Below are 47,300 nucleotides of genomic sequence, written 5' to 3' on the forward strand. Positions count from 1 at the left end.
AAAAAGCCGATCGGCTGGTCGACCATCATCATCGCGGCCCTGGTGGCGGTGAGCGCTGCGTTGGTCTGGCGGCGTGACGGCACCGACGGCGTCCTCGACATTCTCACCCACGATCTCTCCCTGTTCGGCGGCATCCTGCCGCGCGTGCTGGCCGGCTGCCTGCTCGGGGCCTTCATCTCCGAGATATTGCCGCACGAAAGAGTCTCGCGTTCGCTGGGGCCGAAATCTGGCCTGAAGGGCCTTCTGATCGGCACCGCCTTCGGCGCGATCCTGCCGGGCGGTCCCTTCACCGCCTATCCGGTGGCGAGCGCGCTGCTCGCGGTCGGCGCCGATTTCGGCGCCACCATCGCCATGGTCGTGAGCTGGACGCTGATCGGCTATGGCCGGGCGGTGGCCTGGGAAATCCCGATCATGGGCACCGATTTCACGCTGTGGCGGATCGTCATCTCGCTGCCGCTGCCGGTGCTCGCCGGCGCGCTCGGCCGCTTCGTCTATGTCCGGATGTATCCGAAGCCGGTGGCCAAGGACGACGAGAATTGAGCGCCGCGCTTCTCATCGACATCCTGCTGTGGGGCTCGGTCTTCGGCGTCGGCCTGATCGCTTTCCGCCGCGGCCCTCCGGTGTTCAAGGCTTCGCTGCGCGAAGGCTCGATGGATTTCATCAACATCGTGCCCCGGATTGCGCTGGGTGTGATCGGCTCCGGCTATATCGCGGCGATCATCCCGCAGGAGGTCATCACCGGCTGGCTCGGGCCTGACAGCGGCTGGCTGGGTGTCGCAACCGCCGTGGTCGCTGGTGCGGCGACGCCAGGCGGGCCCGTGATCGGCTTCTCCATCGGCACGGTGGCCCTGAAGTCGGGCGGCGGCGTGCCCCAGGTGGTCGCCTATGTCGTCGCCTGGGCGCTGTTTGCCTTCCAGCGGGTAATCCTGTGGGAAATCCCGTTCATGCCGGCCCGTTTCGTCTGGTTCCGCTGTGCGGTTTCAGTGCCGTTCCCGTTCGTGGCCGCCGCCATCGCGATGGTGATCGGCAAGCCCTGAGCGGCCGTGGACAGAGGCAATGTTATAATATAACGTCCTCGGCATGGTTCCCGCCGCGTCCCCCGCCCATCATCACGACCATTCCCATGGTCATTCCCATGACCACGGTCATTCGCACGGGCACGACCACAGCCACGCCCATGTCCACGATGCGGCCTCGCCGCATCCGGCCCAGGCGGCGCCCTGGTCGATCCTGCGCATGTCCCTGGCGGGCCGCCTCTCAGCGGCGGTGGCCGTCTGCGCCGTGCTCTGGGGCGTGGTCTTCCTGGCGATGAGGTGAGGATGGCGGCCGTTCACTTCCACAACGTCACGCTCGGCTATGATCGGCACCCGGCCGTGCACCATCTCAACGGCGAGGTGGCCCCCGGCGCGCTGGTCGCCGTGATCGGCCCGAACGGAGCCGGCAAGTCGACCCTGCTGCGCGGCATCGTCGGCATCCTCCGGCCGCTCGATGGCAGCATCCATCTCGGCGGGCTCGATTCCCGCGACATCGCTTATCTGCCGCAGAGCGCGGAGATCGACCGCAGCTTTCCGATCTCGGTGTTCGATTTCGTCGGCACCGGGTTGTGGCGCGACGCCGGCCTGTTCGGCGGCATCGGCAAGGCCGCGCGCGAAAAGATTCTCCGCGCGATTGCGTCGGTGGGCCTCAATGGCTTCGAGAACCGGCCGATCGGCACGCTCTCCGGCGGCCAGATGCAGCGCGTGCTGTTCGCGCGCGTGCTGCTCCAGGATGCGCGGCTGATCGTGCTCGACGAGCCCTTCAACGCCATCGACAGCAAGACCACGACCGATCTGCTCGCGCTGGTGAAGCACTGGCACGGCGAGGGCCGCACCGTGCTTGCCGCGCTGCACGACATGGAGATGGTGCGCAACCATTTCACCGAGACGCTGGTGCTGGCGCGCGGCCCCGTGGCCTGGGGGCCGACGGGGGAGGTGCTGACGCCGGAAAACCTGCTGGTCGCGATGCGGATGTGCGAAGCGTTCGACGACAGCGCGACAGCCTGCGCGGCCGACGATACCCGCTCGCGGGCCGCGTGACATGCGATGATCTATGACGCGCTGATCGGGCCGTTCGCCGAATTCGAGTTCATGCGGCGGGCGCTCGCCGCCGTGATCGCGCTGTCGCTGGCGGGTGCGCCGATCGGCGTGTTCCTTATGTTGCGGCGGATGAGCCTCGTCGGCGATGCCATGGCGCATGCGATCCTGCCCGGTGCGGCCGTGGGCTTCCTGCTCTCCGGCCTCAATCTGTTTGCGATGACGGCCGGCGGCCTGATCGCCGGCTTTGCAGTCGCGATCCTCTCAGGCCTGGTCGCGCGCTCGACCGGGCTGAAGGAGGATGCCTCGCTCGCGACCTTCTATCTTGCCTCGCTGGCGCTCGGCGTCACCATCGTTTCGATCAAGGGCACCAATATCGACCTGCTGCACGTGCTGTTCGGCAACATCCTCGCGATGGACGACCAGACGCTGCTGGTGGTCGCCTTCAACGCCACGGTGACGCTGCTGGTGCTCGCGGTGATCTATCGCCCGCTGGTGATCGAGAGTGTCGATCCCCTGTTTTTACGCACCGTCAGCCGCGCCGGGGGCCCTGCGCATCTCGCCTTCCTCGCGCTGGTCGTCATCAATCTCGTCAACGGCTTTCAGGCGCTCGGTACGCTGCTGGCGGTCGGATTGATGATCCTGCCGGCCGGCATCGCCCGGTTCTGGTCGCGCGATCTCACGGTCATGATCTGCATCGCCGTCGTCGTCGCCACCGTCTCGGGCTATGCCGGGCTCGTGCTGTCATTCCAGACCCGCGTGCCCTCTGGCCCTGCGATCATTCTGGTGGCGACCGTGCTTTACATCGTCTCCGTCCTGTTCGGCCGCGTCGGCGGCATCGTCCGGCAACTGTTTCCCGGCCGGCATCTGGAAGCGTGACGATGCGGCGTTTTCTCGTTTGTATGCTCTTGCTGATCGCCTCGCCGCTGCACGCGGCCGAGCGGCTCAATGTCGTCGCCAGCTTCTCGATCCTCGGCGATTTCGTCCGGAACGTCGGCGGCGACCGGGTCAATGTCACGACGCTGGTCGGCCCCGACAGCGACGTCCATGTCTACACGCCGGCGCCAAGCGATGCGAAGCGGATCGCGGATGCAAGGCTTGTCATCGTCAATGGGCTTGGGCTGGAGGGCTGGCTGCCGCGCCTCGTGCAATCGTCCGGCGCCAAGGCGACGGTGGTTACCGCCAGCGCCGGCATTGCCCCGCACAAACTCGGCTCGGGCTCCGATCCGCATGCCTGGCAGTCCGTCCCCAACGCCAAAACCTACGTGACCGACATCGCCAACGCGCTGGCCGCCGCCGATCCTGACGATGCGGACTTCTTCCGCGCCGAGGCCAAGGCCTATCTGGAAAAGCTCGAAACGCTCGATCGTGATGTCCGCGACGCCGTGGCCAGGATCCCGGCCGACCGGCGCAAGGTGATCTCCACCCATGACGCCTTCGGCTATTTCGCCGCCGAATATGGCATCCAGTTCATCGCCCCCTTGGGCGTCTCCACCGAAACCGAGCCCAGCGCGCGGGACATCGCGGCCATCATTGGCCAGATCAGGGCCCAGAAAATCCCGGCCGTTTTCCTGGAAAATATCAGCGACGACCGCCTGATCCGGCGAATCGCGGCCGAGACCGGCGCCAAGGTCGGCGGGACCCTGATTTCAGACGGTTTGACCGGCGAAAAGGGGCCTGCACCCACTTACATTGATATGGTCAGGCACAATATAAAGGCCCTGACCAGCGCGCTTGACCATTAGGCAGGGGGCCACCCCGCCTCGCGTCGCGCGGAAAAGCCCGAAGTCGGAGTTGTTATGTCTGAAGCGACCTCCCAGAAAATTCCCGTGACCGTCCTGACCGGCTATCTCGGTGCCGGCAAGACCACGCTTTTGAACCGCATCCTGTCGGAGAACCACGGCAAGAAATACGCCGTCATCGTCAACGAATTCGGCGAGATCGGCATCGACAACGACCTCATCATCGGCGCCGATGAGGAAGTGTTCGAAATGAACAACGGCTGCATCTGCTGCACCGTGCGCGGCGATCTCGTCCGCATCATGGACGGGTTGATGAAGCGCAAGGGCAAGTTCGACGCCATCCTTGTCGAGACCACCGGCCTTGCCGATCCGGCGCCGGTCGCGCAGACCTTCTTCGTCGACGAGGACGTGCAGAAGAACGCCCGGCTCGATGCGGTGGTCACGGTCGCCGACGCCAAATGGCTGTCCGACCGGCTCAAGGACGCGCCCGAAGCCAAGAACCAGATCGCCTTCGCCGACGTCATCGTGCTGAACAAGACCGATCTCGTCACCAAGGGCGAGCTTGCCGAGGTCGAGGCCCGGATCCGCGCCATCAACCCCTACGCCAAGCTGCACCGCACCGAGCGCTGCTCGGTGGCGCTGGCTGACGTGCTCGATCGCGGTGCGTTCGACCTCGACCGCATACTCGACATCGAGCCGGACTTTTTGAATGCCGACGATCATGACCACGACCATGATCATCACCATCATGGCCACGACCATCATCACGATCATGATCACAGCCACGGCCTGAAGCACTATCACGACGAGGACATGCAGTCGTTGTCGCTCAAGACCGACAAGCCGCTCGACCCGAACGTGTTCATGCCCTGGCTCCAGAATTTGGTGCAGGTCGAGGGCGGCAAGATCCTGCGCTCCAAGGGCATCCTCGCCTTCCATGACGATGACGACCGCTACGTCTTCCAGGGCGTCCACATGATGCTGGAGGGCAACCACCAGCGGAAATGGAAGGACGGCGAGGCGCGCGAGAGCCGCCTCGTCTTCATCGGCCGCGAATTGCCGGAAAAGGCCATTCGCGAGGGCTTTGAGAGCTGCATCGTCTCGTGATGAAAGAGTTTACGCCGGCCCCCGATTCCGCCTCGATCGTCTCCGTCACCGACCGCGTCAAGCCGGTTACGCTCGGCATGGGCGTGACCTCGGTGCATTTCCTCAGGGATCGCGCCGCCTTCGTCGGCGGCGAGGAGAATGTCGCGTTCGTGGATGCCCAAGGCGAGATCAGCACCGTGGCCGTGCACAGCGGCGGCATTCTCTCCACAGCCACCGACGGCAAGCGCCTCATCATGGGCGGTGACGATGGCAAGGTCGTCGCGCTCGACGCCAAGGGCGAGGTGACATTGCTTGCCACCGATCCGAAGCGGCGCTGGATCGATGCGGTCGCGCTGCATCCCGACGGTGCCTATGCCTGGTCGGCCGGCAAGATGGCGACCGTCAAGAGCGGCAAGAACGAGGAGAAGTCGCTCGAGGTGCCCTCGACCGTCGGCGGGCTCGCGTTCGCGCCCAAGGGCCTGCGGCTCGCGATCGCCCATTATAACGGCGCGACGCTGTGGTTTCCCAACATGGAAGGCTCGGCCGAATTCCTGCCCTGGGCCGGCTCGCATCTCGGCGTCACCTTCAGCCCGGACAACAAGTTTCTGGTCACCACCATGCACGAGGCGGCGCTGCACGGCTGGCGGCTTGCCGACAGCAGGCACATGCGCATGACCGGCTACCCCGGCCGCGTCCGCTCGATGTCGTGGAGCGCGGGCGGCAAGGGATTGGCGACGTCCGGCGCCGACACCGTCATCGTCTGGCCGTTCGGCAGCAAGGACGGCCCGATGGGCAAGGAGCCCGCGATGCTTGCGCCGCTGCAGGCGCGTGTCTCGGTGGTTGCCTGCCATCCGAAGAACGACATCCTCGCCGCCGGCTACAGCGACGGCACGGTGCTGATGGTGCGTCTGGAAGACGGTGCCGAGATCCTGGTCCGCCGCAACGGCACCCCGCCCGTGGCCGCGATCGCCTGGAACGCCAAGGGCACGCTGCTGGCCTTCGCCGACGAAAATGGGGACGGCGGGCTGCTCGAGCTTTAAATTGTCATCCTTCAAGTCGTAGGGTGGGCAAAGGCGCTCGTGCGCCGTGCCCACGATCTGTTTGTGTTGACGGGAGTCGTGGGCACGCTCCGCCTTCGCTCTTCGAGCTACGGCGGACAAGTCGCTTTGCCCACCCTACTGCAGCTCACATCCATGCGGTTTCTGACGACCTTCCAGATTGCTGATTTCGCCGACACGCTGGTCAGCCTGTTCACGGCCTTTGTGCTGGGCACACTGATCGGCGCCGAGCGGCAGTACCGCCAGCGCACCGCGGGCCTGCGCACCAACGTGCTGGTCGCGGTCGGCGCCGCCGCCTTCGTCGATCTCGCCATGCATCTGACCGGCGCTGACGGCGCGGTCCGGGTGATCTCCTATGTCGTCTCCGGCATCGGCTTCCTTGGTGCCGGCGTCATCATGAAGCAGGGCATGGACGTCCGCGGGCTCAACACCGCGGCGACGCTGTGGGCCTCGGCCGCCGTCGGCTCCTGCGCCGGCGCCGACATGGTCGCCCAGGCGGCCGCGCTGACCGTGTTCGTCATCGCTGGCAACACCATGCTGCGCCCGCTGGTCAACGCCATCAACCGCATTCCGTTGAACGAGAAGGCGTCAGAGGCAACCTACTATTTCAAGCTCGCGGTGGCGGCGGATGCCTTGCCCGACATGCGCGATCGCCTCGTCGAAAAGCTGGAGGCCGCGAAATATCCGGTGGCTGATATCGACGTGGTCGAGCTCGGCGAGGACGTTCTTGAGATCGTCGCAAAGCTGGTCGCCACCGCGGTCGATCCGAACGAGCTGAACGCGGTGGCGACCGATCTCCAGCATTTGCCGGGCGTACGTCACGCCACCTGGGAAGTCAGCACCTCGGACTGAGCGCGGCGTTTTGGCGCGAGAACGGGCGGTTCCCGCCTTGTCCGGCACGGAACCGCAGTCGGGCCATTTCGTTGATCCCGCAGACAAAGGCGGTGATCGACATGACCAGCAACGACAAGCGCCGACTGAAACTGGACTTCATCATCGCCTGCTCGCTGTTCGCAGCCGGCGTTGTGATCTCGGGCGTATCGATCGCGCAAATCCGCGCCGAGGGCAGGATCGAGTTCGCGCAGGCGACGCCGCCGCTCCAGGGCACGCCGTCCGACGATCAGAACAAGCCCGCGGAAGCCAAGCCCGGTGGCGACCGGCCGACCACGCCGGCGCCGGAGCCCGCACGCCCCGATCCTCAGACGCAAGGCGCCGCGGGTGCCACCAAACCGGCCTTGCCGCCAGCCCCGGCGGAGAAGATCGCGCCGCCGATCGAGAAGAAGTAGGCTCGTAGTTGCAGCGTCAGGGCCGGGCTTGTCCCGGCCATCCACGTTCTTGGAGCTGCAGAAAGAAAATTCGTGGATGCCGGGACAAGCCCGGCCATGACGGCTGAGCTGTCACCGCACCAGAATATTCCGGAACTGCCAGGGATCGCTGGTGTCGATGTCTTCGGGAAACAATCCCGGACGATCCGTCAGCGGCGTCCAGTCGGTATAAAAACCCTTCACCGGGCCGAGATAGGGCAGCTGGATTTCCAGCAGGCGATCGAAATCCATCTCGTCGGCTTCGACAATGCCTTCGTTCGGGTTCTCGAGCGCCCACACCATGCCGCCGAGCACGGCGGAGGTCACCTGCAGGCCGGTCGCGTTCTGGTAGGGCGCTAGCGCGCGGGTCTCTTCGATGGAGAGCTGCGAGCCGTACCAATAGGCATTGTTGTCGTGGCCGAACAGGAGCACGCCGAGCTCGTCGATGCCGTCGACGATCTCGTTCTCGTCGAGGATGTGGTGCTTCTCCTGCATCTTGGCGGCGCGGCCGAACATTTCATGCAGCGACAGCACGGCGTCGTCGGCCGGATGATAGGCATAGTGGCAGGTCGGCCGGTACACCGCCGTGCCCGATGCGTCACGCACCGTGAAATAATCGGCGATCGAGATCGACTCGTTGTGGGTGACGAGGAAGCCATACTGGGCGCCGCGGGTCGGGCACCAAGTACGCACGCGCGTGTTGGCGCCGGGCTGCATCAGATAGATGGCGGCGCCGCAGCCGGCCTCGTGGGTCCGCGCATTCTCCGGCATCCATTTCTCGTGGGTGCCCCAGCCGAGCTCGGATGGCTGCACGCCTTCCGACAGGAAACCCTCCACCGACCATGTGTTGACGAAGACGTCGGGCTCTTTCGGCGTCTTCGAGCGCTGGGTGTCGCGTTCGGCGATGTGGATGCCCTTGATGCCGGCCTGCCGCATCAGATCCGCCCATTCGGCCTTGGTCTTCGGCTTGGGGGCGTTGAGCTTCAGGTCGGCGGCGACGTTGAGCAGCGCCTGCTTGACGAAGAACGAGACCATGCCGGGATTGGCGCCGCAGCAGGAAACGGCCGTGGTCGAGCCCTTAGGCCGCGCCTTCTTGGCGGCCAGCGTCACTTCGCGCAGCGCGTAGTTGGAGCGTGCTTCCGGGCCCTTCGACGAATCGAAATAGAAGCCGAGCCACGGCTCGTTGACGGTGTCGATATAGAGAGCGCCGAGCTCGTTGCAGAGCTCCATAATGTCGGTCGAGCCGGTGTCGACGGAGAGATTGACGCAAAAGCCCCGGCCGCCGCCTTCGGTGAGCAGCGGGGTCAGCAACTCCCGATAATTGTCCCGGGTCACGGCCTTCTGGATGAAGCGCACATTGTGCTGCTCGCAATGCGCCTTGCGGCCCTCGTCCTTGGGATCGATCACGGTGACGCGCGACTTGTCGTAGTCCAGATGCCGCTCGATCAGCGGCAACGTGCCTTTGCCGATGGAGCCGAAGCCGACCATGACGATGGGACCGGTGATCTTCGCGTAGATCTGCGAGGCGGGGCTCATGGGATGGTTTCTCCGAAACGTGCTGGCAAAGGGGGATCAGGAGCTGCGGCGCTTGTCAGAGGCTGCGGCGCTTGGCGGTGACTTCGATTTCGACCTTCATCTCGGGCTTGGCGAGAGCGCTGACGACCAGCAAGGTCGCAGCCGGCCTGATGTCGCCGAGCACCTCGCCGCAGACCGCGAAGTGGGCATCGATGAAGCTGGCGTCGGTGACGTAATAGGTCGCACGGACGATATCGGCCATCTCGAATCCACCCTCCTTCAGGGCGGCTGCGACGGTCTTGAAGCAGTTGCGTGACTGGCTCGTGACATCTGCCGGCATCGTCATCGTGGTGTAGTCGTAGCCGGTGGTTCCCGCGACGAAGGCGAAATCGCCGTCGATCACGGCGCGGCTGTAGCCGACGGTTTTCTCGAGGGGAGAGCCGGTGGAGATCAGGCGACGGGACATGGTCGTGGGCCTCGACTGAAGTGGGGGTGTTTGGCGGGTTAAAGGGCGTTTCTCAGGCCCGCGCAACCCTAAAGGAACGGGCACGCGCGGACATCGCCGCGGAACGCGGCTTCGGTCGTCGCGGTCAGAGCGATCCCTTAGGCCGCGCGCGCCTCGAGGCCGCGAACTACCCTCCGTTTGGGCAGGGCCGCACCGGTCGGGACGATCATCCCCGCGGCGCCATCCAGCGCACCGGCCTGGAATTCGATCGCCAGCAACCGGTCGCGCTCGAACGGGCCGGGCAGCGTCAGCTCGCCGGTCTTGGCGGCCGAGAAGCCGAAACGGGCGTAGTAGGGCGCATCGCCAAGCAGGATCACGGTATCATGCCCGCGCGACCGGGCGGCGGCCAGCGCTTGTTGCATCAGCGCGGCGCCGATCCCGAGCTCGCGGCAGGCAGGGTCCACCGCCAGCGGTCCGAGGACCAGAGCGGGCCTGCCTCCGGCGCTGACGTTCCACAGCCGCACGGTTCCCACGAGTGTCCCCTCGCGCACGGCCGACAGGGCAAGGCCTGCGGCAGGTGCACGTCCGTCGCGCAGGCGCTGGCAGGTGCGGTCATGGCGGTTCTCGCCAAAGCAGGCATCCAGCAGCGCTTCACGAGCGGCGACGTCGGCAGCACGCTCGCTACGGATCGCGAACGGAGCGGCTTTCGAAGTGAGGGCGATCTGTGGCTTCCGAAAAGCAGTCATGGCGCGTCAGTCCCCGCTTGAGACCTGCGTGCGATCAGCACGCCGGTCCAAGGCGTCGTCAGAAATCGAAATGTGAGGGAGGAGCCGGCAAGCCGGCTCCCGGGTTCGTCAAGCCTCGGCGTGAGAGGCTGCCTAGATGTGGTACGTCTTCAGCGGCGGGATGCCGTTGAACGCCACCGACGAGTAGGTCGACGTATAGGCCCCGGTGCCTTCGATCAGCACCTTGTCGCCGATCTCAAGCGTGACGGGGAGCGGATACGGGCTCTTCTCGTACAGCACGTCGGCGCTGTCGCAGGTCGGGCCTGCGAGCACGCACGGCGTCATGTCCGCGCCGTCATGGGCGGTGCGGATGGCGTAGCGGATCGACTCGTCCATGGTCTCGGCGAGACCGCCGAACTTGCCGATGTCGAGGTAAACCCAGCGCACCTCGTCCTCGTCGCTCTTCTTCGAGATGAGCACGACCTCGGATTCGATGATGCCGGCGTTGCCCACCATGCCGCGGCCCGGCTCGATGATGGTCTCCGGAATCTGGTTGCCGAAGTGCTTGCGCAGCGCGCGGAAGATCGACCGGCCGTAGGTCACGACCGGCGGCACGTCCTTCAGGTACTTGGTCGGGAAGCCGCCGCCCATGTTGACCATGGTCAGGTTGATGCCGCGCTCGGCGCAGTCGCGGAACACCTGCGAGGCCATCGCCAGCGCACGGTCCCACGCCTTCACCTTGCGCTGCTGCGAGCCGACATGGAAGGAGATGCCGCACGGCTCCAGGCCCAGGCGCTTGGCAGCGTCGAGCACTTCGACGGCCATCTCCGGGTCGCAGCCGAACTTGCGCGACAGCGGCCACTCGGCGCCGGCGCAGTCATAGAGGATGCGGCAGAACACCTTCGCGCCGGGAGCGGCACGGGCGATCTTCTCGACCTCGGCGGTGCAATCGACCGCGAACAGGCGAATGCCGAGCGCGAAGGCGCGCGCGATGTCGCGCTCCTTCTTGATCGTGTTGCCGAAGGAGATGCGGTCGGGCGTCGCACCGGCGGCCAATGCCATCTCGATCTCGGCGACCGTCGCGGTGTCGAAGCAGGAGCCCATGGAGGCGAGCAGGGCCAGCACTTCCGGCGCCGGGTTCGCCTTGACGGCATAGAACACACGGCTGTCGGGCAGCGCCTTGGCAAAGGTCTGGTAATTGTCGCGCACGACTTCGAGGTCGACGACGAGGCACGGCTCGGTGTCCTGGCCCTCGCTGCGGCGGTTACGCAGGAATTCCTGAATACGTTCGGTCATAGCACTCTCCCAAACGGCCCAGCGACGGGGATCCGTTCAAAAAATGTCGTCGGATAAGCGCCCCGGCCAGATCGCGCGATGGAGGCGCGACGAGCCAAAGACTCAAATCAGACTGTGCTGCCGTGGATTGGTTGGGAATTTCCCGCCCGCACACCTGGCAATGAAGGACAAGCCTTTTCAGTAGCCCGCGCCGGCGTTGGACTGCCGGTAGAGACCAAAAAAGCCCGATCCGTCGTTGCTTTAAGTCGCGTCCCCCGTTGAGAGCGGGGTGCGCCGGTTCGCCTCCGGCTGCCAGTCACGGTTGCAAAAAGTGAAGTCACCTTCGACAAGGCATCTCTTTGAGAGAGATGCTGGACGCTCCGGGTTTGCTTCGTCTCCTGACCTCTGGATCTTGCGACCTTCGGACTTTCGACTTCCACACTTCCGAAGAGCCCCTCGGCTTCTTCACCCCTTGGCGGCTGTCCGGCCTCTTGTCCGGATACCTACCGACTGACACACGACCACAGGCACGTGCGAAATTGGGCAAGAGCGCACATAAGGCTTTTGACTCTGCTTCGCAAGAATTTTTTTAGGCTGAGAACAGATTTGCCTAACATCTGCTTGCGCAGTGTTGCGCGAGCGACGCGGAAGATGAACGCGCGTTAAGTTTTCTGCGTCGTACGCGCCTCACGCGCGCGCGAGAAGCGTCAGCCGCGCTTGGTGAAGGGTTCGACGCGCTGGGCTGCGCGGATGAAGGCGGTCATCACCAGCACGCCGAGTGCGAACAGCACGGCCTGGAGGATGTGTGTGCCCTGGTCGCCGAGCCCGAACAGGATCGCGAGCGCCCAGCCGCCGGCAAAGGCTGCGCCGAACACCTCGGCGCCGATCAAGATCGCGGCGCTGATGACGGTGATGACGCTGGGCCAGACGATCCGGCGGGAGGACGAGGAGGACGCGTTCATGAGCTCAGGGGTCCCTAGGCTTGGAGGGCCGCAATCTCCCCGAAAAGGCGGCCGGGAGCAAGGCCAAATGGCCCAAAAAAGCCCCATCGCGTGCTATAGCTGGCCGCAACAAATCAGCTCGAAAAACGAGACCAGCGATGTCAGACCCCCGCCAAACTACGGACTCCGAGACCAACCCGCTGCTGAAGGCCTGGGTGACGCCGTTCGCGACCCCGCCCTTCGACGAGATCAAGCCTGAGCACTTCCTGCCGGCCTTCGAGCAGGCCTTCGCCGATCACTCCGCGGAGATCGCAGCGATCACCAACGATCCCGCCGCGGCCGACTTCGCCAACACCATCACGGCGCTGGAGCGCTCCGGCAAGCTGCTGAGCAAGGTCGCCGCGGTGTTCTACGACCTCGTCTCGGCGCATTCCAACCCAGCCATCCTGGAGATCGACAAGGAGGTCTCAATTCGGATGGCGCGGCACTGGAATCCGATCATGATGAACGCCGTGCTGTTTGGTCGCATCGCCCAGCTGCACGAGAACCGTGCGGCGCTCGGTCTCAGCTCCGAGCAGCTCCGGCTGCTGGAGCGCACCTACACCCGCTTCCACCGCTCCGGCGCCGGCCTCTCCGAGGAGGCCAAGAAGCGCATGGCCGAGATCAACGAGAAGCTCGCCCAGCTCGGCACCAGCTTCAGCCACCATCTGCTCGGCGACGAGCAGGAATGGTTCATGGAGCTCGGCGAGGCCGATCGCCAGGGCCTGCCCGAGAGCTTCGTCGCCGCTGCCAAGGCTGCGGCGGAAGAGCGCGGCATGGCAGGCAAGGCCATCGTCACGCTGTCGCGCTCCTCGACCGAGCCGTTCCTGAAGAGCTCGGCCCGGCGTGACCTGCGCGAGAAGGTCTACAAGGCCTTTACGGCGCGCGGCGACAACGGCAATGCCAATGACAACAACGGAACCATCGTCGAGATCCTGAAACTGCGCGAGGAGAGTGCCCAGCTGCTGGGCTATCCGACCTTTGCGGCCTACCGGCTCGAGGATTCCATGGCCAAGACGCCCGATGCGGTGCGCGGCCTGCTGGAGCGGGTCTGGAAGCCGGCGCGCGCCCGCGCGCTCGCCGACCGCGACGAAATGCAGGCGCTGATCACGGAGGAGGGCGGCAATTTCAAGCTCGCGCCCTGGGACTGGCGCTTCTATGCCGAGAAGCTGCGGCTCCAGCGCGCCAATTTCGACGATGCCGCGATCAAGCCGTATCTGACGCTCGATCACATGATCGCCGCCGCCTTCGACTGCGCCACGCGGCTGTTCGGCATCACCTTCGTCGAGCGCAAGGACGTGCCGGCCTGGCACCCTGATGTCCGGGTCTGGGAGGTGAAGGGGACCGACGGCAAGCACAAGGCGCTGTTCTACGGCGACTACTATGCCCGGCCGTCAAAGCGTTCCGGCGCCTGGATGACCTCGCTGCGCGACCAGCAAAAACTGGATGGCGAGATCGCGCCCCTGATCATCAATGTCTGCAACTTCGCCAAGGGCGCCAACGGCGAGCCCTCGCTGCTGTCCCCTGACGATGCCCGCACCCTGTTCCACGAGTTCGGCCACGGCCTGCACGGCATGCTCTCCAACGTGACCTATCCGTCGCTGTCGGGCACGTCCGTGTTCACCGACTTCGTCGAGCTGCCCTCGCAGCTCTACGAGCACTGGCAGGAGCGGCCCGAAGTGCTCCAGCAGTTCGCCCGCCATTACCAGACCGGTGAGCCGCTGCCGGACGATCTGCTGCAACGGTTCCTGGCCGCGCGAAAATTCAACCAGGGTTTTGCGACCGTGGAGTTCGTCTCCTCGGCGCTGATCGACCTCGAATTCCACACCCAGCCGGCCGCCGCGGCGCAGGACGTCCGGGCCTTCGAGAGACGCGAGCTTGAGAAGATTGGCATGCCCGAGGAGATTTCCTTGCGCCACCGCCCAACCCAGTTCGGCCACATCTTCTCCGGCGATCACTACGCCGCGGGCTATTACAGCTACATGTGGTCGGAAGTGATGGACGCCGATGCCTTCGGCGCCTTCGAGGAGGCCGGCAACATCTTCGATCCCGCCGTCGCCAAACGCCTGCACGACGACATCTACTCCTCGGGCGGATCGGTCGATCCGGAAGCCGCCTACGAGGCGTTCCGCGGGCGCCCGCCGGAGCCCGACGCACTGCTGCGCCGCCGCGGCCTGCTCGACGCCCCGAAGGCGGCCTGATGGGCATGCGTGCCCTGTTCGGCCTGCTGCTCGCCGTAGGCCTCACGCTCGCCGCGGGCGCGGCGAGGGCGCATCCGCATGTCTGGATCACCGCGACCAGTGAACTTCTTTACGCGGCGGACGGTTCAATCACCGGCGTTCGCCACGCCTGGACCTTCGACGACATGTTCTCGGCCTATGCGGTGCAAGGGCTCGAGAGCAAGACCAAGGGCACCTATACGCGCGAGGAACTGGGGCCGCTGGCGCAGACCAATGTCGAGTCGCTGAAGGAATACGCCTACTTCACCTTCGCGCGAGCCGACGGCAAGAAGGAGCGATTTAACGAGCCGGTCGACTACTTCCTCGACTACAAGGATACGGTGCTGACCCTGCACTTCACGCTGCCGCTGAAGAATCCGGTCAAGCCCAGGCAACTGGTGCTCGAAGTGTTCGACCGTTCCTTCTTCATCGACTTCCAGATGGCCAAGGACAATCCGGTCAAGCTGGTCGGCGCGCCGGCGGGTTGCCAGATGAAGCTCGATCGTCCCAGCGACGGCACCGCGACCGCGCAAAAGCTCAACGAGCAGACTTTCATGAGCGGCGAGAACACCAATTTCGGCATGATGTTCGCCAACAAGATCACGGTGGATTGCCCTTGATCGGTCGTCTTCATTCTTCGCTTGCCCGCGGGCTTCTCGCCTGTGCCGCCGTTCTCCTGGTCGTCGGCGTGGCGGATGCCGCGCTGCATGATCTCCTCGCGCAGAACCCGTTCGGCTCACCGAGACCCGCGCAGGCGGCCGAGCCCGAGGCCAGCGGCCTCATCGGCTGGCTCCTGGCAAAACAATCCGAGTTTTATCGCCAGATGTCGGCGACCATCCGCTCTGCGAAGTCCGACGGCTCGGCGGTGTGGACGCTGCTCTTCATCTCGTTTGCCTACGGCATCTTCCACGCTGCCGGCCCGGGCCACGGCAAGGCGGTGATCGCGTCCTATCTCGTCGCCAACCGCGAGACCTTCAGGCGCGGCATCGCGCTGTCGTTTGCCTCGGCCCTGATGCAGTCGCTGGTCGCGATCCTGATCGTCGGCATCTCGGCCTGGGTGCTGAACGCCACCGCCAAGACCATGTGCAAGGCGGAAGGCGCGATCGAGATCGCCAGTTACGCCCTGATCGCGCTGTTCGGCCTGCGGCTGGTCTGGGTCAAGGGCCGCATCTTCATCCGTGCGCTCCAGGCGGCGCAGCCGGTGCCGGCGATTGCCGGCGTGCCGCATGACCACGATCATCACCATCATCATGATGCGCATGATCACCACGATCACCATCATCACGACCATGGCCACGCCCATGCCCACCACGCGCACGGCCACGTTCACGACGAGCATTGCGGCCATTCCCACGGCCCCACACCCAGCGAGCTCGCCGGCGCCGGCGGCTGGCGGCGCGGGTTTGCCGCGATCCTGACCGTCGGCATCCGTCCCTGCTCAGGCGCCATCCTGGTGCTGGTGTTCGCGCTGGCCCAGGGCCTGTTCTGGGCCGGCATCGCCGCGACCTTCCTGATGGGGCTCGGCACCGCGATCACGGTCGCGGCCATCGCCGTCGTCGCCGTCTCCGCCAAGGACATCGCCGGCCGCCTCAGCGCCGGCCGCGACGGCGGCGGCGCCCTCTTCATGCGCGGCATCGAATTCGGCGCCGCCGCCCTCGTGCTGCTGTTCGGCGCCGGCCTGTTGCTCGGCTATATCGCGGCCGAACGGACGACGTGTTTTTGAAGCAATGGCCTCGTAGCCCGGATGGAGCGAAGCGCAATCCGGGACAGTGCCGCCGCGGAGGGACCCCGGATTACGCTTCGCTCCATCCGGGCTACGATCCCTAACAAGCTCACACCGGCAAGAACCGCTTCAACACGGGCATGAAGAAGATCCCGAGATTGATCGCAAAGCCGATGCTGAAGAGGATCGAGCGCAGCGTCGGGCGGTTGCCGAGATAGGTCAGCACATAGGCGATCCGCACGATCAGGAACAGCACCGCGAGCTCGTCGACCAGGCGCTGCGGCGAATCCCGGAATTCGGCGAGCAGGACCGCGAAGGCGAAGAACGGAAAGGTCTCGATGCCGTTCTGGTGGGCGCCGAGCGCGCGCTGCGCCAGCGCATCCTCGAAGAAGGCGGGGTCGCGCGGCCGGGAATTGTCGAACGTGCGAAACCTGATCCATTTGATCGGGACGATCGTAGATAGATAAAGCAGCAGCGCTCCGAATACGCACCATTCCGCGAGCGTCATCTTTCCTCTCCCGCCTGGGTGCGACCCTAGCGAAACCGGCCTCATCTTGACAAGTTCGGGGCAACGCGCGACCCAACGAGGCATGACGACCATGGCCCCCCTCAAAACAGTGAAGCCGACCGTTCAGCCCGGCCGGGTCGGCGTGCTTCTGGTCAATCTCGGCACGCCCGATACGGCCGATGCGCCCGGCGTGCGGGTCTATCTCAAGGAGTTCCTCTCGGACGCCCGGGTCATCGAGGACCAGGGCCTGATCTGGAAAGTGGTGCTGAACGGCATCATCCTGCGCACCCGGCCCCGCACCAAGGCGCGCGACTATCTGAAGATCTGGAACACCACCCAGAACGAGTCGCCGCTGAAGACCATCACGCGGTCGCAAGCCGACAAGCTCGCCGCCGCGCTGTCGGACCGCGACCACGTCGTGGTGGACTGGGCGATGCGCTACGGCAATCCCTCGATCAAGTCGGGCATCGAGGCGCTGATCGCGAAGGGCTGCGACCGCATCCTCGCGGTGCCGCTTTATCCGCAATATTCCGCCCCGACCTCGGCGACCGTCTGCGACGAAGTGTTCCGCGTGCTCTCCCGCCTGCGCAACCAGCCGACGCTGCGGGTGACGCCGCCTTATTACGAGGACGAAGCCTATATCGAGGCGCTCGCCGTCTCGATCGAGACGCATCTGGCGACGCTGTCCTTCAAGCCGGAGCTGATCGTCGCGTCCTTCCACGGCATGCCGAAATCCTATGTCGACAAGGGCGATCCCTACCAGGACCAATGCGTCGCCACGACGCAGGCACTGCGCCGCCGGCTCGGCATGGACGAGACGAAATTGCTGCTGACCTTCCAGTCGCGCTTCGGCAATGACGAATGGCTTCAGCCCTACACCGACAAGACCATGGAGCGACTCGCGAAAGAAGGCGTGCGCCGCATCGCGGTGGTGACGCCGGGCTTCTCGGCCGATTGCCTGGAGACGCTGGAGGAGATCGCGCAGGAGAACGCCGAGATCTTCAAGCACAATGGCGGTGAGCAATTTTCCGCGATCCCCTGCCTCAACGACAGCGAGCCTGGCATGGACGTGATCCGCACCCTGGTGCTGCGCGAGCTTCAGGGCTGGATCTGACGAGCCTGAGCGAGCTTCCGGCGCTTGGAATGATCGCGACCCTGCCGCCCTTGGCACGATATCGAACGGGGTCACCGAATGAAGTCGGCCGTAGTGAACCGCGTGGCCGGATTCGTTAACGTTTCCTGCTAGGTCTGCACCCGGACTGTTTCAAGAGCCTTTCACAAATACATATCCCGACCATTCCCCCCTGCCGCGTCTTGTGCAGAATCGCGCCGATACCGACGTGAATTGCGACCGCTGAACCGGTAGGGTTGCGATCCCGACCAATGACAGCGCGGGAAAGGGCTTTTTCTGGCTTCTTTCCCACCTTGGAGGAAATATGAGCGGTTTCGACATTTTCGCGATTGTCCTCGTTTTGCTCGTCATCGTCACGCTGGTCGCCGGTGTGAAGACGGTGCCGCAAGGCTATGACTGGACCATCGAGCGGTTCGGCAAATACACCCAGACGCTGAGCCCCGGGCTCAATCTGATCGTGCCCTATTTCGATCGCGTCGGGCGCAAGATCAACATGATGGAGCAGGTGATCGACATTCCCGAGCAGGAGGTCATCACCAAGGACAACGCCACGGTGACCGTGGACGGCGTCGCCTTCTTCCAGGTGTTCGACGCCGCGAAGGCGAGCTACGAGGTCTCCAACCTGACACAGGCCATCACCGTCCTGACCATGACCAACATTCGCTCGGTGATGGGCGCGATGGATCTCGACCAGGTGCTGTCGCATCGCGACGAGATCAACGAGCGCCTCTTGCGCGTCGTCGATGCCGCGGTCTCGCCCTGGGGCCTGAAGGTCAACCGCATCGAGATCAAGGACATCGTGCCGCCCGCCGACCTCGTCGAAGCCATGGGCCGGCAGATGAAGGCCGAACGCGTCAAGCGCGCCGACATCCTGGCCGCCGAAGGCCAACGCCAGTCCGAGATCCTGCGCGCCGAGGGCGCCAAGCAGGGCCAGATCCTCCAGGCCGAAGGCCGCAAGGAAGCCGCGTTCCGCGACGCCGAAGCGCGCGAGCGGTCCGCCGAGGCCGAGGCCAAGGCAACGCAGATGGTCAGCGACGCGATCTCCAAGGGCGACGTCGCCGCGCTCAACTATTTCATCGCCGACAAATACATCAAGGCGTTCGGACAGCTGGCGGAGTCGCCGAACCAGAAGGTCATCATGCTTCCGGTCGAGGCGATGAGCATGCTGGGTTCGCTCGCCGGCATTGGCGAGATCGCGAAGGCGACGTTCGGCGAAAGTGCGGCATCCGCCGCAGCGGCCGCGCGTCGCGGCGGCTCGGTGCCGACCACCGGCAGCACGCCGCCGGCAGTGCCGCCACGGCAGGGGTAAAGCGCATGACCGACAAGGTCATGCGTCAATTCAAAGAGGTCGTGTCATGACCGACATGTTCGTATCGCTCGGCACCTGGAACTGGCTGATCTTCGGCTTCGTCCTGATGGCGCTGGAGGTGCTGGCGCCCGGCGTATTCTTGTTCTGGCTCGGGCTCGCCGCATTGCTCGTCGGCCTGATCTCGTTCGCGGTGGCGATATCCTGGCAAGTCCAGCTCGTGATGTTCGCGATCTTCGCTGCCGCCGCCGTGCCGGTGTGGCGCCGCCTTGCGCGGCCGAATGTGGATGCGAGTGCCAGCCCCTTCCTCAACAAGCGCGCGGATGCGCTGCTCGGCCGCGAGTTCACACTGGAAAAGCCGATCATCGACGGCAACGGCACCATGCGCATCGGCGACACCGTCTGGCGCGTGGCGGGTCCGGATACGCCGGCCGGGACGCGGGTGAAGGTCGTGCAGGTGGACGGTGCGAATCTGACGGTGGCGGCGGCGTGAGGATTCTTGCCCTCTCCCCTTGCGGGAGAGGGTGGCTCGCTGCGCAAGCAGCGAGACGGGTGAGGGGTCTCTCTCCTCAACACTGCCAGGAGTTTGAGGAGGCATACCCCTCATCCGGCGCTTCGCGCCACCTTCTCCCGCAAGGGGAGAAGGAAGTGCGTCGCCGCTGGTTCGCTCACTTCTTCCACCTCTCCGCAAGCCGGTGCAGCGGCATGAACGTCTCGCACAGTTCCCGTCCCGGCGCCGTCAGGCCATAGCCGCCACCTTCACCGAGCTCCACGAAGCCTGCCTCGCGCAGATCGTCCAGCCGTGCCTGCAGCACCGTCGGCGAAGCCTCGTCGCAGGCGGTGCGCAATGCGCGGGAGGTGAGGGGGGCGTCGCGCAGTTCCCAGAGAATCCGCAGGGCCCAGCGTCGGCCGAGCAGGTCGAGCAGCGCCATGATCGGCCGCCCGGTGCGCGAGCCGCGGACGCTGCGTGTGTTGGAGCCGGCCTGTTTTGCCATCATCGCCTCTTGCGCATCGCTACGGATAGTGTAGCGTCATGCTACGATAATTGTAGCAACGGAAGCCGCCGATGTCCCAGGCCTCACCGCGCATGGCGCCGCTCACCCCGCCTTATCCCCCGGAGATCCAGCAACAATTCGACCGCATCATGCGCGGCGCGCCGCCGCTGCTGCTGTTCCGGGTGATGGCGGGCCACGCCCGCGCCTGGGACAAGTTCCGCGCCGGCGGGCTTCTTGATCCGGGTCCACTCTCCCTGCGCCAGCGCGAGATCGTCATCGACCGGACCTGTGCGCTGAACAAATGCGAATATGAATGGGGCGTGCATGTCGCGGTCTTTGCCGGACCGGCGAAGCTTTCCGAGGCGGAGGTCCGCGCCACCGTAGAAGGCGATGCGACGTCAGCCTGCTGGTCGCCGGCCGAGCAGGCGCTGATCGCAGCCGTCGACGCGCTGCACACCAGCGCGACGTTCACCGACACGGAGTTCGCCGCGCTCTCGGCGCATTGCGACGAGCCGCAAATTCTGGAGATCATGCTGCTCTGCGGCTTCTATCGCACGGTGTCGTATCTGGCGAACGGGCTGCGACTGCCGCTGGAGGAAAATGCGGCGCGGTTTCCGGCACCGCTCTAACCGCCCGTCATTGCGAGGAGCGAAGCGACGAAGCAATCCAGAGTGCTTCCGCGCAGGGATTCTGGATTGCTTCGCTTCGCTCGCAATGACGGAGGAGAGAGCTGCGGTTCACACGGAGAGCGCGCCTTACGCCACGCCCGCCCGCAGCAGATCGTGCAGATGCACGATGCCGACCACCTTGTTCGCCTCGGTCACGACAAGCGTGGTGATCTTCCGCGTGTTCAGCACCTCGATCATCTCGGTCGCCATCATCGAGGGTGGAACGGTCTTCGGCTGCTTCGTCATGACGTCGTCGACCGACACCGCGAGCAAGTCCGGCCGCTGCATGTGACGGCGCAAATCGCCATCGGTGATGATGCCTGCGACGCCGCCGGCGTCATCGACGATGCAGACGCAACCAAGTCCCTTCGCCGACATCTCCATGACCGCGTCCGACATCTTGGTGCCGAGCGGTTTGAGCGGGATCTCCGCGCCGGTGCGCATGTAGTCGCGGACGAATTTCAGCATCGCGCCCAGCTTGCCGCCGGGGTGGAAATGCGCGAACTCCAGCGCGGTGAAGCCGCGGCCTTCGAGCAGCGCGATCGCGATGGCGTCGCCGATCGCGACCTGCATCATCGTCGATGTCGTCGGCGCCAGATTGTGCGGGCAGGCCTCGCGTGCCTTCGGCAGCTCGAGCACGATGTCGGCAGCCTGGCCCAGCGAGGACGCTGCGTTCGATGTCACCGCGATCATCGGGATCGCAAAGCGCGCCGAATAATTCACGAGGGTCTTCATCTCCGGCTGCTCGCCGGACCAGGACAGCGCCATGATGACGTCGTCAGTCGTGATCATGCCGAGGTCGCCATGGGCGGCTTCGGCGGTGTGGACGAAGAAAGCGGGTGTGCCGGTCGAGGCCAGCGTCGCCGCGATCTTGCGTGCCATGTGGCCCGATTTGCCGAGCCCGGTGACGATGACGCGGCCCTTGGCGTTGCGGATCAGATCGACCGCCGTGGCGAAGGTCGCGCCCAGCGGGCCGCGCAGCGCGGCGGCGAGCGCGTTGATGCCGCCGCTCTCCGTCTCCAGCGTGCGGAGCGCGGATTCGACGCTGTCAGGGGTGGGGCTGGATGATGGGGTCATCAGCGGTTTCGAACTCGGCATGGTCAGGTCCAAGAAAGGGTAGGGCGGAAGAGGGGCGCTCGCCCGTCGGGGTGCCTGCTTAGCACGCCCCGGCGGACGAGGCGACGAGAGCGCCTCCGGTCCTCAACGGGTCATTAACCATAATTGTTTTAACTCCATTAACGATGGTTCCCGCCAGTCGGCGGGGGCAATCGCGAAAGTGTTTGATTTCGTTGGAGTTATTCCATCGTGGGGTCGTCTCCAGGCACGGGCCGGAGCAAACGCGCGCATTTCCTGCGCGCGGCTTTGCCATGTCTTGTCCCGTGCCTTGTCCCGTTCCTTGCGCTGACGGCCCTCGGAAGCGCCCCGGCGGCCGCCCAAAGCCTCACCCCCGACCTGTTCAATCCCAGCCGTGGTGGCTTTGCCTCGCCTGACACGCTGCCGACGCGTCGCACGGCGGGCGTGCCGCTGGCGCCCCCGGATGCACTGCCGGCGCTGCCAGATCCCAACGCCGATCCGCGCCGGCGTCAGCCGGCGCCGGCAACCTCCCGCACCGGCCAAACCCCCGCCAATCAGGTCCCGACCTACGGCCTGCCGGCCGCCAATGGCGCCAGCGCCTCCGGCTACGATTCGCTGAACCGCAAGCGGCAGCAGCCAAAGCTCTATCCAGGCCAGCCCAAGCCGAAGCGCCCGGTCGGCCCCGGCTCGCCGGTGCCGCCGGCAACGCCGGTGACGACGCTCGGCCCGCCGCGCATCGCGCCGCCGCCGTCGGAGACCGCGCACAAGACGCCGGTCGCCCCGGCGATGGCCGGCAACGTGCCGGGCCAGCCGCTGCGCCGCCGCCTCAAGGCCGATGACGATGCGTTCGGCGCGGTCGGCGATTATGCCGGCAGCTTTCTGATCAAGGGCGGGCTCGAGCTCTCCACCGGCTACGACACCAACCCGGCGCGCCTGAACAAGCCGGTTGGCTCGCCGGTCTATGTCGTCGCGCCCGACCTGCTCGTGCAGTCCGACTGGGAGCGCCACGCGCTGGTCGCCGATCTGCGCGGCTCGTTCTCGGGCTACACCAACAACATGCCAGCGACGATCGACGGTTTTGCCTCGCCCTCGCCGGTCGAGATCAACCGCCCTGATTTCACCGGCCATGTCGACGGCCGCCTCGACGTCGACCGCGATCTCAAGCTGACCTCGCAGCTGCGTCTGCGGCTTGCCACCGACAATCCCGGCAGCCCGAACGTGCAGGCCGGCCTGCAGAAATATCCTGTCTACGCCACCTACGGCACCACGGTCGGCTTCGACCAGACCTTCAACCGATTCCAGGTCGCCGCCGGCGCCACCATCGATCGCACTGCCTACACGGATTCAAAACTCACCGACGGCTCGACCTTCACGAACGCTGATCGCGACTTCAACCAGTATGGCGGCGTCGGCCGCTTCTCCTACGAGCTGAAGCCCGGGCTGAAGCCGTTCGTCGAGATCCAGGGCGACACCCGAATCCACGACCAGGCCGCCGACCGCAACGGTTATTTCCGCGATTCCAACGGCGGCTACGCCAAGGTCGGTTCGTCCTTCGAGTTCTCGCGCATACTCACCGGCGAGGTCTCGGTCGGCTATTCCGCGCGCAGCTATACCGACCCGCGCCTCAGCCAGCTCTCGGGCTTCCTCACCGCGGGCTCGCTGATCTGGAACGCGAGCGGCCTCACCACGGTGAAGCTTGCCACAGATACGCAGATCGCCGAGACCACCGTGCCCGGCTCGTCCGGCGTGCTGGTGCACACCTACGGCGTCGAGGTCGATCACGACTTCCGCCGCTGGCTCACCGCCGTCGGCAAGTTCACCTACGGCACCTACGACTACCAGAACCAGGGCCGCAACGACAAAACCTACTCGCTCGAAGGCAATCTGATCTACAAGCTCAACCGCAACATCTGGATCAAGGGCACGCTGCGGCATGACATCCTGGATTCGAACCAGGCGGGGTCAAGTTCGCAGGGGACTGTGGTGATGTTGGGGGTGAGGCTGCAGAATTAGTGCGGTTGGCGAGCTGGTGTGTTTGGCTGCATGTAGTTGAAACAGCACTTTAGAGGCGTGTTTATGTAAAGGCCGTATCCTAAGGTTGAATGTGCTTGATCCCATAGCTAGTTTCGTGGGATTCTGATTCCGCGGGCCTCAATATTAAAGCGCGCATCCACTTTGCATCGGGGCTGCATTTTTGGCTGACGAACCCAGAGACATTGCGGACGCTTTCAATCGTCTATTTGACTTGGATTTGGACTGGGAGCGACGTCTAGGACAAGGTGATGAGTTCTTGATCAAGCGGTCTGATCAAGCACAACTCCACGAATTGTGCGCGTACTTGTTCAGACATCTGAAGGCAACTGAGATCCAGAACGCAATATGGGTACTTACTCAAAATAAGAGCGCACTTCACATTCCGCTACTTGACGCGTCCTTTATGGAGAGCGTTGGCATTACAGAAGAGGATTCGAAGGGGATACAAGAACAGATCGCCACTCAATTTAATCCTGGCCTGTTCTATATCCGTGAGCAAAAGAAGACTGAAATTTTGCGGCGCGATCAGGCGAGGGAATTTCGGTCGCCCGACAAAGAGTTGTTTCGTGAGCTAGCGTCTCGTGAAGAATACCAAGAAATTATGCGCTTATTCTATGATGTGGAAAGAAGGCAACTACTAGAAGCGGGTTTGAACCAAGGCTCAGTTGCGATCATTATACAAAGAGTGAAAGATTTTGAGACGCAAATCATCCAAAACCTTCAGACCCGCTCGTCGGTTCTGACGGGCAAATATGTCAGGGCGATTGATGCGCTCCAGACCTTTGTAAAAAAAGTCAGTAGTGGCAGTCGTACGCAAAGCACTGCGTTGGCGCAGCGAGTCAGGTTGCCAAGTGGGAAGACTATCGCCAAATCGCGAGACAAGATAATCGGCCTTGCCACGTTGTGGGGCGACGCTGTCCCGCTCCTCACGTCTAAAGATTGGGGCATCGCGAGCGTTATTTCGGCTACCGCGGGAGCGACGATAGCGTCAATTCTGCCTTCAGGCAAAAGTCATGAATAGAGTACTCAGATAGCTGGCGAACCCGCCAACTGCCGGCTTCATTGGCTGTTGACCAGCGAGGCGACGGACAATCTACCGCGGCAGATCCGTCTTCCCCATCAAAAACGTATCGATCGACCGCGCGCACAGCCGGCCCTCGCGGATCGCCCACACCACCAGCGACTGCCCACGGCGCATGTCGCCTGCCGTGAACACGTTCGGGCGCGAGGTCTGGTAGTCCAGCGTGTTGGCCTTGACGTTGCCGCGCGGGTCGAGTTCGACCGAGAGCAGCTTCAAGAGACCCTCGTGCACGGGGTGCACGAAACCCATCGCGAGCAGGACGAGTTCGGCGTCGAGATCGAACTCGGTGCCGGCGATCGGCTTGAACTTGTCGTCGACGCGGACGCAGTGCAGCTTCTTGACCTGGCCGTTCTCGCCGGAAAACTTCTGGGTCAGCACGGCGAATTCGCGGATCGCGCCTTCGGCCTGGCTCGAGGACGTCCGCATCTTCAGCGGCCAGTTGGGCCAGGTCAGGCCCTTGTTCTCGTGCTCGGGGGGAGCCGGCATGATCTCGAGCTGGGTCACGGAGAGCGCGCCCTGGCGCAGCGAGGTGCCGATGCAGTCGCTTCCGGTGTCGCCGCCGCCGATGACGACGACGTGCTTGCCGCCGGCCAAAATTTCGGTGATGCCGCCCAGCGGCTCCTCGGAGACGCGGCGGTTCTGCTGCGGCAGGAAGTCCATGGCGTAGTGGATGCCGGCGAGGTCGCGGCCGGGGATCGGCAGGTCGCGCGGGGCCTCGGCGCCGCCGGTCAGCGCCACGGCGTCGTATTCGTTGAGCATCTCGCGCGGATCGACATTGCCGTCCGCGCCGACGTGGCTGTTGTAGTGGAAGGTGACGCCTTCGCCTTCCATCTGGGTGATGCGGCGGTCGATGACACCCTTCTCCATCTTGAAGTCGGGGATGCCGTAACGCAGCAGGCCGCCGGCCTTGGCGTACTTCTCGAACACATGCACGTCGTGGCCGGCGCGCGCGAGCTGCTGCGCGCAGGCCATGCCGGCCGGGCCCGCGCCGATCACCGCGACCTTCTTGCCGGTCTTGACGGAGGCGACCTCCGGCTTCAGCCAGCCATTGTCCCAGGCGCGATCGACGATCGCGCATTCGATGGTCTTGATGGTGACCGGGTTGTCGTCGATGTTGAGCGTGCATGATGCTTCGCACGGCGCCGGACAGATGCGGCCGGTGAACTCAGGGAAATTGTTGGTCGAGTGCAGGTTGCGCGCGGCCTCTTCCCAATTGCCCTGATAGACGAGGTCGTTGAAATCGGGGATCTGGTTGTTGACCGGGCAGCCGGGCGTGCCCGGCGAGACCGAGCCGGTGCCGTGGCAATAGGGAATGCCGCAATTCATGCAGCGCGCGGCCTGGTCGCGCGTTTCCTTCTCGGTCAAGGGAACGACGAACTCGTTGTAATGCTTTACGCGCTCGGCGACCGGGGTGTACTTGCGGTCGTGCCGTTCGATTTCCAGAAAACCCGTGATCTTGCCCATTAAACCCGAAGTCCCTGCCGCTTAAATTCGTTTTCTCTCTAGCTAGACCCTCATCCTGAGGAGCGCGGAACGCGCGTCTCGAAGGATGAAGGCCCGGCTGGTGGTCTCATGGTTCGAGACGGCGCTTCGCGCCTCCTCACCATGAGGCTCTTTTATTTACGCCCCGATCGCGATTTTCGGCTCGGCGTCCGCGTTGGCGGCCATTTCGCGCAGCGCGCGCCGGTACTCGACCGGCATCACCTTGCGGAATTTGGGCAGCCAGTCCTTCCAGTTGGCAAGGATGTCGGCGGCGCGCTTGGAGCCGGTGGCTTTCGCGTGGCGTGTGATCAGGACGTGGAGGCGCTCCACGTCGGAGTCGAGCAGGTCCTTGAACACGTCGACCCGACCATGCGCCTCGAGGTCACCGGAGTGATGATAGGTGCCGGCGTTGATCAGCTCTTCCGACAGCACCGGCTCGAGCTCGACCATCGCCATGTTGCACAGCTTGTCGAAGTCGCCGGCCTCATCGAGCACGTAGGCAATGCCGCCCGACATGCCGGCCGCGAAATTGCGCCCGGTCTTGCCGAGCACGACCACGATGCCGCCGGTCATGTATTCGCAGCAATGATCGCCCGCGCCCTCGACCACCGCGACGGCGCCCGAATTGCGCACGGCAAAACGTTCGCCGGCGATGCCGCGGAAGTAGCACTCGCCCTGGATGGCGCCGTACATCACGGTGTTGCCGACGATGATGCTCTCTTCCGGCACGATCGCGGAGTTCTTCGGCGGCTTGACGATGATCTTGCCGCCCGAGAGGCCCTTGCCGACATAGTCGTTGCCTTCGCCTTCGAGCTCGAAGGTGACGCCATTGGCGAGCCACGCGCCGAAGGCCTGGCCCGCGGTGCCCTTCAGGCTGACCTGGATGGTGTCCTGCGGCAGACCGGCATGGCCGTAGATCTTGGCGACCGCGCCCGACAGCATCGCGCCGGCGGAGCGGTTGGTGCTGTTGATCGTGGCTTCGATCTTCACCGGCGCGCCGCGGTCGAGCGCAGGCTGCGCCTTCTCGATCAGCGTGCGATCGAGCACCGCCTCCAGATGATGGTTCTGGCGCTCGGAATGATAGATCTTCTGGCCCTTCTCTTCCTTCTGCTTGACGAACAGCTTGGAGAAGTCGAGGCCCTTGGCCTTCCAGTGCGCAACCAACTTGGTCTGGTCGAGCAGCTGCACCTGGCCGATCATCTCGTTGAAGGTGCGGAAGCCGAGCGAGGCCATGATCTCGCGGACTTCCTCCGCGACGAAGAAGAAGTAGTTGATCACGTGCTCGGGCTGGCCGGTGAAGCGCTTGCGCAGGACCGGATCCTGTGTGGCGACGCCGACCGGGCAGGTGTTCAGATGGCACTTGCGCATCATGATGCAGCCGGCCGCAATCAAGGGAGCGGTGGCGAAGCCGAACTCGTCGGCCCCGAGCAGCGCACCGATCACGACGTCACGCCCGGTGCGGAAGCCGCCGTCGACCTGGACCACGATGCGGCTGCGCAGCCGCTCGCGCACCAGCGTCTGGTGGGTTTCGGCAAGGCCGATCTCCCACGGCGAGCCGGCGTGCTTGATCGAGGTCAGGGGCGAAGCGCCGGTGCCGCCCTCGAAGCCCGCGATGGTGACATGGTCGGCCCGCGCCTTGGCGACGCCAGCGGCGACCGTGCCGACGCCGATTTCGGAGACGAGCTTGACCGAGACGTCGCCCGCCGGGTTGACGTTCTTGAGGTCGTAGATGAGCTGCGCCAGATCCTCGATCGAGTAGATGTCGTGGTGCGGCGGCGGCGAGATCAGGCCGACACCCGGGGTCGAGTGACGCACCTTGGCGATGGTCGCGTCGACCTTGTGGCCGGGCAGCTGGCCGCCTTCGCCGGGCTTGGCACCCTGCGCCATCTTGATCTGCATCATGTCGGAGTTGACGAGATACTCCGTGGTGACGCCGAAGCGGCCCGAGGCGACCTGCTTGATCGCCGAGCGCATGCTGTCGCCGTTCGGCAGCGGCTTGAAGCGGTCGGCTTCCTCGCCGCCTTCGCCGGTGTTCGACTTGCCGCCGATCCGGTTCATGGCGATCGCGAGCGTGGTGTGCGCCTCGCGCGAGATCGAGCCGAAGCTCATCGCGCCGGTGGCGAAACGCTTGACGATGTCCTTGGCCGGCTCGACCTGGTCGAGCGGCACGGGCTTGCGCTTCTCTTCGTCCGCGCTCTTGATCCGGAACAGGCCGCGCAGCGTCAGAAGCCGCTCCGACTGCTCGTTGAGGATCTTCGCGAAGGCGCGATAGCGCTCCAGCGAATTGCCGCGGGCGGCATGTTGCAGCAGCCCGACCGACTCGGCGGTCCAGGCGTGGTCCTCGCCGCGGCTGCGATAGGCATATTCGCCGCCGACGTCGAGCGAGGTCTTGTAGACCAGCGCCTCGCCGAACGCGTCGGCATGGCGGCGCACCGCTTCTTCCGCGATCTCGGCAAGGCCGACGCCTTCGACGCGGGTATGCGTGCCGGCGAAGAACTTTCCGACGAAATCCGCCTTGAGGCCGACCGCGTCGAAGATCTGCGCGCCGCAATAGGACTGGTAGGTCGAGATGCCCATCTTGGACATCACCTTGAGCAGGCCCTTGCCGATCGACTTGATGTAGCGCTTGACGATCTCGTAGTCGTCGAGCGAGCCGGGCAGGCGGTCCTTCATCGCGATGATGGTCTCGAACGCGAGGTAGGGATTGATCGCTTCGGCGCCATAGCCGGCAAGGCAGGCGAAGTGATGCACTTCGCGCGGCTCGCCGGATTCGACGACGAGGCCGACCGAGGTGCGCAGGCCGGTGCGGATCAGATGATGATGCACTGAGGCGCAAGCCAGCAGCGACGGGATCGGCACGCGGTCGGTGCCGACCATGCGGTCGGACAGAATGATGATGTTGACGCCCTCGCGCACGGCGCTTTCAGCACGCGCGCAGAGCTCGTCGAGCACCTGGTCCATGCCGGCCGCACCGAGGCCGGCGTGGAAGGTCGTGTCCAGCGTGCGCGACCTGAAATGGGTGTCGGCCACGTCGGAGATCGAGCGGATCTTTTCGAGGTCCGCGTCGGTCAGGATCGGCTGGCGCGCTTCGAGGCGCTTGGTGGTGGCAAGGCCCTGCAGGTCGAACAGGTTCGGCCGCGGCCCGATGATCGAGACGAGGCTCATCACCAGCTCCTCGCGGATTGGATCGATCGGCGGGTTGGTGACCTGCGCGAAGTTCTGCTTGAAGTAGGTGAACAGCGGCTTGGCCTTGTCCGACAGCGCCGAGATCGGCGTGTCGTTGCCCATCGAGCCCGCGGCTTCCTCGCCCGTGGCCGCCATCGGCGTCATCAGGATGGTGACGTCCTCCTGGCTGTAGCCGAACGCCTGCTGGCGATCGAGCAGCGACAGGTTCGAGCGCACGCCCGTCGTCGGCACCTTCGGCAGCTCTTCCAGCACGATCTGGGTCCGCTCCAGCCACTCCTTGTAAGGATGGCTCTTGGCGAGCTCGGCCTTGATCTCGTCGTCGGGAATGAGGCGGCCCTGTTCGAGGTCGACCAGCAGCATCTTGCCGGGCTGCAAGCGCCACTTGGTGATGATCTGGTCCTCGGGGATCGTCAGCACGCCCATCTCGGACGCCATCACGATGCGGTCGTCCTTGGTCACGAGATAGCGCGCCGGCCGCAAGCCGTTGCGGTCGAGCGTGGCGCCGATCTGGCGGCCGTCGGTGAACGCGATCGCGGCGGGGCCGTCCCACGGCTCCATCAGTGCGGCATGGTATTCGTAAAAGGCGCGGCGCTTCTCGTCCATCAGGGGATTGCCGGCCCACGCCTCCGGAATCATCATCATCACTGCATGGGGAAGGGAATATCCGCCCTGCACCAGGAATTCGAGCGCGTTGTCGAAGCAGGCGGTGTCCGACTGTCCCTCATAGGAGATCGGCCAGAGCCGGTTGATGTCCTTGCCGTAGAGCTCGGAGCTGACCGAGGCCTGGCGCGCCGCCATCCAGTTGACGTTGCCGCGCAGCGTGTTGATCTCGCCGTTATGCGCGATCATGCGGTAGGGATGCGCCAGCGACCATGCCGGGAAGGTGTTGGTCGAGAAGCGCTGATGCACCAGCGCCAGCGCGCTCTCGAAGTCCGCCTCATGCAGATCGGGATAGTACTTGCCGAGCTGGTCGGCGAGGAACATGCCCTTGTAGATCACGGTGCGGCAGGACATCGAGCAGGGGTAATAGCCCGCGAGCCCGCGGTCGCGGCGCTGATAGATCGCCTGCGAGATCGACTTGCGCAGGATGTAGAGCCGGCGCTCGAAATCGTCCTCGGTCTTGGCGGTGCCGTTGCGGCCGATGAACACCTGCATGCAGGCGGGCTCGGTCGGCTTCACGGTGACGCCGAGCGAGGAATTGTCGGTCGGCACGTCGCGCCAGCCGAGCAGGGTCAGGCCCTCTTCCTTGATCTGGTCGGCGATGATGCTCTTGATGACGTTGCGCCAGGCGGTGTCGCGCGGCATGAACAGCGCGCCGATGGCGTATTCACCGGGCGCCGGCAATGCGAAGCCGTTTTCCTTGGCCTTGCGGCTGAAGAAGGCGTGCGGGATCTGCACCAGAATGCCGGCGCCGTCACCGGCGCGCGGGTCGGCGCCGACGGCGCCGCGATGCTCGAGATTGCAGAGGATGCTGAGCGCGTCCGAGACGATCTCGTGCGACTTCTTGCCCTTGATGTTGGCGATGAAGCCGACGCCGCAGGAATCCTTTTCCAGGCTCGGATCGTACAGGCCTTCGGCTGGCGGACGCGAATTGTGTTCCTGAATCGGATCGGTCGTTTTCGAGGCGACCGTCGCCGACAGTTCTTCTGCCACGATGTTTGCGCGCTCGAATTGCGACCCGTTCATGGTTCCTGTCCTCTCCATGCGGCAAGCTGCCTCACCGCTATCTTCGGCGCACCTTGGGCGTTCCGCGGCACCCGCCTCTGGGTCACCGCTCGTCCGCTGCGAGCCGCATTTTCTTAAAGTCAGGCTAGGCGTTCTACGTCCCCGAGAACGGCTTTGCCTGTTGCCTCCTTGGTGCTCGAAAACACCAAGTTGCGCTGCAATCCCCGTGCCGAAATCGCAGGCAAAATTGAGACAGTCTTCCTGTCCTAACAATCACCTTGCCAAATTTTTGTCTATCACACAAGCGCGCGAAAGTCCCGATTCCCGATCTGTCAATCAATCGCTTTCCGAAAGTTGCGCGGCCCCGGTTTTGAAGCAAACGCGCCCTGATCCGGCCCTTCGGACGCCGAAATCCCCAATGAAGCTTCGGATCGCCCCTTCGGAACGTGCGCCACGCCAAGAGAAGCGAAAGAGCGCGCGGTATTCGGGGGCCTGACAGGAGCGTCTCGACCATGAAGTTTTTCACAGGATGTGTGGCCGCCGCCGTGCTGGCGTTGGCCGCGACTGCCGCTCAAGCGCAGGTTCCCGCGCGAGGGGGCATGATTGCGGTGTCGGACTTCGACGGCCCCTATGCGCCGCCGGACGCCGCGCCGCCTCCGCCACCGCGCTATGGCTACGGCTATGGCTATGAGGAACGCGGTCCGGCCCCGGCGCTGCTCCCGGCCACCGAGGTCTATGCGGTGCTGCGGGAAAATGGTTTCTCGCCGCTCGGCATCCCGCGCCTGCGCGGCAGCGTCTACACCATCGCGGTGATCGACCGCCGCGGCGACGACGGCCGGCTGGTGATCGATGCCCGCGACGGTAGGATCATCCGCTTCATGCCGATCGCCGATGCCTACGGCATGGCGCCCGCTCATGAGGAGCGTGCGGTCGCGCCCTACGGGCCGCAAAGCGCGCTGCCGCCGCCGACCGTGGTCCGCGGTGGCCCGCCGCGCCCGCCGGCTTCGATCCCGCATGTCGCCAGCCGCACCGTGCCGCTGCCCAGGGCCGCTCCTCCGCGCGGCGAGGCTCCGGTCGCGGCGGCAAAGCCGGCCGAGCCTGCGCCGCAGCAGGCTCAGGCGCCGCAGGCTCAGCCCGCGCAGCAGACCGCCGCCGTGCAGGCCAGGCCCGTTGAAGCCGCGCCGCAAGCCGCTGCGGCAACCGTCGGCCAGGCCAAGCCGTCAGCGACGATCCTGCCGACACAGGACATGCCGGCGGCGCAGGGTTTGGATTAGCCCGCGGTCGCAACAAAAAAGCGCCCGAGAATCTCGGGCGCTTTTGCATGGCGGCGGTTATGCCTCAGCTTCGTCCATACCCCGCCGCTTCCAGGATCAGGTTCGCAACCTCCTTCGGATGCGACACCAGCGAGAGGTGGCCGGCGTCGAGCTCGATCGTGGTCGCGTTCATGCGCTTGGCGAGGAAACGCTCGAGGTCGGGATTGATCGTGTAGTCGTTCTTCGACACCGCGTACCAGCTCGGCTTGGAGTGCCACGCAGCTTCCGTGGTGCGGCCGGCGAAGATCGAGGCGGCCGTCGGCCATTGCACGGCGTAGAGCTCCCTGGCCTGCTCGGGCTTTACGCCATTGGCGAAATACTTCAGGAAAGCGTCTTCCGAGAGCCTGGTGTAGCCGTCGCGCTCGACGATGCCGGCGCGCACCGGGCCGGTCGGAAACTGTTTCGACAGCGCGACGAAATCCTCGTTGGCATCGGGCGCGCGTGCGGCGACATAGACGAGGCCGGTGACCTTCGGGTCGGTGCCGACCTGGCTGATCACGGTGCCGCCCCAGGAATGCGCGACCAGCACGGTCGGACCGTCCTGCTCGGCCAGCGCGCGCTTGGTGGCTTCGACGGAGTCGGCAAGCGACGACAGCGGATTCTGCACGGCCGTGACATGCAACCCTGCGGCCTGGAGGATCGGGATCACCTCGGACCAGCTCGAGCCATCGGCCCAGGCGCCGTGCACCAGCACGACGTTCTTGGCCTTCACTGTCTGCGGTGTCTGCGCGTGAGCAAGGCCGAGGGGGGCCGCCAGCAGGCTCGCGGCGACGAAAAGGCTGCGCCAGAAAGTCATGATCGTTCTCCGTCTTGTTTTGGTTGGATGCCTCATGTTGACGTTTCAAATGACGAGGCGCGGGGCGGCGGTGTTACGCCGCTTCACCGCTCTGTGATGCGGTGCAACAGTCCAGCAAGGCGGTTCGGCAACCGGTGACGTCTGGCGAAGGCTGAAACCATCACCTCGGGGAGCGTAGGGCATCTCCGTCGTTCCGTATTTCTTCCGCGCACGATTGACTGGTCGCGCCGGGACGAGGAACGCCAAACAAAAAAACGCCCCGGGGCACCGGGGCGTTTTCTCAAACCTGGAAGTGGCGTGCGTGATTTACGCGGCGGCTTGCGCGGCCGAGTTCTCGATCACCTGCGCGCCCTGCGCACCGGCGTTGATCGCGATCTGGCGTGGCTTCTTCGCCTCGGGAATCTCGCGGACGAGCTCGACGTGAAGCAGCCCGTTCTCGAGCGAGGCGTCCTTGACCTGCACGAAGTCGGCAAGCTGGAAGGCGCGCTCGAAGGCACGCGCGGCGATGCCGCGGTAGAGCACTTCGGCTTTCGAGTTCTCATTGGCGACTTTCTCGCCCTTGATCGTCAGCGTGTTTTCCTTCGCGACGATGGAGAGCTCGTCCTTGGCAAAGCCCGAGACCGCAACGGTGATGCGGTAGGCATTCTCGCCGGTACGCTCGATGTTGTAGGGGGGATAACCGGGGCTGCCGTCCGAACCGGCCTGATCGAGCAGGTTGAAGAGGCGGTCGAAGCCGACGGTGGAACGATAGAAGGGGGTCAGGTCGTAGGTACGCATGGTCAAGTCCTCCATTGAGCGACTGTTGGCAAACCCGCCCGCCAATCGGGCCGGGCTCATCTCTGTGTGCAGCCTGATGTTCCGGTTCCGAAACACTGGTAGCGGCCTGCACCATGATGATATGGGTTCAGGGGAACGGCGTTCAAGAGGGCGGACAATTGCGCCTTTTCGGCGCTCCCTCCCTTGATTCGCAGCATTTCGCGCCCAATGACGCTGGTCTCGATTCCGTCCAATCCCGTTCCCGAAGACGTCGTCAGCGGCACCATCAAGACGCCCGACGGCGTCGAGCTGCGCTATGCGCGCTGGGCGCCGCCGGCGAACCGCAAGGGCACGGTCTGCGTCTTCACCGGGCGCAGCGAGCAGATCGAGAAATATTTCGAGACCGTGCGCGATTTGCGCGACCGCGGCTTTGCGGTGGCGATGATCGACTGGCGCGGGCAGGGCCATTCCTCGCGGCGCCTGCGCGATCCGCGCAAGGGCTATGTGCGCGACTTCGCCGATTTCGAGATCGACGTCGAGACCTTCGTGCAGCAGGTGGTGCTGCCGGATTGCCCGCCGCCCTTCTTCGCGCTCGCCCACTCCATGGGCGGCACGGTGATGCTGCGCCTCGCGCATGCCGGCAAGCGCTGGTTCGACCGCATGGTGCTGTCGGCGCCGATGATCGACCTGCCCGGCCGCACCACCTCGTTGCCGGCGCGGGCGCTTCTCAAGACCATGCGCCTGCTCGGGATGGGCGGCCGCTATGTCCCCGGCGGCAGCGACCTCATCACCGGGCTCAATCCCTTCATCAACAATCCCCTGACCAGCGATCCCGTGCGCTATGCCCGCAATGCCGCGATCCTGGAGGAGGATCCGACGCTGGGGCTGGCGTCACCGACGGTGGCCTGGGCCGATAGCGCCTTTCGCGCGATGAACACCTTCAAGGGCGTGCACTACCCCTCGGAGATCCGCCAGCCGATCCTGATGCTGGCGGCCTCCAACGACACCGTGGTCTCGACCGCGGCGATCGAGGAGTTCGCCTATCATTTGCGTGCGGGCTCCCATCTTGTGATTGCGGGGGCCAAGCACGAGATCCTCCAGGAGCAGGACCGTTACCGCTCCCAGTTCTGGGCCGCCTTCGACGCCTTCGTGCCGGGCACGCCGCTGTTCAAATGAGGCGGCAGTGACGGTGCGCTCCCTCGCCCCGTTCGTCGCAAAACCCTCATGGTGAGGAGCGTGGAACGCGCGTCTCGATCCATGAAGGCCCGGCTCTCGCCCGCGGCCATCCTTCGAGACGCCCGCTTTGCGGGCTCCTCGGGATGAGGCGTGGAGCGCGCGGGGACAGAGCGACCTACAGCGTCTTCAAATACTCGATCAGATCGTAGCGCTCGTCGTCGTTCTTGAACTCGCGGCCGATGACGCCGGGGCGTCTCGGTTCGCCTTCCTTGCGCTCGAAGGAATGGCCGAGCACGCTGTTGCCCTGGATCGGCTGGCCGTCCGATCCGGTCATGGAGAACCGGGTTTCGCCGGTCTTGCAGCGTTCGTCGGTGACCGCAAAGCCGACCGTCACGGGATCATAGTCGCGGCGGCCCATGCAGAATTTTTGCGGACGCTCGTTCTGCGGCTTCAGCAACCAGTAGAGCGATGGCACCGAACCGTTGTGCAGGTAGGGCGCGGTGGCCCAGATGCCGTTCAGCGGCCGCGCGCGATAGCGCGGCCCCTTCGCCGTATTGGGGCAATTCTTGCGCGCCATATTCCACAGTTTCGCCCGCTCGGCGTCCGGAATCTTCTCGTCGTCCATCCATTTGCGGGCGACGAGGTCGACCACCGTCATCAGGCCGAGCGCATAGGACATCTCGGTCGGCGAGCTCGCGGTCGACGTGTCGCATTGCCACCAGTCCTTCAGGTCGCCCGTATTCACTTTCAGGAAGCCGGGCACATCGACCGTCCTGTTGCCCAGCACCAGGGACTGTTCCGGGTCCGTCTTGATCTCGTCGGTGGGGATCGTCACCGCATTCAGCACCTTGCTGTCGCCGCTCGGCTCCCAATGCCCCGATGACCAGAAGGCGTCGGTGTTGACGGCCGGCAGATGACATCCGGAGCACATCTCGGTGTAGATCTTGCGGCCGTTGTCGACCTTCTTCTGATCAATCCGCCACGCGTCGCCGAGAATCTGCGACGGCCATTTCGGCGACAACAGGCCGCCGAACTCCGGCTTGGCCGCCTTGAACGGATCGGGACCTCTAAGCATGTCCTCGATCCAGCCGAGCGTGTTGATATGAACCGAGGACCGGAACAGCCGATCTTCCGGATAGGCGTCCGACAGGTTGAGCAGCGCCGTCACGCCGAGGGCCTCGCCGGCATTGCGGATCAGCGGCTGCTCGATCGAGGCGTCGTACTGGGCGAATTTGAACCACGGCACGGTCCAGATCGCGGGGTAGCTGACCGGCGCGTCCTGGGCATGCAGGTTCTTCTCGAAGCCCTTGACCCCGCTCAGGGCGAAATCCTGCGAGAACACCTGGTTGCCGATGCGGTTGAGGGCGTCGAGGCGGCCGTACCCTTCCTCGGTGTCGGTCTGCACCCTCTTGTCCCAGGTCTCCTTGTGCTTGATCGTATCGTCGTACTTCTTCTGCCAGTCGACCAGGAACTTGCCGATTGCGCCGAGCTTCTGCTTGAGCGCGTCGCGGTCCGCCTTGCTGGCTTCGGGGCCGAGCACGCGATCGGCGAAGCGCTGGAAGCGGAACGGGACGTACAGCGTGTAGGCGATCGACAGGCCGGTCGAGAGCTCGAGCTTCTTCAGGTCGGTCATCGCCGGGCCGCCGTCGAAGCGGACGTCGATGCCCTTGTAGTGGATCTGCCCGGTGTGACAGGCCGCGCAGGTCAGTCCGATCCTGTCCTCTTCGCGGCGGCCGGTCGCGGGATCTGTCACGCCGGTCATCCGTGCGAAGCCGACCGGAAGGCCGTCGACGTTCTCCGCCGGCGTCCACTTCGTCGACCAGTCCGACGGCTGCGTCGTCTCGTAGGCATTGGCGTAACCAAAACGGCGCAGCGTCGTCGTGTCGGTCTGGATCGATTGCGGGCTCGGGATGAAGCCGAAGCGCTCGAGATAGGTGCTGTCCTTCATCATGCCCGGTCGCGAGAACAGATGCAGGCGCGGCTGCTCCAGCGCCACGAACCAGTCATAGGGCACCGGAAAGGTCGCGGTGCCCTGGCTGGAATGATGGAACCAGTGCCGGTCCTTCAGCGACCAGTTTTGATCGAGCCAGAAGGCCGCCGTCGTCTCCGGGACGGTGGGCAGGGGAGGCGGCAAGAGCTGCGCGAGAATTCCCTTCTGCGGCAGCATGGCGCGCACCTGGTTGGGGAATTCGGCGACCGCGACGAGAGCGACGAGGGCGGCGGCGAACAGGAACGCCACGATCCCGAGAGCCCAGCGAAACCTTAGCGCGCAGGATGACAGCAGCGGCTGCGATACGATCCGCCGGTTGATGCGGTCGGGGAAGCTGCGCTCGTTGAACAGCGTGCGCACGTCGGCGATGCCAAGATATCGGTCCGCCGCGTTGTTCTTGTCTTCCTTGCCCATGATCTTCAGCAGGACCGGCCATTCGAACTTCATCAGCAGCGGGTAGTACCAGCGCGCAGCACTGCCGGCCCGCTTGAGATTGTCGGCCATGAAGGTCTTGATTTCGGCGGCGTTGAGGCCGGGTTCGCTGATGCCGGTGTCCCGATCGGTGTAGGTCCGGCCGAAGCTCGCGAGCCGCGCGATCTCGTCCTCGTTGACCTTGCCGTCGACGCCGAGGATGCGCGAGCCGGCACCCAGCTTGTCCAGCGGGCCGCCGCGCAGCGCGTCCAGTTGCGCGCCGGACCAGATGCTCTTCAGGATGTGGCCGAAGCCGTTGGCGATGAGGGCGACGCTGCGAACCTGGATGCGGGCCGAGGTCTTTTTCAGCCCGGTCTCGCCGCTTGCATTGGCGATGGTCTGCGACAGCGTGTTGAGCGGGACGGTCCCGCCGTCGACGAAACCTTCGCCGACGAGGCCGCGCAGGAATGGACAGGGATTGTTCGGCGAGACCTGGATCGAGGGGTCGAAGGGCGGCTTCGAAGCGGGGTCATGCATGGCCCAGAATTCCTGAAAACAGCGAATCGTAAAAAGCAGACGCGCCGATCAAGCGCGGAAAGTCCTAACAAACCGACAGCACACTATACTACTTCAGCGTGTGACGAAGTGTGGCCGAATTCACTGTCGTGTCAACAAGAGCAGGCGCGAGGTTGGCAAGAAGATCGGGAAGCGGATCGAGAAGCGGACCTGGAAGCGGGCCACCAACCGGGCTGCGGCCGGCCTTTCAGGATTCGGCGGCGCGTTTGAGGTCGCTCTGGATCAGGGTCAGCTTGCCCAGCGGCACGCCGGCCTTCAGCAGGCCTTCGCGGTAATGGGCGAGGTTCTCGGGCCGCTTCCAGTGGAAATTGCGCAAATGGCGGTCGACGTTCAGGGTCGGATAATTGCCCATGAGCACCCCGGCGGCTTCGGCCGCCTCGTCGTTCCGCCCGAGTTGCGCCAGCGCCGCGGCGCGGATCGCCAGCGCCTGCAGGTGATGCGGGTTGACGTAAAGCTGCTCGCGGGCCCAAGACAGCGTCGCGTCGTACTGCCTCAGCAGATAATGGCTGAAGGCGTTCAGTGCCGCCCATTGGTAGCGCGGGTCGCTGTTGTCGCGCTGCGCGGCCATCGAGAATAGCTCGATCGCCTCGCGGTGCTCGCCGACGACGAAATGGCAGATGCCTTGCACGCCGCGCGCGCCCATGTCGTAGGGGTTGAGCGCGACCGCACGCTTGGCGGCGTCCATCGCGGCCTCGTAATGCCCTTCCATCGCGTGGGCCCAGGACAGGATCGAGAACGCGAAGGAGGAGCGGGGGTCGAGCCGGACGCTGGTCTCGGCGAGGTTCATCGCCTCGGCCCACATCTCCCGCGTGCCCTTGACCCAGCCGAACTGGATGCTCTGGATCTGGATCGTGGCGAGATAGGCGTGCGCGATCGACAGTTTGGGGTCGAGCCTGATGGCCTCCCGGAACAGGTCGACGGCGACCGCCAGATCCTCCTTGGTCTGCCGGTAGTAATGCGACAGCCCCTTGAGGAAGCGGTCCCAGGCGGTCACGTCGGTCGAGAGCCGCGCCGGCGCCGAGGCCTCGGCCCGGACGATCTCGGTGGCGATGGCGGCGGACAGATTGGTGGTGATCTCGTCCTGCATCGCGAACAGGTCGCCGATGTCGCGGTCGTAGCGCCCGGTCCAGAGCTGCTCGCCGGTCTCAGGTGCGATCAGCTCGGCGGTGACGCGGATTTTTGCACCGGCCCGCCGCACCGACCCCTGGATCAGGTAAGTCGCGTCGATCTCGCGCGCGATCAGGCGCGTACTCACATTGTTGCCCTTGAAGGCGAAGGTCGAGTTGCGGCTCAGCACGCGATAGAAGGATTGCAGCGACAGCGCGTGGATCAGATCCTCGGTCAGGCCGTCGGAGAAATATTCGTCCTGGGCGTCGCTGAGATTGGCAAAGGGCAGCACGCCGACGATCGCGGTGCGGTACTGCTGCGAGAGGCTGGACGCCTCCCGCAGTTCCGGGGCGAGCGCCGGCGCGCCCTCGGGCGTCCAGGTCCAGACCCCGACCGCATCCTTGATGTTCTTGAAGCGATGGTTGCCGGCGTCGGTGAGCGGCACGGTGAGATGCTTGTTCGCCTCGCGATAGGCCTTGGCCGAGATGGCGAAGCCGCCGGGGCTCGCCACCGATTCGAGTCGGACGGCAATGTTGACATCGTCACCGAACACCTCGTCCTCGTCAGCGATGACGTCGCCCATATGGATGCCGAGCCGGAATTGCATGGCGCGGTCGGCGGGCAGATGGTGGTTGCGCTCCGCCATCAAGGTCTGCATCGCGATCGCGGCCTCGGTGGCGCCGACGATCGAGGGGAACTCCAGCAGGAAGCCGTCGCCGGTGTTCTTCACGACACGGCCGCCGTGATTGAGGATGATGGGATGGATCGCGCTGCGATGGGCCTTGAAGGCGGCATGGGTGCCGGCCTCGTCGTTGCCCATCATGCGCGAATAGCCGGCGACATCGGCGCAGACGATGGCGGCCAGACGTCTTTCCATATCCTCGGAGCTCCAAGAGACCTGGCAAGAGACCGAGGACCGGCCATGGCATGGCAGTCGCCTCGAATCCCGCATTTCAAGAACCCTGCCTTTATAGAGCAGATGATGCGGAGCGAAAGTATCATCCGCATTGCAAATTCGAGGTAAATCCCACGCAGTCCCGGCAGTGGACGAGGACGAGCGAACCGACTAAGCCCAGCCCCTTGAGACCGACGGTCGCGGCGGGGCGCCTCACACATGCTGTGTATTCACGAAATCTGGCTCTTCATCCTGTCGGGCGTGCTGCTCAACATCACGCCGGGGCCGGATTCGGTCTATGTGATCGGCCGCAGCATGCAGATGGGCTGGCGCGGCGGCGCGGCCGCGGCATTTGGCATCAGTTGCGGCTGCTTTTTCCACGTCGCGGGCGCCGCGATCGGTCTTTCAGCCCTGCTGATGGCCTCGTCCACCGCCTTCTCGATCCTGAAGCTGGTCGGCGCGGCCTATCTCGTGGTGACCGGACTTCAGATGCTGTGGTCGCGCCCGGCGCTGGCGGCGAACATCGACGAGCCGGTGCGCAGCTCGCTGCGGCGGGTTTTCCTCCAGGGCGTCTTCACCAACGCACTCAATCCCAAGGTCGCGCTGTTCTTCCTGGCGTTCCTGCCGCAATTCGTCGCAGCCGATGCGAGCCACAAGCCGCTCGCCTTCCTGACGCTCGGCCTGATCTTCATCTTTACGGGGACGCTGTGGTGCCTGGTGCTGGCGGCGTTCGCGGCCAAGGCCGCGCACCGGCTGCGGCGCTCGGAGGGCGCGATCGCCTGGGTCAACCGCGCGCTCGGCGGCCTCTTCATCTATCTCGGCATCCGCGTCGCCATGCTGGAGACGCGTTAGATCATTCGAACGAATGACATGACGCCGCGTAGGGTGGATTAGCCCGCGGCTACGCGAAGCGTAGTCCGCTGGCGTAATCCACCATGTCTCCTCGCTTGCGGAACGAAGTTGGTGGATTACGCCCCGCGGTTTGCGCTTCGCGCAATCCGCGAGGCTAATCCACCCTACGAAACGAACTCTTTCACCAGCGCGCTGCCGGCGAGATAGAGGCCCAGCAGGATCATCGCGATCAGGAACCAGCGGCGGAACGCTTCCGCCGGCATCCGCGCCCGCACCGACTGGCCGATGAACATGCCGGCGAACGCCATGGCGAGGCCGACCGCGCCGGGCACCGCATTGGCGGGCGTCAGCAATCCGCCGGCGGTGAGGTTGAAGGCGAGCGCCAGTGTCGCGGTGGTGAAGAACACGCCGAGCGCCTGGACCAGCTCGTCCTTCTCCATGCCGATCGCCTGCATGAACGGCATCGACGGGATCACCTGCACGCCGGTCGAGGCCGAGATCACCCCGGTGATGACGCCGACCACGCCGCCGACCCATTTCTCGTTCTGCGGCGCGACGCGGAACTGGAATTTGTTCAGGCCGATCACGGCGTAGATGACCAGCAGCAGGCCGAGCACGATCGTGCCATAGCGCGCATGCGGGCCGGTCAGCGCGCCGGCATTGAGCCAGCAGCCGATCACGGTGCCGATCATCAGCGGCCACAGCCGCCGCAGGATGTCGCGCAAGTAGGGGCCGACGAAGGTCTGCCAGATATTGGTGACGATGGCCGGCACGATCACGATGGCGATCGCGCGGCTCGGCGCCATGCTCACGGCGAGCAGGCCCATGGACACGGTCGGCAGGCCGAGTCCGACCACGCCCTTGACGAATCCGGCGAGCAGGAAGACGGCGGCGATCACGATGAGGAGAGGGTCGATCATGTCGCGCACATTGACCGAAGCCACGCGCCGGCACAATCTGGAGGTTACGGAGAGAGCCTTCGCTGGTTACGAAGTCTCGAGCATGATCCGGAAAAGTGCGCAGCGGTTTTCCGACAAGATCATGCTCCAGCAATAAGAGAGACCTGCCATGCGCTTCGACCTCGTCGATCTCCAGCTCTTCATCGCGGTCGCCGACCACCGCAGCATCACCCGCGGCGCCGAGCGCTCGCATCTCGCGCTGGCCTCCGCGAGCGCGCGGATCAAGGGGCTGGAGGAGGCGGTCGGCGTCGCGCTGCTCAAGCGCGGGCGCCGCGGCGTCGAACTGACCGCGGCCGGCGAAAGCCTGCTCGACCATGCGCGGGTGGTCATCCACCAGATCGACGCCATGCGCGGCGACCTCGCCGGCTTTGCCAGCGGCGTGCGTGCCAGCGTGCATTTCCTGGTCAACACGTCGGGCCTGTCGGAGCACCTGCCGAAGGCGCTGGCCGGCTTCCTGCACGAGCATCGCGACGTCGCCGTCGACATCGAGGAGCGCGAGAGCACCGACATCGCGGCCGCGATCACCGCGGGCGCCGCCGATCTCGGCTTTGCCGCCGAGCATGCACTGCCCGACCATATCGAGCGCTTCGTCTTCAGCGAGGATCATCTGACGCTGGTGACGTCGCGGCGCGGCCCGTTCGCGGGCCGCCGCCAGATCGATTTTCAGGAAACCGGCGCCTGCGATTTCGTCGGGCTCACCAGCGCCACCGCGCTCCAGGTCCATATTTCGAAACATGCCGCGCGGCTCGGCATGCGGCCGCATTACCGCGCGCGCATGCGCGACTTCGATGCGATCTGCCAGATGGTCGCCGCCGACGTCGGCGTTGCCCTGGTGCCGATCTCCGCCGCCCGCCGCTGCGCCAAGCTGATGCCGCTCGCCATGGTCCGCCTGCGCGATGCCTGGGCCAACCGAAAGCTCGTGATCTGCGCGCGCAGCTTCAAGGCGCTGCCAAGGCCAGCCAAGATGCTGGTGGAGCATTTAAGGGCGGAGGCGGTGTGAGGGGGAGGGTAAGACAGCGTTACTTCGCCGTCTCCACGCCGGCGTCCTTGATCACCTTGCCCCACTTCTTGGTCTCGTCCGCAATGAACTGACGAAAATGCTCGGGCTCGTCGCCGATCAGCGTGGCGCCTTGCGCGGCGAGCTTTTCCTTTACCGCGGGATCCGCCATCGCCTTGGTCGCAAGGCCATGCAGCGCGGTGACGATCTCCTTCGGCGTGCTCTTCGGTGCGACCATGCCGTACCAGTTCTCGACGCGCAGATCGGGAAAACCCGCTTCCGAAAGAGTCGGCACATCGGGCGCGGTCGGCGCGCGCTCGGGCGAGCCGACCGCGATCGGCTTCAACGCGCCGGCCTTGACCTGCGGCAGCAGCACGGGGAGGTCGAGGAACGTCATCTGCACCTGCTGGCCCAGTAGGTCGTTCACGGCAGGCGCCGCGCCACGATAGGGCACGTGGACGATGTCGATCTTCGCGGTGAGCTTGAACAATTCGCCGGCCAGATGCGGCAGGCTGCCGGGGCCGGAGGAGGCGAAGTTGAGTTTTCCGGGCTGCGCCTTGGCGAGCGCGATCAGCTCGCCGATGTTTTTCGCCTCCACATTGGTGGCGACGACGAGCATTTCCGGCACGGTCGCAACCAGCGTGATCGGCGTGAGATCGGTCTGGGTGTCGTAGGCGACGCGTTCCATGCTCGGGCTGATCGCGAGCGCGCCGGCAGAGGAGATCGCGATGGTGTAGCCGTCGGGCGCGGCCTTCGAAACCGCGTCGGTGCCGAGCACGCCGCCCTGGCCGCCGCGATTGTCGATCAGTACCGGTTGGCCCGACAGCTCCGACATGCGCTGGCCGATCACCCGCGCGATGATGTCGTTGGGGCCGCCGGCCGGGAACGGCACGATCAGCTTGATCGGTTTTGCGGGAAAATTCTGCGCGGAGGCGAGCGTCGGAAACAGCAGCAGGAGCGCGAGGAGGAGCGAGCGGTGTTTTTTCATGCAGGCCTCTTTGGGTCGCTTGGCCGGGTCGCTTGGCCGGGTCGCTTACTGGGGCCGGTTATCCGTTGAGCAGTTTCAGGGCTTCTTCGTGAACCCTGGCGTCACCGGCGGCGACGATGCGGCCGCCGCCCTGTGCCGGCTTGCCTTCCCAGGTGGTGACGACGCCGCCGGCGCCGGTCACGATCGGGATCAGGGCTGCGATATCATAGGGCTTCAGCTCGGTCTCGACCACGAGATCGACATGGCCGGCCGCCAGCATGCAATAGGAGTAGCAGTCGCCGCCGTAGCGCGACAGCCGCGCGCCCTGCTCGATGCGGCCAAAGATGGCGCGGTCGCGCTCGTTCATCAGCAGCGGAGAGGTGGTGTAGGTCGTCGCCTCCGACAGCGAGGCGCAGCGGCGAACCTGGAGCCGGCGCTCGCCGGACGGACCCTTATAGGTGGCCGAGCCGTTGTCGCCGGAAAAGCGCTCGCCGATGAAGGGCTGGTGCATCATGCCGTAGACCGGCGTGCCCTTGTGCAGCAGCGCGATCAGCGTGCCCCAGATCGGAAAGCCGCCGATGAAGGATTTTGTGCCGTCGATGGGGTCGAGCACCCAGACATAGTCGGCGTCCTCCTGCTCATTGCCGAATTCCTCGCCGACGATGCCGTGCTGGGGGAAACTGGCCTTGATCAGCCGCCGCATCACCGCCTCGGCGGCGCGGTCGGCCTCCGTCACGGGGTCGAAATCCTTGGTCTTGCTCTTGTCGTCGATCGACAGCGAGGTGCGGAAGAACGGCAAGATGGTCTCGCCGGAGGCAGTGGCGAGCCGTCCGATGAAGGCGGAGAAGTCGATCACCGTCACGGCGAATCCTCAAAACGAAAGTCGGGTGAAGCTCATCTCTGCCTAGCTCAATTCGCCTCTCGCGTGCAGCGCTGTCTTGATTTGCACCCTGGTATTTTGGATGCAGCAGCCGACTGCCTCACCTCAGTCATATGCTGGCCAAATATCGATCACGGAGTTGAAAACTTAGTTCCGAGTATGCCTTGTTCGTATGCAAACGACTATCAACCCATTGAATTTCCTTATCAAAGAAACTGAATCTGGGTTTCGCTATAAGCAAATGAGCCATGTGCATATTGCATGGGAAACGGCTCAAAAGCCCTTGCACTTTGTGCGTCGCGGCCGCATATTGTTGCGGTGCGGTAGCGCTCTGCGTTACCGCTGCCCTCCTTGGGCGTTTCCTCCCTAGACTTGGGCCGCTTCTTCATCAGAAGCGGCCCTTTTTTCTTTGAGCCCGATCTTCACTTCAGCTGCGCGAAATCGCCAAGCGAAGATTCGGCGCACGATACGCTCACAAGCTTCATCTGGTCCTTGATCCGCGACGCGATTGCGCGGGGACGGGCGCGCGTCTATTCCGCCGCGGCCTGGAACGGGCCGAGATCGCCGAACGGGATCGTGGTCGCCAGCACGTCGGCAAGGACGCCGAAGTCGCTTGCCACCTGCGCAAAGCGCGGGCCGCGTTCGCGTCGCCGCTCGTCCATGTAGATCGCGCGGTTGAGCTCGAGCTGCACGGCATGCAGCCCGCTCGCCGGGTTGCCGTAATGCTCGGTGATGAAGCCGCCGGCATAGGGCTTGTTGCGGCCGATCGAATAACCGAGGCTTCCCATGGTCTCCTCGACCCTGTCGGGGAGCAGCGGCGTGCAACTGGTGCCGTAGCGGTCGCCGATCACGATGTCGGGCCTACGCGGCTCGTCCCTGCTGACGCCGACCGACGGCATCGAGTGGCAGTCGACCAGCACCACGGTGCCGAACATCTGGTGCACCTTGTTGATCAGCCGGCGCAGCGCGCGATGGTAGGGCTTGTAGAGCATCTCGATCCGCGCCAGCGCGTCGTCGACCGCGATGCGGTCGCGATAGATCTCCTGGCCGTCGCCGACCACGCGCGGAATGGTGCCGAGGCCGCCGGCGACCCGCATCGAGCGGGTATTGGCAAAGCTCGGCAGCCGCCCGCTGAACATGCGGGGGTCGAGTTCATAGGGCTCGCGATTGACGTCGACATAGGAGCGGGGAAAGTTGACCCGCACGGTCGGAAAGCCGCGGTCGCTCAGATGACCGATCAGCTCGTCCATGAAGGAATCTTCGGATCGCCGCAGCTGCGGCAGGTCGATCCGGGACGCCGCCAAAAATTCGTCCGGATAGGTCGAGCCGGAATGAGGCGAGTTGAAGATGACCGGCGCGCGCCATTCGGCGGGCTCGAAGATCTCGAAGGCTGGCGACACCTCGCCGTCAAACCGGGTCATCTTGTCAGGCTTCGTCCCTTAATTCTCAGGCGTCATCCCTTTGCGCCTCAAGCTCGGGCGCTGATTCGGCCGTCCAACGGCTCTTATGTGTCGTCATTGTCCGGAATCACAACCATTCTGCCAAGCGAAAAGATGCGAGCGGCGCTGGAACATGTCTTAACCGTGCGGGCAAGGAGGCGGGGACCGCCAGGTCCGGCTCGATTGATTCGCAGCCCGTTCGGGTTCACAAGGGTGCGGGCAGCGCGGCCGTCCCAGGGTAAAGATTTTCACCCCAAATTTACCCTCTGTCGGGCTTAGTGACCTCTGCTGATATCCTCTGGGGATTCGACGTTTCCTGCCATGCCAAAGATCCTGCTCGCCGAAGACGACAACGACATGCGCCGTTTCCTGGTCAAGGCGCTGGAAAACGCCGGTTTTCAGGTCTCGTCCCATGACAACGGCATGGCCGCCTATCAGCGGCTCCGCGAAGAGCCGTTCGAGATGCTGCTGACCGACATCGTGATGCCGGAAATGGACGGCATCGAGCTCGCCCGCCGGGCCTCGGAACTCGACCCCGACATCAAGATCATGTTCATCACCGGCTTCGCCGCGGTCGCCCTGAACTCGGATTCGGACGCCCCCAAGAACGCCAAGGTGCTGTCCAAGCCCGTGCATCTGCGCGAATTGGTCAGCGAAGTGAACAAGATGCTGGCGGCCTAAATCGGCCCCCTTCGGTCCTTGCACCGGCTCCCCTGAGCCGTTATAGGGACCCGACCCGAACGCAAGTGGACTTTTAGGGCGCGTAGCTCAGCGGGAGAGCACTACCTTGACATGGTAGGGGTCACAGGTTCGATCCCTGTCGCGCCCACCATCCTTCGCTCGCGAAGCGAGAGAAGGATGCCACGCCGAAGCCCAACGGGCGCAGGCGGGCTGCCGCCGCGAGCTTCGGC

The 47,300-nt window shown here is 64.8% G+C and carries 42 protein-coding genes and 1 tRNA gene; 25 read left to right on the top strand and 18 right to left on the bottom strand.

The annotated features are described in order from the left end of the window. From PMI42_RS24265 to PMI42_RS39740, 10 genes are all read left to right on the top strand, one after another. Nucleotides 1-540 (top strand): permease (locus PMI42_RS24265; RefSeq protein WP_008138980.1); only part of this gene is annotated, 540 nt, incomplete at its 5' end. Further along, complete coding sequence (locus tag PMI42_RS24270) at nucleotides 537-1,037, top strand: hypothetical protein (RefSeq protein ID WP_008138982.1); 501 nt, start codon at nucleotides 537-539, stop codon at nucleotides 1,035-1,037. The genes PMI42_RS24265 and PMI42_RS24270, both read left to right, overlap by 4 nt. 43 nt (nucleotides 1,038-1,080) lie before the next feature. Further along, nucleotides 1,081-1,317: a hypothetical protein gene (locus tag PMI42_RS40540; RefSeq protein WP_008138985.1), complete on the top strand. Its 237-nt coding sequence runs from the start codon at nucleotides 1,081-1,083 to the stop codon at nucleotides 1,315-1,317. 2 nt (nucleotides 1,318-1,319) lie between these two features. Further along, the gene (locus tag PMI42_RS24280) at nucleotides 1,320-2,075 is read left to right on the top strand and encodes a metal ABC transporter ATP-binding protein (RefSeq protein WP_008138986.1); all 756 of its coding nucleotides are present in this window, start codon (nucleotides 1,320-1,322) and stop codon (nucleotides 2,073-2,075) included. Between the two features lie 6 nt (nucleotides 2,076-2,081). Further along, on the top strand, nucleotides 2,082-2,951 hold the full coding sequence (locus PMI42_RS24285; RefSeq protein WP_008138987.1) for a metal ABC transporter permease: 870 nt from the start codon (nucleotides 2,082-2,084) through the stop codon (nucleotides 2,949-2,951). 2 nt (nucleotides 2,952-2,953) lie between these two features. Continuing rightward, entirely contained in the window at nucleotides 2,954-3,817 is an 864-nt protein-coding gene (locus PMI42_RS24290) for a metal ABC transporter solute-binding protein, Zn/Mn family (RefSeq protein ID WP_008138988.1), read from the top strand. Nucleotides 3,818-3,871: 54 nt separating this feature from the next. Continuing rightward, nucleotides 3,872-4,921, top strand: a complete 1,050-nt coding sequence (locus PMI42_RS24295) for a CobW family GTP-binding protein (RefSeq protein WP_008138989.1) — start codon at nucleotides 3,872-3,874, stop codon at nucleotides 4,919-4,921. Further along, nucleotides 4,921-5,940: a WD40 repeat domain-containing protein gene (locus PMI42_RS24300; RefSeq protein WP_008138991.1), complete on the top strand. Its 1,020-nt coding sequence runs from the start codon at nucleotides 4,921-4,923 to the stop codon at nucleotides 5,938-5,940. The genes PMI42_RS24295 and PMI42_RS24300 overlap by 1 nt, the downstream gene beginning before the upstream one ends. 153 nt (nucleotides 5,941-6,093) lie before the next feature. After that, nucleotides 6,094-6,810 (top strand): MgtC/SapB family protein, encoded by a 717-nt coding sequence (locus tag PMI42_RS24305; protein ID WP_035966485.1) that lies wholly within the window; start codon nucleotides 6,094-6,096, stop codon nucleotides 6,808-6,810. A gap of 101 nt (nucleotides 6,811-6,911) precedes the next feature. Then, nucleotides 6,912-7,244 (top strand): hypothetical protein, encoded by a 333-nt coding sequence (locus PMI42_RS39740; RefSeq protein ID WP_008138994.1) that lies wholly within the window; start codon nucleotides 6,912-6,914, stop codon nucleotides 7,242-7,244. 111 nt (nucleotides 7,245-7,355) lie between these two features. Here the strand turns inward: PMI42_RS39740 and PMI42_RS24315 are convergent, their stop codons facing one another. The 5 genes from PMI42_RS24315 to PMI42_RS24335 form a co-directional block, all read right to left on the bottom strand. Next, complete coding sequence (locus tag PMI42_RS24315) at nucleotides 7,356-8,798, bottom strand: homospermidine synthase (RefSeq protein WP_008138996.1); 1,443 nt, start codon at nucleotides 8,796-8,798, stop codon at nucleotides 7,356-7,358. Nucleotides 8,799-8,853: 55 nt separating this feature from the next. After that, entirely contained in the window at nucleotides 8,854-9,243 is a 390-nt protein-coding gene (locus tag PMI42_RS24320) for a RidA family protein (RefSeq protein ID WP_008138998.1), read from the bottom strand. 137 nt (nucleotides 9,244-9,380) lie between these two features. After that, complete coding sequence (locus PMI42_RS24325; RefSeq protein ID WP_008138999.1) at nucleotides 9,381-9,968, bottom strand: GNAT family N-acetyltransferase; 588 nt, start codon at nucleotides 9,966-9,968, stop codon at nucleotides 9,381-9,383. A 132-nt stretch (nucleotides 9,969-10,100) separates the two neighbouring features. Then, entirely contained in the window at nucleotides 10,101-11,243 is a 1,143-nt protein-coding gene (locus PMI42_RS24330; RefSeq protein WP_008139001.1) for a type III PLP-dependent enzyme, read from the bottom strand. Between the two features lie 686 nt (nucleotides 11,244-11,929). Continuing rightward, nucleotides 11,930-12,184 (bottom strand): hypothetical protein, encoded by a 255-nt coding sequence (locus tag PMI42_RS24335; RefSeq protein ID WP_008139003.1) that lies wholly within the window; start codon nucleotides 12,182-12,184, stop codon nucleotides 11,930-11,932. Nucleotides 12,185-12,321: 137 nt separating this feature from the next. Between PMI42_RS24335 and PMI42_RS24340 the strand changes: the two genes are divergently transcribed. Genes PMI42_RS24340 through PMI42_RS24350 form a run of 3 tightly spaced genes read left to right on the top strand, consistent with a single transcriptional unit; the run spans nucleotide 12,322 to nucleotide 16,144 of the window. Continuing rightward, a complete protein-coding gene (locus tag PMI42_RS24340) occupies nucleotides 12,322-14,403 on the top strand; it encodes a M3 family metallopeptidase (RefSeq protein WP_008139004.1) in 2,082 nt (693 codons plus the stop codon). Beyond that, the gene (locus tag PMI42_RS24345; RefSeq protein WP_008139006.1) at nucleotides 14,403-15,041 is read left to right on the top strand and encodes a DUF1007 family protein; all 639 of its coding nucleotides are present in this window, start codon (nucleotides 14,403-14,405) and stop codon (nucleotides 15,039-15,041) included. Before PMI42_RS24340 ends, PMI42_RS24345 begins: the two co-directional genes overlap by 1 nt. Continuing rightward, the gene (locus PMI42_RS24350; protein WP_035966488.1) at nucleotides 15,032-16,144 is read left to right on the top strand and encodes a nickel/cobalt transporter; all 1,113 of its coding nucleotides are present in this window, start codon (nucleotides 15,032-15,034) and stop codon (nucleotides 16,142-16,144) included. The genes PMI42_RS24345 and PMI42_RS24350 overlap by 10 nt, the downstream gene beginning before the upstream one ends. A 109-nt stretch (nucleotides 16,145-16,253) precedes the next feature. Here PMI42_RS24350 and PMI42_RS24355 read toward each other — a convergent pair whose 3' ends face one another. After that, nucleotides 16,254-16,652: an MAPEG family protein gene (locus tag PMI42_RS24355; RefSeq protein WP_008139009.1), complete on the bottom strand. Its 399-nt coding sequence runs from the start codon at nucleotides 16,650-16,652 to the stop codon at nucleotides 16,254-16,256. A gap of 82 nt (nucleotides 16,653-16,734) precedes the next feature. Here PMI42_RS24355 and hemH point away from each other — a divergent pair, with 82 nt between their 5' ends. The 3 genes from hemH to PMI42_RS24370 all read left to right on the top strand — a co-directional run bounded on the left by hemH (nucleotide 16,735) and on the right by PMI42_RS24370 (nucleotide 19,583). Next, nucleotides 16,735-17,766: a ferrochelatase gene (gene hemH / locus PMI42_RS24360; RefSeq protein WP_081502943.1), complete on the top strand. Its 1,032-nt coding sequence runs from the start codon at nucleotides 16,735-16,737 to the stop codon at nucleotides 17,764-17,766. Nucleotides 17,767-18,088: 322 nt separating this feature from the next. Beyond that, nucleotides 18,089-19,093 carry an SPFH domain-containing protein gene (locus tag PMI42_RS24365; protein ID WP_008139013.1) on the top strand — a complete coding sequence of 335 codons (1,005 nt, stop codon included), beginning with the start codon at nucleotides 18,089-18,091 and terminating at the stop codon, nucleotides 19,091-19,093. 46 nt (nucleotides 19,094-19,139) lie between these two features. Then, nucleotides 19,140-19,583, top strand: a complete 444-nt coding sequence (locus PMI42_RS24370) for an NfeD family protein (RefSeq protein WP_008139015.1) — start codon at nucleotides 19,140-19,142, stop codon at nucleotides 19,581-19,583. A 175-nt stretch (nucleotides 19,584-19,758) separates the two neighbouring features. Here the strand turns inward: PMI42_RS24370 and PMI42_RS24375 are convergent, their stop codons facing one another. Next, complete coding sequence (locus PMI42_RS24375) at nucleotides 19,759-20,085, bottom strand: winged helix-turn-helix transcriptional regulator (protein WP_008139017.1); 327 nt, start codon at nucleotides 20,083-20,085, stop codon at nucleotides 19,759-19,761. A gap of 71 nt (nucleotides 20,086-20,156) precedes the next feature. Between PMI42_RS24375 and PMI42_RS24380 the strand changes: the two genes are divergently transcribed. Continuing rightward, nucleotides 20,157-20,714: a carboxymuconolactone decarboxylase family protein gene (locus PMI42_RS24380; RefSeq protein ID WP_008139019.1), complete on the top strand. Its 558-nt coding sequence runs from the start codon at nucleotides 20,157-20,159 to the stop codon at nucleotides 20,712-20,714. 126 nt (nucleotides 20,715-20,840) lie between these two features. On the opposite strand, the gene PMI42_RS24385 is transcribed toward PMI42_RS24380, so the two are convergent. Then, a complete protein-coding gene (locus tag PMI42_RS24385; RefSeq protein ID WP_008139021.1) occupies nucleotides 20,841-21,851 on the bottom strand; it encodes a KpsF/GutQ family sugar-phosphate isomerase in 1,011 nt (336 codons plus the stop codon). 207 nt (nucleotides 21,852-22,058) lie between these two features. Between PMI42_RS24385 and PMI42_RS24390 the strand changes: the two genes are divergently transcribed. After that, nucleotides 22,059-23,840 carry an outer membrane beta-barrel protein gene (locus tag PMI42_RS24390; protein WP_008139022.1) on the top strand — a complete coding sequence of 594 codons (1,782 nt, stop codon included), beginning with the start codon at nucleotides 22,059-22,061 and terminating at the stop codon, nucleotides 23,838-23,840. A 181-nt stretch (nucleotides 23,841-24,021) separates the two neighbouring features. Beyond that, complete coding sequence (locus tag PMI42_RS24395; protein ID WP_035966490.1) at nucleotides 24,022-24,882, top strand: hypothetical protein; 861 nt, start codon at nucleotides 24,022-24,024, stop codon at nucleotides 24,880-24,882. Nucleotides 24,883-24,954: 72 nt separating this feature from the next. Here PMI42_RS24395 and PMI42_RS24400 read toward each other — a convergent pair whose 3' ends face one another. Together PMI42_RS24400 and gltB are read right to left on the bottom strand one after the other, a co-directional pair. Beyond that, complete coding sequence (locus PMI42_RS24400) at nucleotides 24,955-26,406, bottom strand: glutamate synthase subunit beta (RefSeq protein WP_008139023.1); 1,452 nt, start codon at nucleotides 26,404-26,406, stop codon at nucleotides 24,955-24,957. Between the two features lie 156 nt (nucleotides 26,407-26,562). Continuing rightward, nucleotides 26,563-31,296, bottom strand: a complete 4,734-nt coding sequence (gltB, locus tag PMI42_RS24405; protein WP_008139026.1) for a glutamate synthase large subunit — start codon at nucleotides 31,294-31,296, stop codon at nucleotides 26,563-26,565. A 491-nt stretch (nucleotides 31,297-31,787) separates the two neighbouring features. On the opposite strand from gltB, the gene PMI42_RS24410 reads away from it, so the two are divergent. Continuing rightward, the gene (locus PMI42_RS24410; protein ID WP_008139028.1) at nucleotides 31,788-32,549 is read left to right on the top strand and encodes a hypothetical protein; all 762 of its coding nucleotides are present in this window, start codon (nucleotides 31,788-31,790) and stop codon (nucleotides 32,547-32,549) included. 64 nt (nucleotides 32,550-32,613) lie between these two features. Here the strand turns inward: PMI42_RS24410 and PMI42_RS24415 are convergent, their stop codons facing one another. After that, entirely contained in the window at nucleotides 32,614-33,384 is a 771-nt protein-coding gene (locus PMI42_RS24415) for an alpha/beta fold hydrolase (RefSeq protein WP_008139029.1), read from the bottom strand. A 306-nt stretch (nucleotides 33,385-33,690) separates the two neighbouring features. Then, complete coding sequence (locus tag PMI42_RS24420) at nucleotides 33,691-34,161, bottom strand: Hsp20 family protein (RefSeq protein WP_008139030.1); 471 nt, start codon at nucleotides 34,159-34,161, stop codon at nucleotides 33,691-33,693. A 207-nt stretch (nucleotides 34,162-34,368) separates the two neighbouring features. Between PMI42_RS24420 and PMI42_RS24425 the strand changes: the two genes are divergently transcribed. After that, nucleotides 34,369-35,316 carry an alpha/beta fold hydrolase gene (locus tag PMI42_RS24425; RefSeq protein WP_008139032.1) on the top strand — a complete coding sequence of 316 codons (948 nt, stop codon included), beginning with the start codon at nucleotides 34,369-34,371 and terminating at the stop codon, nucleotides 35,314-35,316. Between the two features lie 175 nt (nucleotides 35,317-35,491). Here the strand turns inward: PMI42_RS24425 and PMI42_RS24430 are convergent, their stop codons facing one another. Both PMI42_RS24430 and PMI42_RS24435 read right to left on the bottom strand, forming a co-directional pair. After that, nucleotides 35,492-38,254, bottom strand: coding sequence for a di-heme-cytochrome C peroxidase (locus tag PMI42_RS24430; RefSeq protein WP_008139033.1), 2,763 nt, complete (start codon nucleotides 38,252-38,254; stop codon nucleotides 35,492-35,494). Nucleotides 38,255-38,480: 226 nt separating this feature from the next. After that, nucleotides 38,481-40,277 carry an adenylate/guanylate cyclase domain-containing protein gene (locus tag PMI42_RS24435; RefSeq protein WP_008139035.1) on the bottom strand — a complete coding sequence of 599 codons (1,797 nt, stop codon included), beginning with the start codon at nucleotides 40,275-40,277 and terminating at the stop codon, nucleotides 38,481-38,483. Between the two features lie 237 nt (nucleotides 40,278-40,514). On the opposite strand from PMI42_RS24435, the gene PMI42_RS24440 reads away from it, so the two are divergent. Then, nucleotides 40,515-41,147, top strand: a complete 633-nt coding sequence (locus PMI42_RS24440) for a LysE family translocator (protein ID WP_008139036.1) — start codon at nucleotides 40,515-40,517, stop codon at nucleotides 41,145-41,147. Nucleotides 41,148-41,311: 164 nt separating this feature from the next. Here the strand turns inward: PMI42_RS24440 and PMI42_RS24445 are convergent, their stop codons facing one another. After that, nucleotides 41,312-42,067 (bottom strand): sulfite exporter TauE/SafE family protein, encoded by a 756-nt coding sequence (locus PMI42_RS24445; RefSeq protein ID WP_035966493.1) that lies wholly within the window; start codon nucleotides 42,065-42,067, stop codon nucleotides 41,312-41,314. A 148-nt stretch (nucleotides 42,068-42,215) separates the two neighbouring features. On the opposite strand from PMI42_RS24445, the gene PMI42_RS24450 reads away from it, so the two are divergent. Next, a complete protein-coding gene (locus tag PMI42_RS24450; RefSeq protein WP_008139040.1) occupies nucleotides 42,216-43,106 on the top strand; it encodes a LysR substrate-binding domain-containing protein in 891 nt (296 codons plus the stop codon). A gap of 19 nt (nucleotides 43,107-43,125) precedes the next feature. Here PMI42_RS24450 and PMI42_RS24455 read toward each other — a convergent pair whose 3' ends face one another. From PMI42_RS24455 to PMI42_RS24465, 3 genes are all read right to left on the bottom strand, one after another. Beyond that, complete coding sequence (locus PMI42_RS24455; protein WP_008139042.1) at nucleotides 43,126-44,091, bottom strand: Bug family tripartite tricarboxylate transporter substrate binding protein; 966 nt, start codon at nucleotides 44,089-44,091, stop codon at nucleotides 43,126-43,128. Nucleotides 44,092-44,149: 58 nt separating this feature from the next. Beyond that, the gene (hisN, locus tag PMI42_RS24460; protein ID WP_008139044.1) at nucleotides 44,150-44,932 is read right to left on the bottom strand and encodes a histidinol-phosphatase; all 783 of its coding nucleotides are present in this window, start codon (nucleotides 44,930-44,932) and stop codon (nucleotides 44,150-44,152) included. A 548-nt stretch (nucleotides 44,933-45,480) separates the two neighbouring features. Further along, nucleotides 45,481-46,371: an N-formylglutamate amidohydrolase gene (locus tag PMI42_RS24465; RefSeq protein ID WP_008139047.1), complete on the bottom strand. Its 891-nt coding sequence runs from the start codon at nucleotides 46,369-46,371 to the stop codon at nucleotides 45,481-45,483. Between the two features lie 339 nt (nucleotides 46,372-46,710). Between PMI42_RS24465 and cpdR the strand changes: the two genes are divergently transcribed. Then, entirely contained in the window at nucleotides 46,711-47,070 is a 360-nt protein-coding gene (gene cpdR, locus PMI42_RS24470) for a cell cycle two-component system response regulator CpdR (protein WP_007597092.1), read from the top strand. A 76-nt stretch (nucleotides 47,071-47,146) separates the two neighbouring features. Next, nucleotides 47,147-47,221, top strand: a tRNA-Val gene (locus PMI42_RS24475). Nucleotides 47,222-47,300 lie beyond the last annotated feature (79 nt).

Source organism: Bradyrhizobium sp. YR681 (assembly GCF_000282615.1).
In the GTDB taxonomy this organism is placed as follows: Bacteria; Pseudomonadota; Alphaproteobacteria; order Rhizobiales; family Xanthobacteraceae; genus Bradyrhizobium.

Excerpts from the sequence above, each read along its gene's own strand:
- PMI42_RS24325 (WP_008138999.1), bottom strand. The coding sequence starts at position 9,968 with ATGACTGCTTTTCGGAAGCCACAGATCGCCCTCACTTCGAAAGCCGCT.
- PMI42_RS24415 (WP_008139029.1), bottom strand. The coding sequence starts at position 33,384 with ATGACTTTCTGGCGCAGCCTTTTCGTCGCCGCGAGCCTGCTGGCGGCC.
- PMI42_RS24420 (WP_008139030.1), bottom strand. The coding sequence starts at position 34,161 with ATGCGTACCTACGACCTGACCCCCTTCTATCGTTCCACCGTCGGCTTC.
- PMI42_RS40540 (WP_008138985.1), top strand. The coding sequence starts at position 1,081 with ATGGTTCCCGCCGCGTCCCCCGCCCATCATCACGACCATTCCCATGGT.
- PMI42_RS24355 (WP_008139009.1), bottom strand. The coding sequence starts at position 16,652 with ATGACGCTCGCGGAATGGTGCGTATTCGGAGCGCTGCTGCTTTATCTA.
- PMI42_RS24450 (WP_008139040.1), top strand. The coding sequence starts at position 42,216 with ATGCGCTTCGACCTCGTCGATCTCCAGCTCTTCATCGCGGTCGCCGAC.
- PMI42_RS24320 (WP_008138998.1), bottom strand. The coding sequence starts at position 9,243 with ATGTCCCGTCGCCTGATCTCCACCGGCTCTCCCCTCGAGAAAACCGTC.
- PMI42_RS24305 (WP_035966485.1), top strand. The coding sequence starts at position 6,094 with ATGCGGTTTCTGACGACCTTCCAGATTGCTGATTTCGCCGACACGCTG.
- PMI42_RS24370 (WP_008139015.1), top strand. The coding sequence starts at position 19,140 with ATGACCGACATGTTCGTATCGCTCGGCACCTGGAACTGGCTGATCTTC.
- PMI42_RS39740 (WP_008138994.1), top strand. The coding sequence starts at position 6,912 with ATGACCAGCAACGACAAGCGCCGACTGAAACTGGACTTCATCATCGCC.
- PMI42_RS24315 (WP_008138996.1), bottom strand. The coding sequence starts at position 8,798 with ATGAGCCCCGCCTCGCAGATCTACGCGAAGATCACCGGTCCCATCGTC.
- hemH (WP_081502943.1), top strand. The coding sequence starts at position 16,735 with ATGACGACCATGGCCCCCCTCAAAACAGTGAAGCCGACCGTTCAGCCC.
- PMI42_RS24445 (WP_035966493.1), bottom strand. The coding sequence starts at position 42,067 with ATGATCGACCCTCTCCTCATCGTGATCGCCGCCGTCTTCCTGCTCGCC.
- PMI42_RS24345 (WP_008139006.1), top strand. The coding sequence starts at position 14,403 with ATGGGCATGCGTGCCCTGTTCGGCCTGCTGCTCGCCGTAGGCCTCACG.
- PMI42_RS24365 (WP_008139013.1), top strand. The coding sequence starts at position 18,089 with ATGAGCGGTTTCGACATTTTCGCGATTGTCCTCGTTTTGCTCGTCATC.
- PMI42_RS24280 (WP_008138986.1), top strand. The coding sequence starts at position 1,320 with ATGGCGGCCGTTCACTTCCACAACGTCACGCTCGGCTATGATCGGCAC.
- PMI42_RS24465 (WP_008139047.1), bottom strand. The coding sequence starts at position 46,371 with ATGACCCGGTTTGACGGCGAGGTGTCGCCAGCCTTCGAGATCTTCGAG.
- PMI42_RS24440 (WP_008139036.1), top strand. The coding sequence starts at position 40,515 with ATGCTGTGTATTCACGAAATCTGGCTCTTCATCCTGTCGGGCGTGCTG.
- gltB (WP_008139026.1), bottom strand. The coding sequence starts at position 31,296 with ATGAACGGGTCGCAATTCGAGCGCGCAAACATCGTGGCAGAAGAACTG.
- PMI42_RS24375 (WP_008139017.1), bottom strand. The coding sequence starts at position 20,085 with ATGGCAAAACAGGCCGGCTCCAACACACGCAGCGTCCGCGGCTCGCGC.
- cpdR (WP_007597092.1), top strand. The coding sequence starts at position 46,711 with ATGCCAAAGATCCTGCTCGCCGAAGACGACAACGACATGCGCCGTTTC.
- PMI42_RS24295 (WP_008138989.1), top strand. The coding sequence starts at position 3,872 with ATGTCTGAAGCGACCTCCCAGAAAATTCCCGTGACCGTCCTGACCGGC.
- PMI42_RS24340 (WP_008139004.1), top strand. The coding sequence starts at position 12,322 with ATGTCAGACCCCCGCCAAACTACGGACTCCGAGACCAACCCGCTGCTG.
- PMI42_RS24455 (WP_008139042.1), bottom strand. The coding sequence starts at position 44,091 with ATGAAAAAACACCGCTCGCTCCTCCTCGCGCTCCTGCTGCTGTTTCCG.
- PMI42_RS24290 (WP_008138988.1), top strand. The coding sequence starts at position 2,954 with ATGCGGCGTTTTCTCGTTTGTATGCTCTTGCTGATCGCCTCGCCGCTG.
- PMI42_RS24380 (WP_008139019.1), top strand. The coding sequence starts at position 20,157 with ATGTCCCAGGCCTCACCGCGCATGGCGCCGCTCACCCCGCCTTATCCC.
- PMI42_RS24285 (WP_008138987.1), top strand. The coding sequence starts at position 2,082 with ATGATCTATGACGCGCTGATCGGGCCGTTCGCCGAATTCGAGTTCATG.
- PMI42_RS24425 (WP_008139032.1), top strand. The coding sequence starts at position 34,369 with ATGACGCTGGTCTCGATTCCGTCCAATCCCGTTCCCGAAGACGTCGTC.
- PMI42_RS24430 (WP_008139033.1), bottom strand. The coding sequence starts at position 38,254 with ATGCATGACCCCGCTTCGAAGCCGCCCTTCGACCCCTCGATCCAGGTC.
- PMI42_RS24410 (WP_008139028.1), top strand. The coding sequence starts at position 31,788 with ATGAAGTTTTTCACAGGATGTGTGGCCGCCGCCGTGCTGGCGTTGGCC.
- PMI42_RS24385 (WP_008139021.1), bottom strand. The coding sequence starts at position 21,851 with ATGCCGAGTTCGAAACCGCTGATGACCCCATCATCCAGCCCCACCCCT.
- PMI42_RS24330 (WP_008139001.1), bottom strand. The coding sequence starts at position 11,243 with ATGACCGAACGTATTCAGGAATTCCTGCGTAACCGCCGCAGCGAGGGC.
- PMI42_RS24300 (WP_008138991.1), top strand. The coding sequence starts at position 4,921 with ATGAAAGAGTTTACGCCGGCCCCCGATTCCGCCTCGATCGTCTCCGTC.
- PMI42_RS24335 (WP_008139003.1), bottom strand. The coding sequence starts at position 12,184 with ATGAACGCGTCCTCCTCGTCCTCCCGCCGGATCGTCTGGCCCAGCGTC.
- PMI42_RS24435 (WP_008139035.1), bottom strand. The coding sequence starts at position 40,277 with ATGGAAAGACGTCTGGCCGCCATCGTCTGCGCCGATGTCGCCGGCTAT.
- PMI42_RS24400 (WP_008139023.1), bottom strand. The coding sequence starts at position 26,406 with ATGGGCAAGATCACGGGTTTTCTGGAAATCGAACGGCACGACCGCAAG.